Origin of the sequence: Bacillus sp. NPDC093026, assembly GCF_044754665.1 — a bacterium.
Taxonomy (GTDB): Bacteria; Bacillota; Bacilli; order Bacillales; family Bacillaceae; genus Bacillus; species Bacillus maqinnsis.
The window spans coordinates 1-57,671 of the sequence record NZ_JBIVPN010000008.1 but is presented as its reverse complement, the minus strand read 5'-3'; the positions used below and the strand labels follow the sequence as shown (position 1 = coordinate 57,671).

The 57,671-nt window shown below is 36.5% G+C and carries 41 protein-coding genes, 2 tRNA genes, 1 rRNA gene and 7 pseudogenes (1 of these 51 running past the window's edge); 17 read left to right on the top strand and 34 right to left on the bottom strand.

Annotated features, from left to right (window positions below):
• The 8 genes and pseudogenes from ACIQCE_RS14530 to ACIQCE_RS14495 form a co-directional block, all read right to left on the bottom strand.
• Positions 1 to 14 (bottom strand): annotated as a pseudogene (locus tag ACIQCE_RS14530) (AraC family transcriptional regulator) (its annotated part extends 189 nt beyond the left edge of the window); the annotation flags it as partial.
• 434 nt (positions 15 to 448) lie between these two features.
• The gene (locus tag ACIQCE_RS14525) at positions 449 to 11,287 is read right to left on the bottom strand and encodes an amino acid adenylation domain-containing protein (RefSeq protein WP_400495609.1); all 10,839 of its coding nucleotides are present in this window, start codon (positions 11,285 to 11,287) and stop codon (positions 449 to 451) included.
• A gap of 88 nt (positions 11,288 to 11,375) precedes the next feature.
• Entirely contained in the window at positions 11,376 to 15,860 is a 4,485-nt protein-coding gene (locus ACIQCE_RS14520) for an amino acid adenylation domain-containing protein (protein WP_400495608.1), read from the bottom strand.
• Positions 15,861 to 15,964: 104 nt separating this feature from the next.
• A complete protein-coding gene (locus ACIQCE_RS14515; protein WP_400495607.1) occupies positions 15,965 to 17,119 on the bottom strand; it encodes a beta-ketoacyl synthase N-terminal-like domain-containing protein in 1,155 nt (384 codons plus the stop codon).
• Complete coding sequence (locus tag ACIQCE_RS14510; RefSeq protein WP_400495606.1) at positions 17,119 to 18,339, bottom strand: beta-ketoacyl-[acyl-carrier-protein] synthase family protein; 1,221 nt, start codon at positions 18,337 to 18,339, stop codon at positions 17,119 to 17,121. Before ACIQCE_RS14510 ends, ACIQCE_RS14515 begins: the two co-directional genes overlap by 1 nt.
• A gap of 24 nt (positions 18,340 to 18,363) precedes the next feature.
• Positions 18,364 to 18,606 (bottom strand): acyl carrier protein, encoded by a 243-nt coding sequence (locus tag ACIQCE_RS14505; protein ID WP_051683455.1) that lies wholly within the window; start codon positions 18,604 to 18,606, stop codon positions 18,364 to 18,366.
• Between the two features lie 95 nt (positions 18,607 to 18,701).
• A complete protein-coding gene (locus ACIQCE_RS14500; RefSeq protein ID WP_400495605.1) occupies positions 18,702 to 19,433 on the bottom strand; it encodes a 3-oxoacyl-ACP reductase family protein in 732 nt (243 codons plus the stop codon).
• A 62-nt stretch (positions 19,434 to 19,495) separates the two neighbouring features.
• Positions 19,496 to 20,974: a class I adenylate-forming enzyme family protein gene (locus ACIQCE_RS14495; RefSeq protein WP_400495604.1), complete on the bottom strand. Its 1,479-nt coding sequence runs from the start codon at positions 20,972 to 20,974 to the stop codon at positions 19,496 to 19,498.
• 508 nt (positions 20,975 to 21,482) lie between these two features.
• On the opposite strand from ACIQCE_RS14495, the gene ACIQCE_RS14490 reads away from it, so the two are divergent.
• Positions 21,483 to 22,175, top strand: coding sequence for a thioesterase II family protein (locus tag ACIQCE_RS14490; protein WP_400495694.1), 693 nt, complete (start codon positions 21,483 to 21,485; stop codon positions 22,173 to 22,175).
• Between the two features lie 196 nt (positions 22,176 to 22,371).
• Complete coding sequence (gene cyoE / locus ACIQCE_RS14485) at positions 22,372 to 23,289, top strand: heme o synthase (protein WP_400495603.1); 918 nt, start codon at positions 22,372 to 22,374, stop codon at positions 23,287 to 23,289.
• A 414-nt stretch (positions 23,290 to 23,703) separates the two neighbouring features.
• Here cyoE and ACIQCE_RS14480 read toward each other — a convergent pair.
• Positions 23,704 to 23,868 (bottom strand): annotated as a pseudogene (locus tag ACIQCE_RS14480) (glutamine-hydrolyzing GMP synthase); the annotation flags it as partial.
• 273 nt (positions 23,869 to 24,141) lie between these two features.
• Between ACIQCE_RS14480 and ACIQCE_RS14475 the strand changes: the two are divergent.
• The 3 genes and pseudogenes from ACIQCE_RS14475 to ACIQCE_RS14465 all read left to right on the top strand — a co-directional run.
• Positions 24,142 to 24,228 (top strand): annotated as a pseudogene (locus ACIQCE_RS14475) (AraC family transcriptional regulator); the annotation flags it as partial.
• A gap of 90 nt (positions 24,229 to 24,318) precedes the next feature.
• Positions 24,319 to 24,477, top strand: coding sequence for a hypothetical protein (locus ACIQCE_RS14470; RefSeq protein WP_400495699.1), 159 nt, complete (start codon positions 24,319 to 24,321; stop codon positions 24,475 to 24,477).
• Positions 24,477 to 24,752 carry a hypothetical protein gene (locus tag ACIQCE_RS14465; protein ID WP_400495602.1) on the top strand — a complete coding sequence of 92 codons (276 nt, stop codon included), beginning with the start codon at positions 24,477 to 24,479 and terminating at the stop codon, positions 24,750 to 24,752. Before ACIQCE_RS14470 ends, ACIQCE_RS14465 begins: the two co-directional genes overlap by 1 nt.
• Before the next feature lie 265 nt (positions 24,753 to 25,017).
• Here the strand turns inward: ACIQCE_RS14465 and guaA are convergent, their stop codons facing one another.
• The 5 genes from guaA to ACIQCE_RS14440 all read right to left on the bottom strand — a co-directional run bounded on the left by guaA (position 25,018) and on the right by ACIQCE_RS14440 (position 32,115).
• On the bottom strand, positions 25,018 to 26,559 hold the full coding sequence (gene guaA / locus ACIQCE_RS14460; protein ID WP_400495601.1) for a glutamine-hydrolyzing GMP synthase: 1,542 nt from the start codon (positions 26,557 to 26,559) through the stop codon (positions 25,018 to 25,020).
• A 185-nt stretch (positions 26,560 to 26,744) separates the two neighbouring features.
• A complete protein-coding gene (locus ACIQCE_RS14455) occupies positions 26,745 to 28,949 on the bottom strand; it encodes a transglutaminase TgpA family protein (protein WP_400495600.1) in 2,205 nt (734 codons plus the stop codon).
• Between the two features lie 9 nt (positions 28,950 to 28,958).
• The gene (locus ACIQCE_RS14450; protein WP_400495599.1) at positions 28,959 to 29,918 is read right to left on the bottom strand and encodes a DUF58 domain-containing protein; all 960 of its coding nucleotides are present in this window, start codon (positions 29,916 to 29,918) and stop codon (positions 28,959 to 28,961) included.
• Positions 29,919 to 30,145: 227 nt separating this feature from the next.
• On the bottom strand, positions 30,146 to 31,108 hold the full coding sequence (locus tag ACIQCE_RS14445) for an AAA family ATPase (RefSeq protein ID WP_400495598.1): 963 nt from the start codon (positions 31,106 to 31,108) through the stop codon (positions 30,146 to 30,148).
• Between the two features lie 107 nt (positions 31,109 to 31,215).
• Positions 31,216 to 32,115, bottom strand: a complete 900-nt coding sequence (locus ACIQCE_RS14440; RefSeq protein WP_400495597.1) for a cation diffusion facilitator family transporter — start codon at positions 32,113 to 32,115, stop codon at positions 31,216 to 31,218.
• A gap of 483 nt (positions 32,116 to 32,598) precedes the next feature.
• On the opposite strand from ACIQCE_RS14440, the gene gabP reads away from it, so the two are divergent.
• The 3 genes from gabP to ACIQCE_RS14425 all read left to right on the top strand — a co-directional run bounded on the left by gabP (position 32,599) and on the right by ACIQCE_RS14425 (position 36,465).
• A complete protein-coding gene (gene gabP / locus ACIQCE_RS14435) occupies positions 32,599 to 33,987 on the top strand; it encodes a GABA permease (RefSeq protein ID WP_400495596.1) in 1,389 nt (462 codons plus the stop codon).
• Between the two features lie 98 nt (positions 33,988 to 34,085).
• Complete coding sequence (locus tag ACIQCE_RS14430) at positions 34,086 to 35,618, top strand: multicopper oxidase family protein (RefSeq protein ID WP_400495595.1); 1,533 nt, start codon at positions 34,086 to 34,088, stop codon at positions 35,616 to 35,618.
• 472 nt (positions 35,619 to 36,090) lie between these two features.
• Complete coding sequence (locus ACIQCE_RS14425) at positions 36,091 to 36,465, top strand: carboxymuconolactone decarboxylase family protein (protein ID WP_400495594.1); 375 nt, start codon at positions 36,091 to 36,093, stop codon at positions 36,463 to 36,465.
• Positions 36,466 to 36,685: 220 nt separating this feature from the next.
• On the opposite strand, the gene ACIQCE_RS14420 is transcribed toward ACIQCE_RS14425, so the two are convergent.
• On the bottom strand, positions 36,686 to 37,738 hold the full coding sequence (locus tag ACIQCE_RS14420; RefSeq protein WP_400495593.1) for a hypothetical protein: 1,053 nt from the start codon (positions 37,736 to 37,738) through the stop codon (positions 36,686 to 36,688).
• Between the two features lie 68 nt (positions 37,739 to 37,806).
• Positions 37,807 to 38,175 (bottom strand): septal ring lytic transglycosylase RlpA family protein, encoded by a 369-nt coding sequence (locus ACIQCE_RS14415; protein WP_353853694.1) that lies wholly within the window; start codon positions 38,173 to 38,175, stop codon positions 37,807 to 37,809.
• 207 nt (positions 38,176 to 38,382) lie between these two features.
• On the opposite strand from ACIQCE_RS14415, the gene ACIQCE_RS14410 reads away from it, so the two are divergent.
• Complete coding sequence (locus ACIQCE_RS14410) at positions 38,383 to 38,850, top strand: hypothetical protein (RefSeq protein WP_400495592.1); 468 nt, start codon at positions 38,383 to 38,385, stop codon at positions 38,848 to 38,850.
• Between the two features lie 36 nt (positions 38,851 to 38,886).
• Positions 38,887 to 39,211, top strand: a pseudogene (locus tag ACIQCE_RS14405) (DUF4064 domain-containing protein).
• Between the two features lie 57 nt (positions 39,212 to 39,268).
• Here the strand turns inward: ACIQCE_RS14405 and ACIQCE_RS14400 are convergent.
• Positions 39,269 to 39,685, bottom strand: a complete 417-nt coding sequence (locus ACIQCE_RS14400; RefSeq protein WP_353853696.1) for a hypothetical protein — start codon at positions 39,683 to 39,685, stop codon at positions 39,269 to 39,271.
• 260 nt (positions 39,686 to 39,945) lie between these two features.
• Here ACIQCE_RS14400 and ACIQCE_RS14395 point away from each other — a divergent pair, with 260 nt between their 5' ends.
• Both ACIQCE_RS14395 and ACIQCE_RS14390 read left to right on the top strand, forming a co-directional pair.
• Positions 39,946 to 40,473, top strand: coding sequence for an SMI1/KNR4 family protein (locus ACIQCE_RS14395; RefSeq protein ID WP_400495591.1), 528 nt, complete (start codon positions 39,946 to 39,948; stop codon positions 40,471 to 40,473).
• Positions 40,474 to 40,862: 389 nt separating this feature from the next.
• Positions 40,863 to 41,180: a hypothetical protein gene (locus ACIQCE_RS14390; protein WP_400495590.1), complete on the top strand. Its 318-nt coding sequence runs from the start codon at positions 40,863 to 40,865 to the stop codon at positions 41,178 to 41,180.
• Positions 41,181 to 41,432: 252 nt separating this feature from the next.
• On the opposite strand, the gene ACIQCE_RS14385 is transcribed toward ACIQCE_RS14390, so the two are convergent.
• Positions 41,433 to 41,612 (bottom strand): hypothetical protein, encoded by a 180-nt coding sequence (locus tag ACIQCE_RS14385; protein WP_400495589.1) that lies wholly within the window; start codon positions 41,610 to 41,612, stop codon positions 41,433 to 41,435.
• A gap of 109 nt (positions 41,613 to 41,721) precedes the next feature.
• Here ACIQCE_RS14385 and ACIQCE_RS14380 point away from each other — a divergent pair, with 109 nt between their 5' ends.
• On the top strand, positions 41,722 to 42,360 hold the full coding sequence (locus ACIQCE_RS14380) for a hypothetical protein (protein ID WP_400495588.1): 639 nt from the start codon (positions 41,722 to 41,724) through the stop codon (positions 42,358 to 42,360).
• Positions 42,361 to 42,455: 95 nt separating this feature from the next.
• Here the strand turns inward: ACIQCE_RS14380 and ACIQCE_RS14375 are convergent.
• Positions 42,456 to 42,829: pseudogene (locus tag ACIQCE_RS14375) on the bottom strand (peptidoglycan-binding domain-containing protein); the annotation flags it as partial.
• Positions 42,830 to 42,921: 92 nt separating this feature from the next.
• Positions 42,922 to 44,111 (bottom strand): annotated as a pseudogene (locus tag ACIQCE_RS14370) (MFS transporter).
• 1,175 nt (positions 44,112 to 45,286) lie between these two features.
• Between ACIQCE_RS14370 and ACIQCE_RS14365 the strand changes: the two are divergent.
• A pseudogene (locus ACIQCE_RS14365) lies at positions 45,287 to 45,479 on the top strand (tyrosine-type recombinase/integrase); the annotation flags it as partial.
• A gap of 83 nt (positions 45,480 to 45,562) precedes the next feature.
• Here ACIQCE_RS14365 and groL read toward each other — a convergent pair.
• Positions 45,563 to 47,197 (bottom strand): chaperonin GroEL, encoded by a 1,635-nt coding sequence (groL, locus tag ACIQCE_RS14360; RefSeq protein ID WP_400495586.1) that lies wholly within the window; start codon positions 47,195 to 47,197, stop codon positions 45,563 to 45,565.
• Between the two features lie 53 nt (positions 47,198 to 47,250).
• Positions 47,251 to 47,535: a co-chaperone GroES gene (gene groES, locus ACIQCE_RS14355; RefSeq protein WP_353853703.1), complete on the bottom strand. Its 285-nt coding sequence runs from the start codon at positions 47,533 to 47,535 to the stop codon at positions 47,251 to 47,253.
• Between the two features lie 227 nt (positions 47,536 to 47,762).
• On the opposite strand from groES, the gene ACIQCE_RS14350 reads away from it, so the two are divergent.
• Both ACIQCE_RS14350 and ACIQCE_RS14345 read left to right on the top strand, forming a co-directional pair.
• Complete coding sequence (locus ACIQCE_RS14350; RefSeq protein WP_400495585.1) at positions 47,763 to 48,494, top strand: CPBP family intramembrane glutamic endopeptidase; 732 nt, start codon at positions 47,763 to 47,765, stop codon at positions 48,492 to 48,494.
• On the top strand, positions 48,491 to 48,682 hold the full coding sequence (locus tag ACIQCE_RS14345; RefSeq protein WP_353853705.1) for a YdiK family protein: 192 nt from the start codon (positions 48,491 to 48,493) through the stop codon (positions 48,680 to 48,682). Before ACIQCE_RS14350 ends, ACIQCE_RS14345 begins: the two co-directional genes overlap by 4 nt.
• A 342-nt stretch (positions 48,683 to 49,024) precedes the next feature.
• Here ACIQCE_RS14345 and tatC read toward each other — a convergent pair whose 3' ends face one another.
• Genes tatC through moaC form a run of 4 tightly spaced genes read right to left on the bottom strand, consistent with a single transcriptional unit; the run spans position 49,025 to position 51,158 of the window.
• A complete protein-coding gene (gene tatC / locus ACIQCE_RS14340; RefSeq protein WP_400495584.1) occupies positions 49,025 to 49,783 on the bottom strand; it encodes a twin-arginine translocase subunit TatC in 759 nt (252 codons plus the stop codon).
• Positions 49,784 to 49,790: 7 nt separating this feature from the next.
• A complete protein-coding gene (locus ACIQCE_RS14335; protein ID WP_353853707.1) occupies positions 49,791 to 49,970 on the bottom strand; it encodes a twin-arginine translocase TatA/TatE family subunit in 180 nt (59 codons plus the stop codon).
• A 27-nt stretch (positions 49,971 to 49,997) separates the two neighbouring features.
• Positions 49,998 to 50,651: a redox-sensing transcriptional repressor Rex gene (locus ACIQCE_RS14330; RefSeq protein WP_353853708.1), complete on the bottom strand. Its 654-nt coding sequence runs from the start codon at positions 50,649 to 50,651 to the stop codon at positions 49,998 to 50,000.
• Between the two features lie 15 nt (positions 50,652 to 50,666).
• The gene (gene moaC, locus ACIQCE_RS14325; protein ID WP_400495583.1) at positions 50,667 to 51,158 is read right to left on the bottom strand and encodes a cyclic pyranopterin monophosphate synthase MoaC; all 492 of its coding nucleotides are present in this window, start codon (positions 51,156 to 51,158) and stop codon (positions 50,667 to 50,669) included.
• A 138-nt stretch (positions 51,159 to 51,296) separates the two neighbouring features.
• Between moaC and ACIQCE_RS14320 the strand changes: the two genes are divergently transcribed.
• Complete coding sequence (locus ACIQCE_RS14320; RefSeq protein ID WP_400495582.1) at positions 51,297 to 53,219, top strand: ABC-F family ATP-binding cassette domain-containing protein; 1,923 nt, start codon at positions 51,297 to 51,299, stop codon at positions 53,217 to 53,219.
• A gap of 270 nt (positions 53,220 to 53,489) precedes the next feature.
• Here ACIQCE_RS14320 and tsaD read toward each other — a convergent pair whose 3' ends face one another.
• The 8 genes from tsaD to rrf all read right to left on the bottom strand — a co-directional run.
• The gene (gene tsaD, locus ACIQCE_RS14315) at positions 53,490 to 54,518 is read right to left on the bottom strand and encodes a tRNA (adenosine(37)-N6)-threonylcarbamoyltransferase complex transferase subunit TsaD (RefSeq protein WP_400495581.1); all 1,029 of its coding nucleotides are present in this window, start codon (positions 54,516 to 54,518) and stop codon (positions 53,490 to 53,492) included.
• On the bottom strand, positions 54,511 to 54,939 hold the full coding sequence (rimI, locus tag ACIQCE_RS14310) for a ribosomal protein S18-alanine N-acetyltransferase (protein ID WP_400495692.1): 429 nt from the start codon (positions 54,937 to 54,939) through the stop codon (positions 54,511 to 54,513). Before rimI ends, tsaD begins: the two co-directional genes overlap by 8 nt.
• A 25-nt stretch (positions 54,940 to 54,964) precedes the next feature.
• Positions 54,965 to 55,654 (bottom strand): tRNA (adenosine(37)-N6)-threonylcarbamoyltransferase complex dimerization subunit type 1 TsaB, encoded by a 690-nt coding sequence (gene tsaB / locus ACIQCE_RS14305; protein WP_400495580.1) that lies wholly within the window; start codon positions 55,652 to 55,654, stop codon positions 54,965 to 54,967.
• Entirely contained in the window at positions 55,635 to 56,114 is a 480-nt protein-coding gene (tsaE, locus tag ACIQCE_RS14300) for a tRNA (adenosine(37)-N6)-threonylcarbamoyltransferase complex ATPase subunit type 1 TsaE (RefSeq protein WP_400495691.1), read from the bottom strand. Before tsaE ends, tsaB begins: the two co-directional genes overlap by 20 nt.
• A gap of 10 nt (positions 56,115 to 56,124) precedes the next feature.
• Complete coding sequence (gene thiL, locus ACIQCE_RS14295; protein WP_400495579.1) at positions 56,125 to 57,102, bottom strand: thiamine-phosphate kinase; 978 nt, start codon at positions 57,100 to 57,102, stop codon at positions 56,125 to 56,127.
• A 260-nt stretch (positions 57,103 to 57,362) separates the two neighbouring features.
• A tRNA-Asp gene (locus ACIQCE_RS14290) sits at positions 57,363 to 57,439 on the bottom strand.
• A 47-nt stretch (positions 57,440 to 57,486) separates the two neighbouring features.
• Positions 57,487 to 57,563, bottom strand: a tRNA-Met gene (locus ACIQCE_RS14285).
• Positions 57,564 to 57,581: 18 nt separating this feature from the next.
• Positions 57,582 to 57,671, bottom strand: a 5S ribosomal RNA gene (rrf, locus tag ACIQCE_RS14280); the annotation flags it as partial.

Genomic DNA, 57,671 nt, shown 5'->3' with positions numbered 1-57,671 from the left:
ATCGAATCTTGTATTCTCTTTAGTAATCCATTGTTTCTCCTGCCCCTACCCTATATTTTATTACTTTCTTCATCTTTCTTTTGATCATTTTTGCTAAATTGATTGTTCCTTCATAAACTTTAAAGGAAATTCAACAAACCAATCTTACTGCTTACTGAAATTATCAAAGGTGAATTTTATAAGTTAAGAATTATGAGTGAGTTGAGTATTTTGAGAAAGAGTAGTTTGGCTAAGTGACCTAGTAGCTTTTTTAAAACGGAATTAAAAAAGCCAATTCCTTTTAAAAAGGAATCAGCTTCTCTTCACTCGGTGAAATCAGAGCTAGTTTATTTAGGCTTGTTTCTTATTGTGTTCAAGCATCAAAAATTTTTATAAACCAACATTCCAAAAGCTTATACTCTTATTTTCTCTGCATTCACGGTGTTAAGTACATTATCAAGGGTGATTATTAGTTATTTTCATTTTTAATTTTATTTAAAATTTCTTGAATAATTTTTACGTTTTCTTGAATATAATCGGAACTTAATAGATTATCATGTGTTCCAATTCCCTGATACTCAACATAGGATTGAGTTGTGAAGTTACCCCATTCCTTTTTGAACGATGTTGTTACTGTATCAACAACTATATTATGGATATTAGCATCTATAGACCCTGAATTTTCTAATGTTTGCAAGTATAACAAAAACTTATTTTGTTTGTTTTGAGTGTAAGGTGTCGTTCTCTGTTGGATCATATCTAAATTCGTTTTATTAACAGGTTCATTAAGTATCTTGGAGGCAATTTGTTGAACTTCTTTGTTCCATGGTGTTGTGTCTAACATTACAATATTGGATACATGCTTGCCTCTTTTTTTCATTTTCTTGGCAACTTCAAAGGCTAAATTACCACCTCCAGAATACCCTAAGAAATTATATGAACCTTTGGCTTGAATAGATATAATATGATCGACATATCTGTCTAACATCACATCATGGTTATCATTATTAATAAAATCAGTTACATATATAAGACACTCTTCTTCAAGCAACTTAGCCATCTCAAAATAAATTACTCCGAGCCCAGTTGGAGGAGGGAAACAGAACACATTCAACTCTCCAAATTTGTTTAAAGGGAAAAATCCTTTCTTTACGATGAGATTTGCGTTCTTATTCACTAATTGCATTGCCATTAATTCAATTGTAGGGCTGCCAAAAACGGTCTGAAAGTTCAGTTCAACATTCATTTGCTCATTAGTAAATTTAATTAATTTTAGTACTTTGATTGAATCACCTCCAACCTCAAAGAAATTATCTTTGACACCTACTCGACTTAATCCTAAAACCTTCTGCCAAATTTCAGTTAATGTTTCCTCGACTGGATTACGAGGTGCTACATATTCAGTACCCGTTTGAAGTTCTTCTTCAGGTTTAGGAAGAAGTTTACGATCAATTTTTCCGTTCGGTGTTAATGGCATCTGTTTCAGTTGTACTAAATAGGACGGAATCATATAATGAGGTAACAGTTCTGACAACTGTTCTTTCATTTCATTGATTAGATATGAACACGTTGCCACAAAATAGGCGCAGAGTGCTTTTTCCCCATTATCTTGCTCTTTTGGAATGACAATGGCCTCTTGCACACCTTTTATGTTTAATAAGGCCATTTCTATCTCACCAATTTCTATACGGTAGCCTCTTATTTTCACTTGGTGATCCATCCGACCTAGATATTCAATGTTCCCATTCGGCAGCCAACGGGCTAAGTCACCTGTTCGATACATCCGTTCTCCTGAAACATATGGGCTTTCTAGGAACTTCTCAGCTGTTACGTCTGGGCAATTTAAGTATCCCCGGGCTACTCCATCGCCTGCCACTACTAATTCACCCCATACTCCAATAGGCTGTAAATTCAGAGAACGATCCAATATATACACTTTGGAGTTAGCGATTGGTTTTCCAATTGGCACTGATCCTTCCTGTTCACCTTGTATAGCGAATGTGGTGGAAAATGTAGTGTTTTCTGTGGGTCCATAGCCATTAATCAATTTTAATCTTGGATTATTGCGTTTTATCTTATTAACATGAGTTACTGATAATACATCACCACCTATAATTAATGTCTCTAAGTGCTCAAATAAATGAATATTTTGTGCTGTTAGTTGATTAAATAAAGGCGATGTTAACCACATCGTATTGATATGATAACGCTCTATTAATTCTTTCAAATTAACCACGTCTAATATTTGTTTATTTTTCGTCAAATAAAGCTGACCACCATTTAGAAGGGGCCCCCATATCTCAAATGTAGAGGCATCAAAGACCATGTTTCCAGTTTGAAGTATGCGTGTCTCTTCATCTAACGTCACATAATTTGTCTGTTTAACCAAACGTATGACGTTTCGGTGTTCTACCATGACTCCTTTTGGTTTACCCGTTGTGCCAGATGTATAAAGTACATAGGCCAAATGGGTTGGACTGACGGATTTCTCCATATTGGTTCCATCTTGATGATAACTAGACTGTTCATCTAAATTGAATATCTTCAATCCTTGTGATTGTATATTTCTCTGTAAATGACTTTGACTTAATACTATTTCCACTCCAGCGTCATTTAACATATATTGAACCCGCTCTTTTGGATAGTCGGGATCAATCGGGATATAGGCTCCACCTGCCTTGAGAATGCCGAGTACCCCAACAATCATATCTAAAGAACTTTCAGCCATAATACCAACTAAATGATCAGGTCCTATTCCCTCCGCCTCTAATGTTCGGGCTAATTGATTCGCCTTTTTATTTAGTTCTTTGTATGTTTGGTATTTATCATCACATACTACCGCTATTTGGTCAGGCGTACGCTTCACCTGTTCTTCGAACAATTCTTGAATGACTTGGTTTCTCGGATAATTAGTTCTCGTGTTGTTGAATTTTTCAAGAATTTGCTCATTATCTTCCTTTACATTCATTGATATAGATACAAGTTTCTTATGTGGACTCGAAATAACTTGATTTACTAATTGCTTAAAGTGTTTCTCCATTAATTTTATGCTTTGTTCTCTAAATAGCGAAGTAGCATATTCAAACATGCAGTGAATTTTCATATTTTGCTCAATTGCAGTTAAAGTTAGATCAAATTTTGAAATGTGATATTCAAGCTTAGTAGGAGTGAAATTCAAGTTTTCTATTGTTTCAAAATTTTGTTCTATATTTTGCATTGCAAACATTACACTAAAAATTGCACTTCTACTCATATCTCTAGGAAAATTCAAATTATCTACCAACTCTTCAAATGGATAATCTTGATTTTCAAAAGCATTTAAAGTGTTTTCTTTTACTTCCATTAAATAATTAGTAAATGATTTTTCTCCTTCTGGATAATTACGCATCGCTAACGTATTAACAAACATACCAATAACACGATCTAAATCAGAATTTAACCTTCCTGCAATTGGACTCCCAACAATAATATCTGTTTGATTACTATATTTTGATAACATCATTGTATAGATAGCCAACAGAACCATATAAAGTGTAGTATCTGTTCGCGCAGCTAACTCTCTTAACGCATTACTTGTATGCTCATCGATATCAAATTCGACGATTCCCCCATTGAAATCTTGTATGCTTGGTCTTGCAAAGTCAGTTGGTATTTGCAAAACAGGTAGTTCTCCACTTAATGTTTCTAACCAATATGATTTTTGTTTCTTAATATACGGTTGATCAAATTCTTTTTCCTTCCAAATTGTAAAATCTTTATATTGTATTGGTAATACTGGTAAATTATCTCCCTTATATAATTTAAACAAATCCTGCATGAATACATTCATTGATATTCCGTCTGAAATAATATGGTGAATATCAATCAATAAAATATGTTTTTGTGGTCTTACCTTTAATAATTCAACCCTAAAAAGTGGGGCTTTGGCTAAATCAAATGGAATGATGAATTTACGAGCATATGCATCTATTTCATGTTGATTAATTTTCTTAACCTTTAATTTGAAATTAACATTAGGGTAAATATGTTGTGATAGTTCTCCCTGTACTAATTTAAAAGACGTTCGTAATGACTCATGACGTTCAATTAGTTTTACCAAAGCAGACTGTAATTTTGCAATATTTAAATCCCCATCAATCACCAACATATTTGGTATATTATAGCTAAGTTTACTACCTTCTCGTTGATTTAAGATATACATTCTTTTTTGCGCAGAAGATACAGGATAATATTCTTTTTTTTCTACATAAGGAGTTAGTATACAATCTTTTTGTTCCCTATTTTCAATAATTGTTGCTAATTGCTCAATTGTTGGATCGCTAAATATCTCCCTAAGCGATATATCCACTTTAAACTTTTTATAAATTTTCGCAACTAAATTTGTTGCTCTAAGAGAATGGCCTCCAATATCAAAGAAATTATCTTTCACTCCAACTCGCTCAACCCCAAGAATTTCTCTCCAAATATCCACAAGTTCTTCCTCGACAGAATTACGAGAAACTACAAACTCATTTTCTGTATGTAGTTGTTTTTTATGTTTAGCAAGTGAATTGCGATCTATTTTCCCATTCGGCGTTAAGGGCATCTGCTCCATCTGTACAAAAAATGCGGGAATCATATAACTAGGTAACAGCTCTGATAATCGATCTTTTAACTCTCTTATTGGATATGGATGCTCTGCAACAAAATAGGCACAAAGTGCTTTTTCATCATTTCCGTCCTTGTCCGCAATGACAATGGCCTCCTGTACCTCTTTTATATTTAATAAGGCAGTTTCCACTTCTCCAATTTCAATACGATATCCACGTATTTTCACTTGATGGTCAACCCTACCTAGGTATTCAATATTCCCATCTGGTAGCCAACGTGCCAAATCTCCAGTTCGATACATACATTCTCCTGAATTGTATGGGTTTTCTATGAACTTTTCCTTGGTAACATCAAAACTATTCAAATATCCACGAGCTAAACCATCACCACTTATACAAAGCTCACCTTCTACACCAATAGGAAGTAAGTGATTGAATTTATCCACAATATATATCGCTGTATTACTAATAGGTTTTCCAATTGGAATGTTAAGCTCTCCATCTTGCATTTCCTCAACATCATAATATGTCGCAAATACAGTACTCTCTGTCGGACCATATACATGTTTTATTTTATTTGGGCCAAGAACTTGGAACGCCTTACGAACATGTTTTACGGAAACTTGCTCTCCACCAAAAAGAATTTTTCTAATCCCGCTTAGACAATTCACATCAAGATCAACAAGAACATTAAAAAAGGCAGTTGTGATAAACATAACTGATATTCGCTGATTTTTTATTAAGTCAGCTAAAGTGCTGATATTTAAGATTGTTTCTTTAGGAGCTATTATTAATTTTGCACCATTTAATAACGCTCCAAATATATCAAATGTTGCCCCATCAAACGAATAACTAGACAACTGCAAAACATTGTCATCTTTAGTTATATCAATGTAGTTAGTATTTTTGACAACCCTAACAATATTACGATGTAATGTCATTACACCTTTTGGTTTACCAGTTGTACCTGATGTATAAATTACATATGCTAAATGAGTTGATTCTATCTCGCTTTCCAGATTTGTTGCATCTTGATGATAACTAGATTGTTCGTCCAAATAGAAAACTTTGCTCTCTTGCGGTATATTGCTCTGTAAGTAACTCTGACTCAATAACAATTCCGCACCTGAATCCTCTATCATATAACGGACGCGATCTTCAGGGTAATCAGTATCAATAGGCAGATATGCTCCGCCAGCCTTCAAAATACCTAAGATCCCGACAATCATGTCTAAAGAACGCTCTACCATAATAGCGACTAATCGATCAGGTCCTACTCCCTCTGCTTTCAACATACGTGCTAATTTATTTGCTCTCTCGTTTAAATCTTTATATGTTAATTGTTGATCTTTATATGACACTGCAATTTGATTAGGGACTAATTCAACCTGTTCTTCAAACAGTTCTTGAATTGTTTTGGTCCTCGGATAGTCTGTTTTGGTATCATTAAAATCAGTTAGAATTTTATTCTTCTCTTCAATCGAAATCACACTAAGTTTTTCTAATGGAATATCTGGAGTTAAAACTACTTGTTGTACTAAATTGGAAAAATGACTACTTATCTGTTCGACGTTTCTTTCATCATACACGTTCTGATTGAATTGGAAAATAATCTCCAATTCACTTCCTGGTATTACTACGATATTAAAATCATAGTTGGTTTGCTCGATTCCACGTAAATTAGCAATGTTTAAGGTTTTTTCATTAGATATTTCCCTTTTAGTTAGTTGCGAAATTGGATAATTCTCAAATACCATAATATGATTAATTAAATTCTGTTTCTGTTCTGTTTGCGCTTGAATTTCATATAAGGGATAAGTACTATGGGGAGTTGATAAAATCGCTAATTCACTCATTTTTCTCGTTAACTCAGTGAATGTCATTCCTTCCTCACTCTGGACACGTACCGGAACAGTATTTATAAATAAACCAATCATATTTTCAATATTAGGGATTTCTTCTGTCCTTCCGGATACTATACTGCCAAAAACGACATCTTCACTTCTATTATATTTTTGGAGTAATATTCCCCATAGCGCTTGAATAACTGTATTCATAGTTACTTGATTCCGATGTGCTATTTGCTGGAGTTGACTGGTTAATACTGCATTTATTCTAGAAGCTACTGTTTTCGATTGATATTTCTTTAATGGCTTAGCTGATTTAGAATAAGGTATAGTGGTTTGTTCTTCATAGTTAGCTAAATAATTGCTCCAGTAGTTAGCAGATGTTTTCTTATCCTGTTGAGAGAGCCACTTGATATATCTACTGTATGGAGGAAGATTAGTCTCATATCTATCATCTTTTCCCAGCATCAACGATTCATATTGTTTGAGCCATTCCTTTAGTAAAATCGAAATACTCCATCCATCCATCAAGATATGGTGGAAAGTCAATATTATACGGTGTGTTTTATTTTCGGTATGAAATACAGCTAATCGTATCAATGTATCTACTTCAAGATTAAATCCTCTTGTTTTATTTTCTACCGTATAAGCTTCTATAAATTCCTCTTTGTTCATTGTACGTAAATCCTCATAAATCCACGGACATGATTTATATTTGTATATTATCTGAAGTGGAGTATCGTTCCAACCCTTAAAAATATTCATCCTAAGAATCGAATACTTTTGCATAAGAATTTCAAGGCTTTTGACCCAAGTATCAACATCTAAATTTCCGCATAAATCAAATTCTAATTGCTCAGTATATAGTGATGAGTCTAAATCACTGTGAAACAACATTCCTTTTTGCATCGGAGATAATTCAAAAATATCCTCAACCTTACCAATATGCTTAGTTTTTTTAATGACTTCTTCTAAATCATTGATATTCAATTCTTTCAAACTCAGATCACTCGGTGTTAATTCAGTATCTTTTTTCCTTAAACAGTGAACAATAATTTCCATCAAATTCGCCTTATATAATTTAGCAAACTGTTCTACTGTTTTAGTTTCATACTGATCTCTACTATACTCAATCATAAGAGACAACTTACCATTTTGTACAAAACCATTTATATTTAATACATATTCCCTATTCGTCTGTTTACTTATGATCGAACCACTCGACAAAGAAGAAATTTTCAAATCATTTCGAATCAAATCTTGATCAAATTGACCTAAATAATTAAAACTTATTTCAGGGTTTAACTTTCCGATACCACTCTGTTTTTGAGACAGATATCGTAGAATACCATAACCTATTCCTTTATTAGGAATTTTTCTTAATCCTTCCTTCACAGTTTTGATATTATTAGACAAGCTCTGATTCGGATTTATCTGCAGTATAACCGGGTACTGACTTGTAAACCATCCCACTGTACGAGTAATATCCATCCCTGATAATATCGATTCTCTTCCATGTCCTTCTAAATTAACTATTACATCTTTTATTCCTGTCCATTTATAAACCGCTAAACCAAGAGCAGATAGTAATAAATCATTAATTTCTGTATTGTATGATTTATTCGTCTTTTTTAGCAATTGCTCTGTTTCCTGTTCATTCCACTTCACGGTAATAGTATGGTTATTTTCATTAGTTGGAATCATATTCTCATGATCCTTCGGCAATGGAAGATGTTGAACTTGCTCTATTTGATTCCAATATGTGCGTTCAAAATCTATTTCGGAACCTTGAGCATAATCAAACAAAAGTGTCGACCATTGTTTATACGAATCAGTTTTAGGAGGTAGATGAATAGGTTCACCATTTTTTAATTGTTTGTACCCTGTCGCTAAGTCTTCAAATAGAATTCTCCACGAGACCATATCGACCACAAGATGGTGAATTACGATCAATAAATGATCACCATCTGCGCATTGGAACAGACCTAATTTCACCAATGGTCCTTTGGCTATATCTATACTACTTTGTATTAAATTCGCCTTATCCTCAATTATACTTTCTACATCTTCCACATTTTTTAAATCAAATAGCTCTAGTGAAAATAATGGTCCTTCTTCATTGCCACGTATCCGTACTTCATATTGATTATTTTGTCTTATGAAAACCGAACGCAAAGCATCATGATGTGTAATTATTTTTTTCATTAGTTTTTCCAAAAGCGATGTATCAAAACGTTCGAAACTATAGAGCATCATAGCTTGATTAAAATAATTATCCACAAAATTTTTCTTAAAAAACCATGATTGAATTGGCGTTAGTGATGCATTCCCCTTAATTTCCCCTTGTTCTATCGTATTCGTAATAGGGTATACATGATGGCTTAACTCTGCAATAGTGGGATACTTCAATAGTTGTGTCATTTCAACTTTGTAACCTAGTTGAAATAGTATAGAAGACACTTGTATTGATTTAATCGAATCTCCACCCAGTTCATAGAAATTATCTAATACTCCTAATCTTTGTATACCTAATATATCTTTCCATGCTTTCACTAGTGCTTGTTCAATCTCTGTTCTTGGAGCCATATATATACTTTTAACATGTAAATCTTCATTAGGGGAAGGCAGAGCCTTACGATCAACTTTTCCATTTGGTGTGATTGGTAGTTGTTCAAGTTGGACAAAATATGATGGAATCATATAACTTGGTAATTTTTCTAACAGTTTTTCTTTTAACTGGCTCAAAGAAAAATCTCTATTCCCTACTATATAAGCGCAAAGTGATTTATTTCCGTGTACATCTTCATATTTTGTAACGATTGCTTCTTTGATAACTTCCTCATCTAAAAGAGCAGTCTCCACTTCCCCGATTTCAATTCGATATCCCCGTATTTTCACTTGATGGTCGATTCTACCTACATATTCAATATTGCCGTCCGATAACCTACGAACCAGGTCACCTGTACGATACATCCTTTGACCTGAGATAAATGGGTTCTCTACAAATTTTTCACTCGTTAAATCGGGGGATTTTAAATATCCTCTTGCTAGGCCTTGGCCACTTAAACACAATTCTCCGACTAAACCTATTGGTTGTAATTGATTATCATTATTTATAACATAAGCTTGCATATTTCTAATAGGTTTGCCTATAGGTGTATTGACGAACTCTTCCATGTCTTGATTGGTTGAATATTGTGTTGCATATATTGTGGCTTCTGTCGGTCCATATATATTTTCTAATATTGCGTTTAAAGACAAATCATTAAATTGTTTAATTAAATTAACAGGTAATGCCTCTCCAGCTGCAAATACATACTTTAACGAACTTAGTTTATTTGAGTGTATTGTTTTCACTTCATCTAAAAATACTTTTAACATTGTTGGCACAAAATTAATATGAGTGATTTGTTTCTCTCTTATTATATTTAACATTTTGCTTGGTTCTTTTTCAAAATTTCGCTTTAATATAACTAACCTTCCCTGACCAAAAAACCACCCAAATAATTCAGTTATTGACACATCAAAGGTATAGTTTGTTTTTAATAATATAGAGTCATTTCTCCCTAAAGGATATAGACTTTCCAAATGTGTGAGTGTATTAATGACTGATTGGTGTTCAACCATAACACCTTTTGGTTTTCCAGTAGTACCTGATGTATAAATCACGTATGCCAAATGATGCGGCAATACATTTATTGTGAGATTTGAACTATCCATATAGTCATAAGATTCTTCATCTAAATATAAGGTTTTCTTTACAAATGAAACCTCTTGTAAATTCCGTTTTGTCAATAATTTCTTAATATTAGAGTTGGAAATTATATATTGGATACGTTCTTCTGGATAATCAGGATCAATTGGTACATAGGCTCCTCCTGCTTTCAGGATACCTAGTATTCCAATAATCATTTCAAGAGAACGATCTAACATAATGCCTACTAGTTCTTCTTCCTTCATACCATCTTCTCTTAATAAACGCGCTACTTGGTTTGCACGTTCATTTAATTCTTTATATGTTAAAGTTTTTCCTTCATGTTCAACAGCTACATGATTGGGTTCACTTATGACTCTATGCTCAAATAAACGATGTATAGTCGTATTTTCCTGACAATTTATTTTAGATTGATTAAATTTAGTTAAAATTTGTTCTTCTTCTATTTTAGAGATCATTTTCATTTGACTTATTTCAAGACTAGGTTGAAATAAAATTTCAGAGAAAATTCGATTCAAATGGTTAGTAACTCTAGTCATAAATGCAGGATCATACAAACCTTGATTATAGGCTAATCTATATTTAATAAGATTATCTTCAATATAAAATTCAAATCTAACATCTGAGGAAGTTGTTTCTTTAAAATGTGTAGTATGTAAATTGTCTAATGAGATTATCGTATTTATTTTAGGCAAATGATTATCATCATACTGGATGTTAAGATTCTCTACCATTTTTCTAAATGGGATATTGTGATTTGCTGCTGCCTTTTTAATAAACATATTTAATTCTTTAAATATCTCTTTAAAAGAACTTGTCTTGTAAAACTTAGTCTTTATCATTAAGATTTCGTTCAAACTAGACAGATTTTTGTCCTGTAACGATGGCATTCCTACAATGATATTTTCATTTCCTGTATACTTATATAACAAACATTTAACACCTGAGAGCATAACTATATAAATAGCCATCGGAGAACGGTTTGTTAGTTCCATTACTCTCTGTGAGTTTTCAAACGACAGCATACCATTAATTATATCCTCAGAAGGTATTCCTTTATGATGAAAAGATGACGCTTTATGCGGCAAGTGAGTTATATTATCTTCATAATCAAATACCTTATCCCAAAATAATGATTGTTCTTTAAATATAGACAACTATTTACACCCCTTTTTACCCTTATACTGATTTACCTTTGCTAATCAGCACCTGATTTTTAAGCTATTTGTTCTCTAAAAAAGAATCTTAGAAATTTAATTCAAATAAATCAACTTGATTATGATTACCTTTTATATCTAGATCTAATTTAATATCGCTTAATTTAATACTAGGGTTTTTACTAATGATTGAAATTATTGTTTTTAAATTTCTCACTAACAATTCCACTGAACTTCGTTTGAAGAGTTTTGTGCAGTATTCAAAACTCCCTCTTAATTCATTTTGACCTACATGTATGAATAATGTTAAATCAAACCTTGATACTGTATGCACTTGTTCAAGGGATTTTAAATTTAGACTACTTTTGTTTTTTTCTATATAGTCAACATTTTCAATGGCTAACATCGTATCAAATAGTGGATTGCGGTTCTTCACTTTTTTTACATCTACTTTTTCGACTAATCTTTCATAAAGATAGTCTTGGTTCTCAAAAGCATCTAGTGTTGTTTCCTTTACTGCATTCAAGTAGTGAATAAACGTTTTTTCAAAGCTTAGGCGATTTCGGATTACCAGAGTATTTACAAACATACCTATTATTCCTTCTATGTCAGTATGGTTTCTCCCTGATACTGGAGTTCCAACTGAGATATCTTTTAGACCAGTATATTTTGATAATAAAATAGTATATGCTGCCAATAACACCATATACAATGTGCTGCCAGTTTGTTCTGCTATTCTGTTTAATCCCCTATACAAATCATTGTCTATTTTAAAATTTACTAAAGAACCTTCATAACTTCTTTTAATCGGTCTTTCATAGTCGGTTGGCATATCTACTAATGGTATGTCATCTGTAAATACTTTTAGCCAATAGTCCTCATTTCTTTTCATTTTTTCACTATCTTGTAATTCTAGTTGCCATGCCACATAATCTTTGTATTGAATACGAAGTTCTGGTAACTGTTTGCCTTCATACAAATCAAATAGTTCTTTCATGAAAATGTTTATTGATGTACCATCTGAAATTATATGATGCATATCAATCATCAAAATATGGCACTCACTATTGATTTTTAATAATTTAACTCTCATTAAAGGTGCTTTCGTTAAGTCAAATTCATATAAAAAGTCACTTTGGTTTTTCTTTAAATCCTCAAAGGTTGCTTGTATAGATTTAATAGAAAAATCTATATTTTTCTGTATGAACTGCTTAGGTTCACCGTTAATCATTTTAAAACTTGTACGAAGCGAGTCGTGGCGTTCAATTAATCTCTTAAAAGCAGATTCAAGATTCTTAATGTTTAATTCCCCATCTATTTGAACGGAATGAGGCATATTATAAGTTAATTCATTGCCCACCATGTGACTCAAAATATACATTCTTTTTTGCGCTGAAGATACAGGATAATAATCTTTCTCTTCTATAACTGGGATAAAATCATGGCTCTCAACACTACTTTTTTCTATAATTTTCGCTAAATGCTCTATTGTTGAACCCCTGAATATTTCCTTAATGGATATATCTACTTTTAGCTCTTTGTTAATATTCACCACTGCATTTGTTGCTCTAAGAGAATCACCTCCAACCTCAAAGAAATTATCTTTGACACCTACTCGACTTAATCCTAAAACCTTCTGCCAAATTTCAGTTAATGTTTCCTCGACTGGATTACGAGGTGCTACATATTCAGTACCCGTTTGAAGTTCTTCTTCAGGTTTAGGAAGAAGTTTACGATCAATTTTTCCGTTCGGTGTTAATGGCATCTGTTTCAGTTGTACTAAATAGGACGGAATCATATAATGAGGTAACAGTTCTGACAACTGTTCTTTCATTTCATTGATTAGATATGAACACGTTGCCACAAAATAGGCGCAGAGTGCTTTTTCCCCATTATCTTGCTCTTTTGGAATGACAATGGCCTCTTGCACACCTTTTATGTTTAATAAGGCCATTTCTATCTCACCAATTTCTATACGGTAGCCTCTTATTTTCACTTGGTGATCCATCCGACCTAGATATTCAATGTTCCCATTCGGCAGCCAACGGGCTAAGTCACCTGTTCGATACATCCGTTCTCCTGAAACATATGGGCTTTCTAGGAACTTCTCAGCTGTTACGTCTGGGCAATTTAAGTATCCCCGGGCTACTCCATCGCCTGCCACTACTAATTCACCCCATACTCCAATAGGCTGTAAATTCAGAGAACGATCCAATATATACACTTTGGAGTTAGCGATTGGTTTTCCAATTGGCACTGATCCTTCCTGTTCACCTTGTATAGCGAATGTGGTGGAAAATGTAGTGTTTTCTGTGGGTCCATAGCCATTAATCAATTTTAATCTTGGATTATTGCGTTTTATCTTATTAACATGAGTTACTGATAATACATCACCACCTATAATTAATGTCTCTAAGTGCTCAAATAAATGAATATTTTGTGCTGTTAGTTGATTAAATAAAGGCGATGTTAACCACATCGTATTGATATGATAACGCTCTATTAATTCTTTCAAATTAACCACGTCTAATATTTGTTTATTTTTCGTCAAATAAAGCTGACCACCATTTAGAAGGGGCCCCCATATCTCAAATGTAGAGGCATCAAAGACCATGTTTCCAGTTTGAAGTATGCGTGTCTCTTCATCTAACGTCACATAATTTGTCTGTTTAACCAAACGTATGACGTTTCGGTGTTCTACCATGACTCCTTTTGGTTTACCCGTTGTGCCAGATGTATAAAGTACATAGGCCAAATGGGTTGGACTGACGGATTTCTCCATATTGGTTCCATCTTGATGATAACTAGACTGTTCATCTAAATTGAATATCTTCAATCCTTGTGATTGTATATTTCTCTGTAAATGACTTTGACTTAATACTATTTCCACTCCAGCGTCATTTAACATATATTGAACCCGCTCTTTTGGATAGTCGGGATCAATCGGGATATAGGCTCCACCTGCCTTGAGAATGCCGAGTACCCCAACAATCATATCTAAAGAACTTTCAGCCATAATACCAACTAAATGATCAGGTCCTATTCCCTCCGCCTCTAATGTTCGGGCTAATTGATTCGCCTTTTTATTTAGTTCTTTGTATGTTTGGTATTTATCATCACATACTACCGCTATTTGGTCAGGCGTACGCTTCACCTGTTCTTCGAACAATTCTTGAATGACTTGGTTTCTCGGATAATTAGTTCTCGTGTTGTTGAATTTTTCAAGAATTACATTTTTTTCATCTTTTGATATAAAGGAAATGCTTTTAATTTCTTCATTTTGATGTTCTGTTATATATTTTATAATTTTTCGAAAACTTTTGATTAAAGTTTCCATTTCATCATCATTAAAAATATATTTTCTATAGTCAAAATTAATAATTAGATGATCTTCTTCTAATTTTTCTACTATATGAATAGTTAAATCATTTGCTTCATCACCACAAAACTGGTCTTCAAAATCAACTTTCTGTCCATTTAACTCAAAAGTTTTAAACGGCCTGTATTCCATAGCTATCTCAAAAAGTCGATGTAAGTTTGGTATATTCTGTTTTTGCCTTATCTCTTGAATTAATTCATTATAGGGGTATCTTTGATGGCGCATATTTTTTGATGTTTGAATAAAAAGTCGTTTTAAAAAAGAAATTATTGTTTCATCGGAATCTAATAACATTCGTGATGCTACTGTACTTGTAAACATTCCTATTGTGTTTTTTTCTCTTTTTGTTACCCTATTCGAATAATTTGTTCCAATAACTATATCCTGACTATTTGTAGTCTTATTTATGTATATATATAGGATTGCTTGAAAAAATGTAAAAAGATTAACTCTGGATTCTTTACACAAATTCTTAATACTTCTTAAAGTTTCACCTTCTATTATGAGTGTTTTTCGATTTGCTGCTGTACTAGTAGTAAGAGGATTATAAAGATTTGTTTTTAGATTTTCCGGCAAATGTCGAAAGGTTTCTAACCAGTAATTTTGATCTATTTCATATCGTTCAGACTCTTTATATTCTATTTCATCATGTATGTAGTCAATATAAGAAGGGGTGTGATGTTCTTTTATAGCAGCTTTCTGTTCTAAACGCTCATAATTATCAAGAATTTGTTTAAATAAATTTTCCATAGAAACACCGTCAGAAATAACATGATGAATTTTCGCAGTGTAACCGTATTCATTATCACTAACTTTAAAAATTAAAAAATCAAATAGTTCTGAATTAATTAATTCCAAAGGTTCTAAGTTATATGCTTTTAATTGGTCGAATGACTTAAACCGACTATTAGGATCATCAAAGTCTATAAAATCAATATTCCGATACTTATAATCTGCTATTAATTGTTTTGTTTCATTCTCTATCTTGATTAACCTAATTCGCAATGCATCGTTTGTTTTAATTACATTATTAATCGACTTCTCTAACAAATCTTTATTAATACGAGTACGAATTTTAATCTTTATTATTCCTGAAAGAAGGCACAATGCGGTATTGGGATATAGTATCTCTGTGTTCCATATTCTTTGCTGTGCATCAGTTAACGGATACGATTGATATTCTCCTAGGCTCATTTTTATCTCCTTTATTTTTTATTGACAACCATTGAACAAAAAGATCTTCATCTAATTTTGATCGTGAATAACAGACTAAAAAGATATTCAATAGAATTAATCTCTTATGTCAGTTCCTTAACAAGAGCTGAGCTTGTACTACCAGATAAATCATTTGCAGTTATTAAGACTTTTTTAATATCTTTTAATAAATAGTTTTGGTCTTTTTTGCTTTGTATTGCGTTTATTGATGAAACTAATTGAAAAATCCCTGCGGCGCCACTGGTTTCTCCTATTGTATCCTTAATCCTTATTATTGGTTTTTTTGGAAACATTTCATTCAATGCGCTTATTTCTATACTGTCTAACTTTCGCAATCCGTTCGCTCCTGAGATTATTAAATCTATATTTTCATTGTATTCAGCACCCTTTTTTAGGGTAGCATCCATACACCTAATACACCCCTTTATTTTATCTTCTCTACTATCAGTTGAAGTAAAGCTCGAATGCCAAGATACGATTTCACCTAAAATGGTTGCTCCTCGTTTAACTGCATTTTCATAACGCTCCAATACAACAGCTGCTGAACCTTCACCAGGAACAACACCTTTACTATCATAATGAACCCCCTTACCTTTTTCTTCCGCATCCTCATCAGATAATAACCCTGCGGCTTTATAAAACCATTCTATCTCTTCGTTCCACTCTTCTGTTCCACCAACAACGACTGTATCAGCATTATTTTTTTTTAGCATATTTACTGCATAGCCTAGAGCATCTAATCCAGCGCACCACCCAGAAGCTATTGTTGTATTAAAGGCTTTAGATTGTAAACGAATAGCTAAATGCGATGCTGGTGAATTGGCCACTGTATTAGGAGCCTGCATAGGACTAACAAAATTTGGTCCTTCATTAATAGATGTTCTATCAAACTGACAACTCATTTTCAATCCACTATAATTAGTACTGACAACTATACCTAATCTATCTGATATTGTCGTTTTTATATCAATCTGAGAATTTTCAAGTGCTATTATAGCCGCTACTGACAAATATAATGATGCGGGTTGCATAAATTTCAACCCCTTATTTCCTAGAAATTTAGTAGCTTCTAAATAATTTATCTGAACAACTCTTGGGTTTTCTATATAACCTGAACTAGTTGAAGTACTAGATGTAGTACTATTTTGAATAGCAGCCCATAATGCTTTATTGTCTACACCAAAAGCTGAAACAGTACCCAAACCAGTAACTACAATACGTTGTTTATCTTGATACACTAGTTAGATGCTCCTTTCAAAACAATCGTAGAAATATTGCCTCCGAAAGCAAAGGCATTACTTATTGCAACATTGACGGGTTGACGAATAGCCCTATTAGGCACTATGTTTTTAACACATTGTTGATCAATTTCTGTAACATTCATTGTTGGAGGTAGGATTGAATGGTATATAGCTAAAGTAGAGGCAACTGCTTCAATTGCACTTGAAGCTCCCATGGAATGACCCAGCATGGATTTTATAGAACTAACTGGAATTGAATCTGCTTGTTCTTCGAATACGGAATAGATCGCTAAAGACTCACTACTATCATTTGCTTTTGTACCAGTTCCATGAGCACTAATATAGGAAACATCTTTTTTATTCACTTGAGCGTTTTTTATTGCTCTTTCCATTGCTAACGCTGCTCCTGCACCTTCTGGATGAGGTGATGTAATATGGTATGCATCACTGGATAGACCATACCCTGCAAGTTCGGCATAAATTGTAGCCCCCCGTTGCTTTGCTTTTTCCATATCTTCTAGTACTAAGCTTGCTGCCCCTTCACTAACAATCATACCGGTTCGATCTTTGTTAAACGGTTGACAAAGATTTCGAGTCATTGCCCCTAGTCTATGAAAGACGGTATAACAAAATCTCGATATTCCATCTGATCCACCCACAATAATTGCATCTACTTCACCTTCTTGAATTAAATCGGCACCATAACTTATTGCATTATTCCCAGAGGTACAAGCGGTGGATATAGTTAGACTAGGACCTTCAATTCCTAATTCAGCAGAAACGGAGTTAGCAACATTAGTTAATGAAGAGTTCAATATGTAATCAGGTTGCACATTAATTTCTTGATTATTGTTTTGTATATCATGAATATGTTCTAAGATAGAGCTATTACCAAGTGAACTCCCCATACACACACCAATACGATGTTTTGAATAGGTACTTTTCAAAGTCCCAGCATCACTCCACGCCATACATGAAGAAGCTACAGCTAACCGTGAGGTCCTTCCCAATACTTCTGGATCTAACTCCTGTATAAAAGTGGTTGGATCCATATTAGTGACTTCTCCTCCACAATTGATGTTGAATAGTGATGTATCAAAAGATGTAATCTTGCTTGTACCTATCTCACCATTTATCAACGCATTCCAAAAATCTCCCTTACCAGAACCAATTGGAGATAGGACACCTAATCCGGTGATCGCTACACGACTTTTCATTCGAATCACCCTCTTTAAATAAATTTATTTATTTTCTATTAACTCTTGTACAGCACTATGCATTGTGTTTAGGTCCGTAAATCTAGGAATATAATCTTCCGTTATTGTGATTTTAAATTTTTTTTCTACACGGACTAAAATTTCAATTATCATCATTGAATCTATACCTAGTTCTTCAATAAAATTAGCATCATCTTCAAAAGTATCTTCCTCAATAACTTCGGATATAATGTTCTTTAACACTTCTTTACTGTCTTGGATAATCAATTTAAAACCTCCATAATTAATTTATAGTGTTTCTTTGTATTATTTAAAAAAGAGATTCAGTTTAACCAATAGAAAAAACAAATAATAAGTCTATTCTAAAGAGAAAGTCCACCATCAATTGTAAGAATACTACCAGTTATATAATTAGAAACCAATAAAAAACAAATCGCATCAGCAACTTCAGAAGGAACTCCAGCTCTCCCTAAAGGAATATCATTTAAGAGTTTGTCTTTGTCACTTTCAGCTATTGAATCCCACATACCTGTCTCTATTCTTCCCGGGGCAACTGCATTTACAGTTACATCATAACGTGCTACTTCCTTTGCCAACGTTTTAACAAAACCCATTTGTCCTGCTTTTGTAGCTGAATAGTTTGTTTGTCCTTCAAAGCTTTTAAACGCACTTACTGAACTGACACAAACAATTCTTCCATGATTTTGTTTGATAAAATCAAAAATTGCAGCTCTTGCATAATTAATTGTTCCATTTAAATTAGTTTGTATTACATTCTCCCAATCTTCTTCTTTCATTAAATAAAAAGGCTTATTTTTAGCAACACCTGCATTAATTACTATTCCATGCAATTTATTAAATCGTTCTTTCACCTTTAGAATTGTTTCTTTTGCTTGCGAGAAGTTTCTAGCATCTGCTTGAACCGCAAAGATTTTATCTTTATCGCCTAACTCTTCACAAATTTCTTCCGCTAGACTTTTATTGGTATTGTAAGTAAAAGCAACATTTGCTCCTAATTCGATAAGAGCTTTAACAGTCGCTTTTCCAATTCCACGAGTTCCACCTGTCACTAAATACGCTTTATCTTTTAACATTAAATACCTCCTTAAACTAAAAACCTCAATACTATTACAAAATTATCAAGTTAATAAATATATCAAATATTTTTACTAATCCGCTGAAGCTCTCTCCTACGTACTTTACCTGCAGAAGTTTTTGGTAGAACCTCTCTGATCACAATTTTTCTTGGTATTTTAAAAGCAGATAATCTTTGATTACAAAATTGAAAAATTTCTTCCTCAGATACAGTTTTATTTGTTACTACAAAAGCAACGGGAATTTCTCCTCTTTTAATATCAAGTTTTCCTACTACAACAGCCTCCGTTATAGCTGGATGATTATTTAAAACACTTTCCACCTCATAAGGGTTAACCTTTTTCCCATTAACGTTAATTGTTATATTTACTCTTCCCGCTATAATCAACTCACAATTTCCATTTAAATATGCTAAATCTCCAGTTCTCCACCAACCATTTTCTATTGAGAAAGATCCGCCGTCTATACCTTCTACATTCAAATAACCAACAGCAAGAGATGAACTTTTTATAAGCATTTCACTTACTCTTCTACCATTCTCCTCAATAATATTATTTTCATCAAATTTTACCTTAACACCTTCTAAAAGCTGTCCAACATTATCGGAAGAATCTTCAGCATTTCGACTTTTTTGTAAAGATATTGCTCCCGCTTCAGATGAGCCATATATATTATGTATATTTAAATTCAATCTTTCTCTACAAGATTGTAAAAGTTCCTTTGACAAAGGAGCGGTGGACGATAAAGCAAAGCGGATATTATTAAATGGTGGCTCAACATGTTCTACTAACAAACGATAATGAAAAGGCAAAGCCATTAATACAGTACACGATAATTGACGGGCTCTATTTTCTATAGTCGAAGGCAGTACGTATGCCCCCTGAAAAGAAACACTACATCCACTTAAAAAGGTGGCAAAGCACCCGCATATTAAACCAAATGCATGATAAACTGGAGCAGCACAGAATACACGATCAGAGGAAAATATCCCAAGAGAAGTTCCTATTCTCACGCCATCCCCAACAATACTATCTATTGTTTTCACAACTCCAGATGGCATTTTTGTAGAACCCGATGTTAAAAGAACGAGGTAACTTTGTTCATCCTCGGCGATGATATATTCACTCCAACAACTTGAAGCTAATCCAGTATATACAAGTGAATATTTATCAAGAAAACATTTTATAACATCTTCTCCTTTGATTTTCGTAGATTTCGAAAAGTTTGTCGGATGCAATTCATAACAGGTTTGATACATACTCATTATTTTTTTCATTTCTGTATCTTTTAAATTTGGATCAACTAACATTACAGGGATCTTCAAGGAACTTGCAGCAACTACTATTGCCCAGATAACTTCGTTTTGTTCAAGAACAATAGCCAAAGGTGTTTGAGATGTCAAACCAGATTTTTTTAACTGTTTTTTAAGCTTCATTACTTCTAGCACAAATTCTTCATAGGTAATTATTCTATGTTCAGTTAAAATTGCAGGCGCATGAGGATTTACCTTTGCTACCTTTTTAATTGATTCAAATAACATGAGCAAGAACCACTTCCTTTAAATGAATTAAAAACTATTCCGAATAATACCTATCTCATTAATTAACTATAAAAACCAAAAACAGGAAAAAAATCACAGTTTAATTTTGAGTGTATTCTACTTTAATCTATTAATCATACATTTAATACTAACACTTTTTTAAAAAATTACAACAAAAATCCATTTTTGTTATTTTAAATATTAAATGTTTATTTGTAACTAATTCGTTATATTTTATTCATTTGCACTTATATTTGTAAATGATATATAATTAATGTTAAACCTAAAAACAAAATCAACTAAAAAGCACAATGGTTCTTTTGATTATAAAAAAGTATTTAGTGACCTGAGTGATAAAGTTTGTTTCATTTTTGGATAAATATCTGTCTGCTTTAAAAAAGAAGAAAATACGCAAAATAAAAGAAACATTTTATACTTATAATGAAGTTAATCATTATCCGCTTGTTCAGCTAATGGAATATAAACAAATTTGTTTACTTGAGGAGGAATAAATATTAAAGTCTTCTGTTTAGGATATGCTGGCTCCTCTAAAACCGTTTTTAGAGATTGGATCAAAAAGATACACGATATTGAGTTTATCCCCCTAGAGTATAAAGGTCGGGGTACAAGATTAAATGAATTTAATTATGCCAATTTTAACGAAGCAATAGATGACATATGCAGGATAATTAAAAAAGATCAAGGCAATAGCCCATACGCAATATTCGGCCATAGCATGGGTGGTTATATAGCCTATGAATTGTTTTATAAACTTAGCAAATTTAATATACAGCTCCCTAAACACCTTTTCTTAAGCGGAATAAATCCGCCTATGCTTAGGAAAGAAACCAATATATCTCATTTAGATGATGACAGATTTTTAGAAGAAGTTATTAAACTCGGGGGTATATCAAAAACCTTACTTTCACATAGGGATATATTAAATGTCTTCCTCCCTACATTAAAGAATGATTTCAAAATTGTTGAAGAATATAAATACGAAGATAAAAAACAGAAAGTTAATTGTAATATGACGATTATTTTGGGCACTGAAGATACTCTTACTCAAGAATATAATAGGGTATGGAGTGATTTATGTAAAAAAGATATTGAGTTTTATAAATTAACAGGTAATCACTTCTTTTTACATAAAAAAACAAAAACATTACAAGATATTATTATTCATAACATTTATTTATAAACAGATTCTATGATAATCATAAATAAAATTTATTTATTCTTAATAAATTAATATAATTTCAAGACAGATATAGGTTAGGTTAACTCACTTTCTACCTTCCTTGTAATAATATCTGGCTATGTTAAATATACATTATTTCGTTTCAATTAGGATAAACACATTTAAATATAGTATAAAGAAAGGGAAGATGAGAATAATGCAAACTGAAGACTTACAAATAGAAAAAAAAAAGAACTTAAACAATATATTAGGGAAGACAATCAAATCTGGTATTATTAAATCGAATTTAATTCCTATGTTTGCTGGATTAACATTGGCTATATATACATATCACTTTAGTTTAATTGAAAAAATTCCTGAAATGTTATTTTCTTTAATAGGATCTGCTTTGGTCATAGGAGCAGCTGGATCTTTTAATAACTTATATGATCGTGATATTGATGCCATTATGAATCGAACTAAAAACAGACCCACCGTTACTGGAGAAATTAAACCCAAAACTGTTTTATGGCTTGGAATTTTCATGTCTTTTTTTGGAATTTTAATACTTTCCTTAGCTACTCCTCTAGCAGCTATTCTGGGGTTTATAGGATTATTTTTATATATTGTACCCTATACAATGGTAAGTAAGCGAAGAACAATATATAATACTGAAATCGGAAGTATTTCTGGCGCTATGCCTCCTCTTATTGGATGGGCTTCTATATATCCAGATATCCGACATCCTGCTATCATGGGACTTTTTATAATCTCTATAATTTGGCAAATGCCACATTTTTACTCGATAGCTATACGAAAACATGAAGAGTACAAGGAGGCAAAAATTCCTATGCTTCCCGTTATCAAAGGAGTTAAAAGAACATATTTACAGACTAATATTTATTTAATTTTTTTAATTGCGTCGAGCTTTCTTTTTATGACTTTAAGCTTTGGACTTACCTCGGTAGCTCTCCTTCTAAATGTTACCTGGTTAATTTTAAGCGTTTACGGTTATAAAAAAATGGATTCAAAACAATGGGCAAAAACAATGTTCATATACTCTCTATTACATATGACTATTTTATTTACAACAGTAATCATATACTCTTTAGCGGGTACTATTTTCCAACTATAACCTCTTTTTTTACAATCCTAATGTTATCACAATAACCTAGTGATTGACCCTATTTAAACAACTAATATAGGCAAGCCAAAATAACTTTTACTCTTTATGTCTCTTTATAAAGTGTTGATAAACAACTTATCTTTAAAAATAAGTTGTTTTATTTTTTCTTAAGAGCTTCTAAATATAGGCTTTCTAAGGTACCTACGAATTTAATTTCAATGTTTCTATTAGAGACATTCCCTCAAAATATAAAACCTCTTAATAAATAGAGAGGTTTTCACAGATTTTATTATTAGGGAATTTTCAGACACTAATTGCATTAGATGAATCAAATTGGAATATGTCGCTAATCTAAAGGATTCCTAAGAGGAGTTGTCTGGAGTTACTTTATATTCAGAAATACCTTGAAATGTATCCAGATGTATCAAGGTCAAATTTGACAATTTCTTCGTGGAGAATTGCATCCGATTTACGGACGTTGTCTAGTTCTTCAGGAATTTCACCTAGTACACACACGGATACCTAGTCCCGACCTGAGAATGGCTGTCTCAAGACGATGTCGTCAGGAATATCTAGCTTTGAACATAGAGCAGAAAGATCTATTTTAACATTGCAACATAGCATAAAAAGTCAAGTAACCTAAAGAGCATTTCCGATATACTAAACTCGTAAGGCAAGGAGGTGCTCGGTTGTCCCATCAAGAAAATGAAAAAATGATTCAAGAAACATTGAATATATTGAACAACATCTGAAAGATGATTTACAGCTTCAAACTATAGCGAAACACGCTGGTTATTCTAGGTTTCACTTTCACCGTATGTGATTAAGAAGTCAGTTGTTGATTATATACGGGAACGTCGAATGACCCAAGCGGCGAAGGATTTAATTCATACGGACCAAAGGGTGATTGATATCGCATTGCAGTATCGTTTTGGTTCACAGGAATCCTTCACTAGAGCCTTTAAGAAGATATATGACATGTCACCAGCACGATATCGGAGATTACTAAGGAATGTAATTGATAAGGAGGAAACGAATATGGCTGCAAAGAGGAACACACCTACTGGCTGGATTATGACGGGGGAAACACCATCTGATTATGAAACAGGTTTGGGTGACAGAATTGTACACAGTGGTACTTACTCGGCTTACCTGAAATCAAAGAATAAAAATCCGCACGAGGTTTCGCGACATTGATGCAGCAAATTAAGTCTGAACGTTACCGAGGAGAACACCTTCAATTTTCTGCTTTTGTCAAAAGCGAAGATGTGGAAGGTTCAGCTGGGTTATGGGTGAGAATAGACCATTCTTCAGGTGAAATTCTTGCGTTTGGCATATTACTACATGGTCAAGGTCAAATTTGGATGGACGAACTTAGTTTTAAAACTGTAGATGAAAGTGTGCCAGTGACAGAACAAAACACTGTGGATGATTTAGAAGAGACACCAGTCAATTTAAATTTTGAGGGCTAGCAGACTGAAGTTAGGAGGAGGTTGATTGCCATGAAAAAGATTGGTGCGATTTTATTGTTCGCTGTTAATTCACTCACCTATATTTTGGGCCTTGGACTTTATTGGGTGAAGATGACGGGGATACCCACATTAAATCAAAAGTAGTTTATTAGAAATAAAAAACCCTACCAACATTTTTCTGGTAGGGTTTTTTGGTAGGGAACTGTATGTTCAAAAGGTTACACCCTTATCAATCAACGTTCCCAGTTCAAATGAAGTTACTGTCCTATTCCCATTCAATCGTAGCAGGCGGCTTACTCGTAATATCATAAACAACACGGTTCACATGCTTCACTTCATTCACGATACGAGTTGAGATCTTCTCAAGCACGTCCCAAGGGATTCTTGCCCAGTCGCTTGTCATTCCGTCGATTGACGTGACGGCACGGATGCCGATTGTGTAGTCATATGTTCTTGCGTCACCCATGACACCTACGCTACGGATGTCAGGGAGAACCGTGAAGTATTGCCAGATGTCGCGGTCTAGGCCGAAGTTCGCAATTTCTTCGCGAAGAATGGCATCAGATTCACGGACGATTTCCAGTTTTTCTTCTGAAATTTCACCTAATACACGGATGCCTAGTCCTGGACCTGGGAATGGCTGTCTCCAAACGATTTCGTCAGGGATACCAAGCTCTGAACCTAGTACACGCACTTCATCCTTAAAGAGTGTATTGAGCGGCTCGATCAATTCAAATTGCATGTCCTCTGGAAGACCGCCTACATTGTGGTGAGATTTGATCGTTTGTGCCGTCGCTGTTCCACTTTCAATGATATCTGTGTAAAGTGTTCCTTGTGCTAAGTAGTCGATTCCTTTTAGCTTGTCCGATTCATCATCGAATACATAAATGAATTCGTTACCGATGATTTTACGTTTTTGCTCAGGATCTGAAACACCTTTTAGCTTGTTTAAGAAGCGATCTTTCGCATCTACTTTAATGACGTTCATGTTGAAACCTTCGCTAAATGTCTTCATGACCCCTTCTGCTTCGCCTTTACGAAGTAGACCATGATCAACGAAAATACATGTCAGCTGATCACCAATCGCTTTGTGAATCAATACAGCCACAACAGATGAATCAACACCGCCGCTTAGTGCGCATAATACTTTTTTGTCGCCCACTGTTTCACGGATTTTCTGTATTTCGATTTCAATGAAATTCTCCATTGACCATTTGCCTTCACAATCACACACACCAAAGACAAAGTTTTTCAATAGATCATTTCCGTACTCTGAGTGACGAACCTCTGGGTGGAATTGGACACCATAGAAGTTTTTCTCAGCTAAGCTTATCGCTGCATTTGGACAATGGGCACTTGTAGCATCCACCGTAAAGCCTTCTGGCACTTCTACTACAAGGTCACCATGGCTCATCCAAACCACTTGCTTATTTGGAAGGTCTTTGAATAAAGCAGGCGTATCGTTAATGTGAATATCCGCTTTCCCATATTCACGCTGGCTCGCTGCTTCTACTTTCCCGCCCAAATAGTGAGTCATCAGCTGCATACCGTAGCAAATCCCAAGAACCGGAATGTTTAGATCAAAAATCTTTTCATCACAGCGGAAAGATCCTTCATCATACACGCTGTTTGGTCCGCCAGAAAGGATGATTCCTTTAGGCGCCATTTTTTTGATTTCTTCTGCTGTTAAAGTGTGTGGATGAAGCTCACTGTACACACCAAATTCACGAATACGACGCGTAATCAACTGGTTGTACTGACTGCCGAAATCAAGTACCAAAATCATTTCATTTACTAAATTTGTCATGGTGTCACCTCTATGTCCAATATAGTTTTTATAAACGCATAGAAAAAATGAGAGGAGAAAACCTACTCTCAATGTGGAATCACGCTTTTGAAGCGCCCAGACTCACATCCGAACGCCTCATTTCATGTATTGTAGAAGGTTTTAATATTCACCTATTCTAACAACAGGACGGTACGGGGTCAAGACTATCTCCTGTTTATTAAATTTTCCCATAACTTTGCGGATTGGTGCCAAAGAGCCGAGGCATCTTCTTTTCGATAGAAAGCCCGCTCATAAAGCAGCGTAAGCTCTGTCATCTCGTCATCTCCATATTTGCCATCAATAAAGGCGGCAAATTCTCGCAATGTCATACTAGGCTTTTTCTCCATTCCCTTGCGCTTGAGCTGCTTTAATAAGGCATCGTACGCATAGAAGAAGGCTTCATCCTCTGCAAGACGTTTCACCTTTCGTACAATGAAAAACGGCAGCCATCTCGCCCTAAATCGGTACAGAATCCAGCTAGTGTTCCCAAGAAGGATGATGCCGGCTAATATATAGCTCAACATAGAACCAACATTCATCACACTGCGCTCGGTTTGAGTTGTTTGTTCTTTCGGTTCAGCCGGTTGCTTTGTTCCCTTCTGTTGTGGCTGTTCTGCCTGTTGATTTTCCCTTGCTTTAGATTCTGGCTGATCTTCCTCTTCCTTTTGATCTTTTCTTTGATTGCTAAAGTGAGATTCATTTGTGAATTCTTCAGGGTTTGTAAATCCTTTCGTCGGTTCAAAGGTTACCCAGCCTAATTTTGGGAAGTAGACTTCCACCCATGAATGCGCATTGTTATTTGTCACTTCATACACATTGTCACCATCCATCTGCGTCTCAAATAACTGGCCCGATGTATACCCTTTTACCCACCTTGCAGGAATCCCGACCGAGCGAAGCATCACAATCATAGAGGTGGAAAAATTATCACAATATCCAATCTTCGTATCAAATAAGAATTGATCCACATAATCTTGATTTTGCCCAGGTACTGCCACATTTTGCGTTTCATATGAATATGTATCAGACCCTAAGTAATCCTCAATCGCCTTTACTTTGTCATACATTTGATTCTTTGTTTCCGTTAAGCTGTACGCCAATGTTTTCACACGTTCTGGCAATGATGATGGGAGCTGTAAATATTCACGTCCAATCTCTCTATTCACTTGCTGCTTTGTCGGCACTTTCATCTTCTGTAAATCTTCAAGAATAAATGTAGGTGATTGAAAGCTGATTCGATAGTTACCTAAATTTTGGGGCGGATGTTGAACAGCCGGCACAATTTTCTCCGTTTTCCCCATCATTTTCAGAGGAATCTCATCCAAAGGGGTCAGTGAAGTGGTTCCGATCGGATATAGTGCATGGTTAAATTGGTAGTTCTTCTCAATATCCACTCTCATTTCATGTACTTTTGTTTTCACACGCTCCGTAAACCATTGATTTTGAACCTTGTTATCTTCCAAACGAACTGGCTTTGTATCATTTGAAGCATCTTCCCAGCCCTTACCTGTGTAAATACTTTTAGTTTCTACACGAAAATAGGAAGGCTCTTTTCCGCTCCACTTAAATACTGGCGTGCGATCTTCGCGAAACGGCCCGCCAAGTGAAGTATCATCTGCACTATACCCGACCTTATTCTGTCCGCCATCCCCATCTTGATTTGTGACTGTTTTCAAAAACGGTACCGGGTCTGGCCAATTTGGATCAGACTTTGGCAAAGTAGCTCCGAGCGTTGCCGATATGAGGACAAGCGTAAGCATAGGCAGACACCATTTTAGACGTTCTTTCTGTGATATCCTGATACGCTCAACTGATCGCAATCGATCAAAATACAGCAGACCTAGCAAACAAAAGCCAAACACCATAATTCTGACAATCGCAAAGGTTGCGTCATACGGCGTGAATGTATCAAGAATCGTCACATAGATGATGGTCATGAGTAAAAAGAAAAAAATCCGCTGCTGATAGACCACCCAATAATGAAGCAAATAGACGAGTAGCCAAAGCAAAATATAAAACAGCAGTGTGCGGAATGATGGATACATGTCACTCCACATACCTAATCTGATCAATGTGACATTATCCTTAATATCATCAAACAGAGCTGCCGGATAGCTCGGCTCTGTTTGATAAAAAATGAAATACAAGGCAAGCAGAATGAGTCCTATACAAATAGGAAACGTCACAAACCACTTTAGACGGAAGAAAGTAAACAAACACATAAGTGCAATAAACATGATGAAATAAGACGTATGGCTCGTCTCCGTAAAGTCTTGGAGCGGACGAAGCCACTCCCAAAGCAACAGAAACGCTACAAAGTAATAGATGAACAACTCAAAACGCCTTTGCTGCTGATGAGTATGAAACATGAATGCTTGTCACCTCACAGTCCTTTCATGTAACCGGTCCTCAAATAAAGCAGTGATCTTGATCCCAGAAGCTTTCAGCCGATCTACAAACTGTTTGTCTTTTGTCGTCAATCGGTCAATCGTTCTTTTGACTAAAAGAACGGTGATGTTCTTTCTGCTTCGATTCCCTTGCAGGCTGGAGACAAGCTCTTCCTGCAAATGGCCTGTCACCACATACTTGCCTGTGTGCTGATATTCACTGCTTACTAACGGCTTATACACCGGAGATCGAGATGGCTGATGCTGCACCCTTGTTAAATAATAGAGCATGTCCTGTAAGTGCGGCTCTCCTTGATCCACTCTAAACTGCGGCTGATCTACAAGAGGAACAAGTCCTGTAGGAACACCTCTTTTGACTGCGGTTTGGAGAACAGATGCTGCAATAGACACAACCGTTTCAAAGACGGCTTGATCGGTGAAATCGACAAAAACCACAAGCCCCTTCATCTGATTCTGTTCAAACTCCTTTGTCATCAACTGACCTCTTCTGGCGGTCGTCTTCCAATCCACCCAAGCAAAGCGATCCCCCTGCTGATATTCCCGAACGCTCGTCATCACATTTGTTGGCTCATTGAACCACGAGTGCACCGCTTTGGAACCACTTTCACTAAATGATTCGGCAAATTCAACAGAAAGATCGAACATTTTCGGATAGACAAGAAGCTTTTTTTCTAGCGGAATGATGACTTCCTTTTCCACAAAGCCAAACAAATCTCCCGTTCTAATTCTAACCGCTGTCAAATGATGCTCCCCCCGCGTAACATCATTCAATTGATAAGATAAACGCCATGTTTTCTGAAACCATGGGAACATCATTTGTTTCATTTCGATCTGCTCCTGCAAATGGAAGGTGTCAGGTGAATCATCCTCTACAATGGCATAAAAGTACGGAAATGGATTTGTTCGCTTCAGCACAAGGTCAACGGTCAAAACATCCCCTGCTCTTAATCGGGTGTGATGACATGTTCTTTCTGCTGTCACATGAAGTGGGAGGCTTGCAAAAAGCAACGCATACAAAGCATATGGTAGAAATGCATAAAAAAGGAACCAACTTACAAAACTGCCCTGAAACATAGCATAACAAAAGGATGCGCCAGTGAGGGTGATGAGCATGAAAACGCGTAACCATAATGAAACAGGAAGGCGATCACGTAACCTCATTGACTCATCGACTTTTGAACTGGTACCCCAATATGCTCAAGCATATGTTGAAGTAGCGTCTCCGCCTTCTTCCCTTCATAAGTAGCTTCCGATGTTAAAATCATTCGATGCGGAAGAGCATATCGAGCCAAATACTGCACATCATCTGGAATCACATAATCACGCTGATTCAGCAGCGCATATGCTTGAGCCGCCTTCATGAGTGCAATAGATCCCCTTGGGCTAACCCCTAAATACACAGATGGGTGGTTTCGTGTAGTTTGGACAATTTCTACAATATATTCTTTAATGGATGTATCCACATGAACCGCTTGAACCGCTTGTTGCAGTGCATGGATATGTTCCTTCGTCATGACAGCTTGAAGCGTGTCAATTGGGGATTGTTTTTCCTGCAAATTCAATACTTCTAGCTCTTCTAGCATGGTCGGATACCCCATCTGTAGCTTGAATAAAAACCTGTCCATTTGGGCTTCTGGCAGTGGGTATGTTCCTTCATATTCCACAGGATTTTGCGTCGCCATCACAAAAAAAGGATTAGCAAGTGGCATCGTTTCACCATCTACAGTGACACTGCCTTCTTCCATCGCTTCAAGCAAAGCTGACTGCGTTTTAGGAGATGTCCGATTAATCTCATCAGCCAAAATGATCTGTCCCATAATCGGACCTTGGCGGAACTCAAACTCATTTGTCTTTTTGTTATAAATAGAAACACCTGTTATATCTGAAGGCAAAAGATCAGGTGTGAATTGGATTCGCTTAAAATCACAGCCGATTGATTTTGCCAAAGCACGAACCATCATCGTCTTGCCTACGCCAGGCACATCCTCTAATAACACATGCCCTTTTGCCAAAATGGCAACAAGGCTTAAAACTGTAATGTCCTTTTTCCCAACCATGACTTTATTGATGTTATCTACAATTCTCTGTAAATCTGAATGCATCGGTACATCAAATGCCATCCTGAACCTCCTATCACGTTTCCCCCAATTTTTCATATAGTCTAACTTTACCATACAACGAGCACTTGCATAAAACATCAACGCGTGATAGACGAAAAGAAGCCTTCTCACGATGGAAAAGACTTCTTTGTTTCTTCCGGCGCACTCGCTGGCTCCATATGAACGTGAGAGTGTAAAATATCATGTTCTTTCTTCATTCTACGTTCAATCTCATCGGCAATATCGTGGCTCTCTGAAATATTCAAGTGTGGCTCTACCTCAACAACAACGTCGACATGTACCGTACTCCCAAGATAACGGGCTTTAATATCTTTTAGATCACCGACACCTGGAGTCGACTCAATTGTCTCTTTATACTTCGACATATCTTTAAGATGAAAACCATCAGTTAACGAATGAGACGCATCTCTAAAAATGTCCCACGCCGTTTTACAAATCATTAAGCCAATGACAAACGCAGCAAGCGTATCAATCCATGCCAAATGGAATTGGGAAGCAATGATCCCCACAAATGTTCCGATACTCACATAAGCATCTGATTTATTATCAGCAGCAGCCGCATAAAGAGCCTGGCTATTGATCCGCTTGGACAATTTGCGATTGTATATATATACACCATACATCACAACGGCACTCCCTGCTGCCGTCCAAGCAGCGATCATATCAGGTGTTTGATGCTCTGATGAGAAAAGTGACTGACCTGCACTTACCAGAACCTGGAGTCCAACAAGCATCATGATAAATGATGCAACAAGTGATGCAATATTTTCAGCTCTAAAATGACCATATGGATGATCTTCATCAGGCGGCTTCTGAGAAATCCGCAGCCCAATTAACACAGCAAGTGATGCAATAATATCTGTCGTATTATTGAATCCATCTGCCGAAAGGGCTTCAGAATGAAAAACATAACCAATGATCAGTTTAACTGCAGATAACATCACATAGGCAATGATACTCACCCAAGCACCTGTTTCGCCTTGTTTTAATTCGTTATAGCGCTCCATATCGAACAGCGCCTCCTCACACATATCTTTTCTATCATTTATCTTACAAAGTAAAGCCCGTGTGGGTCTACAGCAACATGATTCGCTTGCGTCAGCAAAATAGGATAAATAGAAATGTGTTGACCGATGTAAACTTATTTTTATATGGTCAATTGACCTCAAGACCTTCTCCTATCAGCATTTTCGCCATTTACTTGAAAACAGATATTCAAGCAAATCTGCTCTCTGGATATATTATCAGAATATTTTTATTTTAGGACACAACTTTTGTTTCTTCTTTCTTATGCTATTTTTATGAATGAGTCTGAGAAGAAAGAGGGAACATAATCTCTCAAATCCTTTATATTTTTTAACATCATGTTAAGAGGTTTGAAATGTCAGTTTGATAAGCTGTCCAATGCTGAATGGTAATTCAGTATGATAAAATTTAAAATATTCTAAAAACAAATTCTCTATTTAAGAGAAATGTTTGGAGGTAAAGCTATGTCCAACATGACAAACGGTCTTCAAAAAAATCTTAAGACAAGACATATTTCAATGATCTCCATTGCAGGGGTCATCGGAGCAGGGCTATTTATTGGAAGTGGCGCTGTCATTCATTCAGCAGGCCCAGGATCTATTCTTTCCTATTCATTTGCTGGGCTCCTAGTGATTTTTATTATGAGAATGCTTGGAGAAATGGCGTGCGCCTATCCTACAAGCGGTTCATTCTCTCAATATGCGAGTGATGCCATTGGTCCATGGGCCGGTTTTACCATCGGCTGGCTTTATTGGTTCTTCTGGGTCATTGTGATCGCCATCGAGGCTATTGCCGGTGCCGCCATTATTCAATATTGGTATGGAGATGCACCCGTCTGGCTCACAAGTCTTATTCTCACGATCCTCTTAACATTAACAAATATCTTTTCTGTAAAATCTTTTGGAGAATTTGAATATTGGTTTTCTTTAATTAAAGTTGTGAGCATTGTTCTATTTTTACTGATCGGTTTTGCATTTATCTTTGGTTTTGCCGGACATCATACAGCAGGCTTGCAAAATCTAACAAGCAATGGCGGTTTCCTGCCAAACGGATTTGGCTCTGTTTTACTTGGAATCGTCGTCGTGATCTTTTCCTTCATGGGGACTGAGATTGTTGCGATTGCTGCCGGCGAATCAGCAGACCCAGTCAAATCTGTCACCACAGCCACTCGTTCCGTTGTATGGCGTATTATTGTGTTCTATGTTGGATCTATCGCGGTCGTTGTCACCCTGCTCCCATGGAACTCAGCGAATATTTTAAAAAGCCCCTTCGTCGCTGTTTTAGAATACATCGGCGTTCCATCAGCAGCACAGATTATGAATGTCATTGTTTTAACCGCTGTTCTTTCTTGTTTAAATTCAGGGTTGTATACAACGTCAAGAATGCTGTATTCATTAGCCGAGAGAGGCGAAGCACCGAAACGCTTTATGAAAATTAACAAACGTGGTGTTCCTGTAGCGGCTACAGTCGCAGGGACTTTCTTTTCATACATTGCCGTCATGATGAACTACTTTTATCCTGAAACGATCTTTTTGTTCTTAGTGAACGCATCCGGAGCTATTGCATTACTTGTATACTTGGTCATTGCCATTTCTCAATTAAGAATGCGGCGTCAAATGGAAAAAGAAAATCCAGAACAATTAAAAATCAAAATGTGGCTGTTCCCATATCTCACGTACTTTACCATTCTTGTCATTTGCATCATTTTGGTTTCTATGTTGTTTATCGATTCTATGAGACCGCAGCTTATTTTGACCAGTATCATTACCTTTGGCGTACTAGCAGCTTATTTTATTTTTAAACCGAATAAAAAAATGCCTGCAAACGCTTCACTTGAAAATAAACATCCTTAATTCCTCCCCGCTGAAAAGCGGGTTTTTTATTTTATTCACCTATTTCAAAGTCCGCACTTATAATGTATCAAATTGGATGTAAGTGAGGATTAGCAACCATGAATCTAGAAAAATTTGTTGACGAGCTTCCCATTCCAGAAGTAGCGAAGCCCGTCAAAAAAAACCCAAAGCAAACTTATTATGAAATTTCAATGGAGGAGGTGTTCTTAAAAGTCCACAGAGACCTCCCCCCAACAAAACTTTGGACATATAATGGCAGTTTGCCTGGTCCAACCATTAAAGCGAATCGAAATGAAAAGGTGAAAGTGAAATGGATGAACAAACTGCCGCTCAAACACTTTTTGCCAGTCGATCACACCATTCACTCCGGTCATCATGATGAACCAGAAGTGAAAACAGTCGTTCATCTGCATGGCGGTGTGACACCAGCGAGCAGTGACGGATATCCAGAGGCTTGGTTCTCTCGAGATTTTGAGGCAACTGGTCCTTTCTTTGAGAGACAGATTTACGAATATCCGAATAAGCAGCAAGCATGTACATTATGGTATCACGATCATGCGATGGCATTAACACGATTAAATGTATACGCAGGTTTAGCCGGATTTTATTTGATTTCAGATGACTTTGAAAAATCATTAGACTTACCGAAAAATGATTATGATATTCCTTTAATGATCATGGATCGTACGTTTCAGGAGGATGGTGCTCTTTTTTACCCAAGCAGACCGAATAACATTCCGGAAGATAGTGACATTCCAAACCCTTCAATCGTGCCCTTCTTTTGTGGTGAGACGATTTTGGTTAATGGAAAAGTATGGCCTTATTTAGAAGTAGAACCTAGAAAATACCGTTTTCGCATTTTAAATGCCTCCAACACAAGAATATACGAGCTTCATCTAGACAATGGTGCAACCATCTTGCAAATCGGATCAGATGGCGGCTTTTTACCAAGACCTGTTCATCACCAATCCTTTAGCATTGCACCTGCTGAACGCTTCGATGTCATCATCGACTTTTCAGCTTACCAAAACCAAACGATCACTTTAAAAAATAAAGCCGGCTGCGGACAGGATATAAACCCTGAAACAGATGCCAATATTATGCAATTCAAAGTCACACGTAAGCTTAAAGGAAGAGCACCTAAAACATTACGGCCTATTTTCAAGCCACTACCGCCGCTCCGACCGAGTCGTGCTGATAATGAGCGCACTTTGACACTTAGCGGAACTCAGGATAAATATGGCCGCCCTATTTTATTATTAGATAATCAATTTTGGAGTAACCCCGTCACAGAAAATCCTAGATTTGGCAGTGTAGAAGTTTGGTCAATCGTCAATCCAACAAGGGGCACACACCCTATTCATTTACATCTAGTTCAATTTAGAGTCATTGACCGAAGACCTTTTGATACAGCCATCTATGAATCGACTGGAGAAATTGTGTATACAGGACCGAATGAAGCCCCTCCTTTGCATGAACAAGGCTATAAGGACACCATTCAAGCGCATGCAGGTGAAGTGATTAGAATCATGGCTCGATTTGTTCCATACAGTGGAAGGTATGTGTGGCATTGTCATATTTTAGAGCATGAAGATTATGACATGATGCGGCCTATGGACATCATTCAGTAAAAGTAAAACCATTTTTCCATCACATGCATGAAATCTTGTATGGACGGAAAGGTTGTAAACAAAAATGAATAATTTAGCGATTTAAACAAAAGAAGAGCCTATGCTAAAAAATGGATAAAGGAAGGTTTCTTCTTATCAAGTATTGACATTGATGGCATCAATATATGCCGCTCACAATCAAGATCCTTCATGAGAGGGAATCATTTCGATTCAACAAATGAGCTTCCTAAACTTCAAGGGGGTTCTCAATTCACGCTGATCTGAAAAGATGACAAAGGGAAAGGGCTAAAATAAAACCATTTTAGCTCTTTGTCAACAATCTAGATCAGCAACTTACCGATGATCAGTTTCCTTGTTGAGCAATACTTTAAAAGTTGACGCAGCATACCGATAATACTACTATATACCCATCACATATAAAAAAGGCTATCGAACAAAAGGAAAATTTCGATAAAAAACGGAGGAGTTCCATTTGAATGAGGAAAAAGAGACTTGCCTGGTCAAACAAGAAGCAGCGGTAGGTAAAATGGAGAAGCTTTCAATTCATGACGACGAGAGCATCCGCTCAAACATTGAACAACTATCAATTGAACTCGGTGAACAAAAAGAATTCAACCACTTCATATTAGATGAAAAACAGAAAGCCATCAGCACATTATCTGCCCTCATCACAAAGGGCGAATGTGAAGAAGAATTAAAAGCTCATTTTCAACAAGCATTACATACAGGACTTTCTGTCATAGAGGTCATGGAGATCATTAAACATTGTACAAAGGTCGCTGGTTTTCCCCATTCCATTCATGCGCTATTTGTTTTTCAAAACTTACTAGACAAACACACCAAATAAATTGTAGAAAACGAGATGTCCTCTCGTTTTTTCTTTGCCTTTTTTTCTTCAACTCATTTTACATCCTTTCTCATACATTGTCACAACGTGAAAACGTGAAAATACCATTCATTTTTTCACCAAATAGATGAATCGAATCATTCATTCAATACTTTTCGCTTGCAAACCATATAACAAAATAAAAAAACGTTCAGTTATGTCAAATAACTGAACGATTGATTTAGCGATTAACCGTGAAATTATTAATAATCCCGCCATTCTTCTCCCAAGCGGTTTCTACCTTTTTCTTCTTAAGATCATATTCATAAATGGTTCTGACCTTCGCCTTTCGTCCGGTATCATCCTTTAACTCCTTTGCGTTCTTAGCAACGCCTAAGAAATAAACAGACTCACCATCCGAAGAAAATTGCGGCTGTGCAGCACTTAAAATATGGAAATCTCGGTTACTTTTAACAAGTGTACTCGTTTTCCCCGTTGCTACATCAAGCACTTTGATAGATGACACTTCTTGTTCATTCCGAATTTTCGTTTCCGTGTAGATCAATTTCTTATGATCTGGTGAAAATGAAATATCATTGATCGTTTGCGAGATTTTCGCAATACGTTTTCGCTTTCCATCTTCTTTCAGCGTGATTTTCATGGTTGTTGGTTCAGGGTTTATTCCTTTTTCATTGGCTTCATCTGTCTTTTGATAATCTTCTTTTAATGAATAATGCTGAATTGCTAGCATGTTCGATGTTGGATCATATGCAAACGAACTTACAGTATCATCATTGCTTTTTTCAGGATAAACGAGCTTCACCTGTTTCTTTTTCAAATCAAATACTGCCACATAAAATTGTTCACCAGAATCTTTATTATACCGAATATATAATTGTTTCCCATCACCTGACAGTCTCATGCTGTCAATTGAATCTTCACTTGTGTACAGTGTTCTTTTTTTACCTGTCTTCACATTTAACTCTTGAATACTGACTTTTTGTGTCTCTTCATCCGTATACGTATAGTATAAAAGCTGTTTGGTTGAATCATAGGCAATAGACGGATACGCTGTGAGTTTCTCTGTATTCAACGCACGATCATGAAGATAATATGTGTTGTTTAACTGCTGATCCGTAAATGATACAAGCAGCTCGTCTTTCGCCTCTTGATTCGTTTTGACTTTCCCTGCATTTTCCGTCCCATGATGCGGTTTTAGCAAGAAAAAAATGACCGCAATGGCTGCGACCCCAATCACCGTGATGATCCACCATGTTGATTTCTTCATTTTCATTTCAGACCCTCTCTACAAGAAAAGAAGCCAGAAAATAGACTTTTCCCGCTTCTCCCCCTGCCTATGTATTAATAAGTGTAATGTCCTTTTACAACACCTTTGCTAGTTGAATACCCAAGTGCTTTGAATGCCTTTGGACTAACATCTAATATAGCGTTTGGCATTCTTCCTACATCATATTTATATACTGTAATCACTTTATGTGGTTTCGCTTTTGTTGTCACTTTCAGTTTTGTACCTTTCTTCGGTACGTCAAATCCCATTTTTGTTGCTGCATCCCAATGACCAAGTTTTTTTCCATCTGCACCTTTTTTACCTACACCATTATACCAAGTAATATTACCACTAACTTTTTTAGCACTCGCTCCATTTGAGAAACTAAACGCTAAAAATAAACTAGCTACAGTTACGATTATCGTGATAAGCTTTTTGTTCATTAAAAAATCCTCCGTATTTGATTTCTGCACTTATTATACATGAAGTTGAACCCAGTTGTTTTACAGTCACATTACAATTCAGATACAAGTTGACCACTTTATAACCGAAATGGTTGCTTCACAGCTTTTTAACACTTCTCATTTATTGAAAGAATGATTTCGTGATAACATAGGTATACATACCTCGACAGAAAAAGGAGAAAGAACGTGAGAAAAAGCCTACTTGTTTTCATGAGCCTAGCTGTAAGTCTCTCCATTCTAGCAGCTTGTTCAAATACGACAAAAGAACAAAAATCAACATCCGTTGCACTTCCAAATATCAGTGAGCGAATTCAAAACGAAACAAAAGAGATCATGAAGCAATCAAAGCTCGTAAAAGACACCTCCGTGACAATTGATAAAAAGAAGAAAGTCATTTCTTTAACAGTCACCGCTTCATCTGACACAAATAGTGATTACGCTGAAGTTATCGGCTTAAACTTTGCCAAAACATTAGCCATTGGCGCAGCCACTGAGAAAGAAAACAACCTGCACAAACCTGAAAATGACAGCCTTGGTGCACTCTACTCATTTTATGACCTGCATATCACAGTGAAACAAGATAACGGAAAACTGCTGGCTAAAGGTGAAAAGTCAACAAGTGAAACAAAGATTACGTGGGACAGGGCGGAATAATTGGGCGAGAAAATTCTTTATGGAACTATTAACATCATGAAAAAAACGACAGAATTGTTTTAGGCTTCATTGGAGGTATTTTTGGATTTTTCAGCGCAATGTTTGCCCTTGCCTTCGGAGGAATCGACGCAGCTTTCAGTGAATCCGGTACAAGTCAAATCTCTGGCTTAGGCTGGTCAGCAATGCTCTTCTCTATTCTTGCTATCGTTGCATCTGTAGTGGTAAAGAAAAAAGCAAAGCTTGGCGAAATTTTATTATTAGTATCTGCTGTTGGTGGAATCATTTCTATTTCTATATTATTCCAGATGTATTAATCATCATCGCAGGGTGCATGGGCGTATTTAGAAAAGAACCTGCTTAAACAGCCACTCTAAATAGCATCAAAAAGCTTGTAGAACACCTCTACAAGCTTTTTGATCTACTTTTTGTAATCATATTGAATGGCATCAACTAGCTCTATTATCTCTTGATCTTTCCAAAGCTCCAAGAAAAAGATCATATCGTTCATCAACTGTGACAAACCCTCATGGCTCTTGAACTTTTCTTTATAAAATGGAACAACAAAGAAATAAAGTAGGTCAGCTAATTCAAGAACAACACTAAAGTCATTTTCCTTTATTATTGCCTTATGCAAAGATTGGATGAACCACTTGAGATCATCGTCATTTTCAATAGGTACATACATAAGTTGATGAATATAATCAGTATCCCTTATTTTTAGAATGTGCTCTGCTGATTCCTTTGAAAGAGCCCCAATTGTTTTTGAAGATATATTGATAAACAAGAATTCATGATGACCCTCTCTTTTAACCGTCTTGACTAATGTATCATCCATCTCATTCACTCCCATTCCCTTATCATCATTCTATTATAAGGAAATTCAAGTTGGTTTTAAGAGATCATAAGTGGATTTTATGTAATTTTAAGTTAACTGTTTAATGAATGACTCTTCAACAACCACAAAATACACCTATAAATTACCAAATATAGAATACTAAGTGCATATCTGCGTTTCATCCAATTTTTAAATTAAAATCCATTTTTGAAGAAAATGTATATAATAGATGTAACAATGATATGAGGGGAGTGGAAGATATGAGAGAGGGCGAATTGATTAAACAGACACTTAAGGGATTAAAAAGTATCCTTGACAGTCATGGGACATTTCCATTGCTACAGCCTGGTGGTTTCGTTTTTGAAGACCCCTATTATCTTTTTAATGATCCAGCAACCGAGGAGGAAATTGCATATTTAGAAAATGTCTTTAAGGTTAAACTTCCAAATGATTATAAGGCATTTCTTAGATTACACAATGGAATCAACATAATTGATGGCATTGAAGTCCTTAGTACAAGCGATGTCATCAAATATAATGAGGTTCAAGATCTTCCTGAAGAGTGTATATTAATTGGTTATCATTATGATGGACGATATGTAATTGATACAAAAAGGTATAGCAATGGATTAGATTACATGTTCTTTTTAGATTCAATAGATCCATTTGAAGAAGCCGAGAACTTAGGATCGAATTTTGAAATATGGTTTGACCGTTTGCTAATCTCAAATGGCGTTAAATATTGGGAAATAAATCGAGATGTCAAGGGTTACTACGAAAATATTTAAAAAAGAGACCCGATTGGAGTCTATTAGATTGTAGAGAAACTCTTGTTTTTCTACAATCTTTTTTATTTTTAAAGTATGGATGAAGTATATTGAAAAAGTCCTCCCACTCACCTAGCTGACTTAAACGAAACCCAACAATGAATGATTTAAAAAGAAAAACGGGCAAAGACGAACAATCTATATCAGAAAGCTGTTAAAAATTTAATATCTTGAATAGAAATTGGAATGAGATAAAGAGAATGACGGTTTAAATAGGGAACGCTTCACAGTCTTGCCACAATTAACAGGATTTTTATTTAATGATTTTACCATTTCACTTCAAATTATGGAAAATAAAACCTATTTATTGTTATAATATAGGTATGAAACAATACTTTTAGAGGGAGAGAATGTATATATTGCGTAAGCTCAATTTAAAACTTACTCTTGTATTAACTCTTATTCTGACACTTGGTATCACATCTTCTTTTGGTCAGGCATCCGCAAAAGAACAATGGAATCCACAAAAACAACAAAGAATTGCACAGGCTATTTTTGATGCTGCTACATACAATGAAGAAAGTAAGTCCTTTTCGTTTGACGAATCCAAAGTTATTAATGCTGGATGGCCAGAGGACATTGCGTTAGAAATGAAGAACCACCTAGAATCATTAACTCCTCAAGACGCTCAAAAAGCATATGACGAACAACAAGATGCTAAAGAATAAGGCGAAGTAACTACAATGGTTGCCCCTATCGTTCTTTGGGCAGGAATCAGCTTTAATAATAGGTCAATTATCTGGAAAATCTTTAGGAATTCCTTTAATAGTTAAACCACAATTAAAAAACACTACAAACAACAAATAACAAATAAGCCTTCTTAAATAAAGAAGGCTTATTTGTTATTCAGGCTGTCAAGAAAATCGACAGCCTTTTTAAATTTTCCGGAAACGAAAAGCCTTCTAAAAGTTAATTGGTTGTTATAAGAACGGTGGTTTATAATAAACGATCAAAAGAGCAACAAAAGCTTCTACAAAAGAAATTGAAACAATGACTTTGTGATTTACTGGTGATTTTACGGCTATTAACTTTTGACCAATATAATTTAGGAAATAAAACACAAGAAAGAAGCATACGATTCCAAAAATAACTCCAGACAAGCGGGATACCCCCTATTATTTCCATTTATTTTATAATATAGTATAAGAGCCATTAAATGTAATGGTATCATCATAGTGTACTTTATCATGTTTGGAGGAGATGGGCAATATGAGTTTAGTATCATTAGGTAAAAAATTGTTTTATTTGGCTGTTTTGATTCCGATTACTGTGATGTCCTTAGTTTTTTTATCACTCCCAGCCAATGCGAAAACCTCATCAAGCCATACTTCCACCCTAGATAATCAAACATACAATAAGATTACTGTAGACATTGCCAATAAGGCTCTTGAAGAAGCAATAAAAGATGTGAATAAACAATTAGAAAAAGGAGTAACGAATGCCTCAGTCAATAAAAAGTTAAATATTCAAGGGGATACTATTGAGTTAGGTGTTGGTGAACAAGAGAAAAACAAAGTCGACACTCAAGCTGTACGCAAAAAGAATTATTCTGGTTATGTTAAGTATAATGGATTGCTAGGAACCGGTTTTCAACATAAAATCTCCGGTACATTTACGTATGAAAAAGGAAAAATAAAATCAAATAGTTACGATGTTTATTTAACAGGTCCCCTGTATGGAAAATCACACGAGACAAATCCTTATAAACTTGATAAAAGTGTATGGGAGATAAGAAGTACGGGAACATTTACAGCCCTGAAATACACACCTTTTCAATACACTACAAGACTTATTATTGGCTTGTACGGGAGTGGCGATTATAGAGTGTTGAAAGCTAAAATAAATTAAGCTCAAAAACCCCCAATTAGGGGGTTTTCTATTTCTGAACATAAAAAAGGAAAGGAAGTTTTATAAAATAAATATAGTAGGAAAATTGTTTTTCTCTACAAACTGAATAACTTTTCTAATTCTTCTTTCGTCTTCGGCCCATAAATACCGTCGGCGGACAGTCCGTACATCAGCTGGAACCGTTTGACCGCATTTGCTGTTTTTCGGTCCATAATAGCCGTCAATGCTGTTGTTTTTTTCCCCTTTGTCAGGGAAGAAGAAAAGAGCGGCTAGGGCTTCTTGTAAGGCTTTTACTCCTGCCCCTTTCGTTAAACTTTTAAGATGCCTGACGGCAAGTTGTACGCCTTATAGACGTATTTTTGACTGGGGTTGCTTTGACAGGTTTGGCAGTTGCCTTCTTACCTGTATGAGCAGTCGCAATACCCGCTTTAAAACTATCCCAACGATCAAGCAACTTACGAGGGCATTTTCACAATATTTCCCCCTTTTCTGGAAAGTTACTTTTATAACATAATTAATATATTAGATGTGAGGGGACTTTTCTTCGCTACTATTTTCTTGCTAAGAATAGACTTTTTTCGACTTATCCAAAATGACCAAATTCACAATAAATCCTAAGGCCATGAAAGCAAATGAACCTATAATATATATAAACCGAATCTCATATAACTCAGAAAAAACTCCTGCTATACCCGTAAACATTATTATTAGCAATGCCTCTAAAACCCCAAAAACACTTGAAAATCTCCCCATAATGTCTACTGGTACATTGTTTTGATAAAACGTTAAAAATCCCGTATTTGCAAATGATAAGGCAAACGTTAATGTGAAAAAACCTATAGATGCCCAAATAAAATTCTGTGAGAATGCAAAGATTAAATAACCAAATGGTGTAAAGATTGCACCAAAACCAATAAGGATATTAACTTTCAGACGATTAGCGAGTAAGGCATTTGTTAATGAGCCTATTATAATCCCTATTCCAGATAAGCACTTTCAGATAAAAAAAGAACTTTTGTTGCAAATGCAGCTTCTAAAGAGTCTAACGCAGTCATAAATACTGTAATTCCAATAAAGAGAATATAAACCAATGTAATATGCGTGTTTAATTTACTAAAACTTAGGATTTCTCTCCAATCATTTTTGATTACTGCAATGCTCACTTTTTCAGAAATAACAGTTTCTCCTTTTGTTTCCAAATTGGGAAGTAATAAGATTATTATCGCTGATATCCATAATGCTAAAGAATTAAGCTGAATGGCTACATATGGAGAGCCTATGATAAATAGAACCCCCGCAATTGAAGGTCCCAGAATAAAGCCACTTGAATGAATAAAATTTCTAAGCGCATTAAATCTTTGTCGATCTGTCTTACGTATAAGCTTCGTTATATACACCATAGATGTAGGCCCAAAAATTGAACTTGCAATATTGATGATAAAAACCCATATATAAATTAAAATCAGTGAATCCATAAACGGAAGTAAAAATATAAAGAATGCTCTGATTAAGTCTAAGAAAATCATTAAGTTCCTTTTATTTAACCTGTCAATAAAACTTCCCGACCAAAAATTAGTACATAAAGTGGCAATCGGTTTAAGGATATAAAGAACTGATACTGCTAAGGGTGATCCTGTCATATCCAAAACAATCAGGTTAAGCGCAATTAAATAAATCCAGGCACCTAAATTGGATACGCCAATACCGGATAAAAGTAATAAAGGGTTTTTCCACTTAATAATTTTCAACATCGAACCCACTCCTAAATTCAATATTTGTAGACATCAAAAAGGAATCCCACCCCCATGTCATTAGACTTGAGGACGAGACTCCTGAATTTAGAAGTTCGTGGTGCCACCCCAGTTTGTTCTTGTGTCGCCACAAAAACCTTTTCGAGTACTTCTACAGAATATATAATGTAGGGTATACTCTATCTCTATAACGGGAGAATCCGGCACATCATCAATCTCATAAAGACAATATCCTATGTGCAGCTCCAAGGCTTGGTTCCATGTGCTTCTACATCCTCCATCCCAGCTAACGGAGTTCTCTGTCATGCTTAAGCACATATACTCTACTCTTCATCGCTTTTAGATTTGGATATAATTTACCACAATTCAATAAACTTTAGAATAAGGATTGAATAATTTTTACATAGTTTTTAGTTGAATCCATAATTCACCAATGAGACTTATTCCACAAAATGACCCGATTGTTGTACACAAGTTTACAACGCTCTTCCACTAAACTCCCTCAATATAGTAAGTGAAATCTAGATTTTCATACCAGTTTGATTTTAGTAATTCATTGTGTGGTGGTTGATGTTACCTATCAAGGTAAATTTTGAACCGAGAGAGTAAAAAAGACTTACTGTTCGAGTTAGAAAACATGAGATTGAAAAATTATTACCTTATTTTGCACATTTAAACCTCAGAGATATTAATCTTAAGTAGTATCAAAATGCTCTAGATGACTTAAAAGTAAAATTTGCTAACAATACTGTAGACGGGATTCATCGAACTGGTAGGATGATATTTAAAAAAGCTGTTGAAATGGAAATTATTAAAAGGGATCCAACGGAATTTGCAGTTATTAAGAAAGAACAGAAAACGATTGAGGAATTGGAAAAACCGGAAGTTCCAAGATATTTGGAGAAAAATGAACTGGTCCTTTTTTAAATACAGGGTGCTAAACATGGTCTAGAAATGGATTTTATAGTTTTTTAACACGATCCTATACAGGCATGCGAGTGGGTGAATTAGTTTCCCTTATGTTTATGTTAAACTAAAAATGTAGGTAATGGCACTCCTTTTATGTATGCCTACGGGACAAACAAAAAGAAAAAGCCACTTGCTAACAACTAAATAATTAACTACACTTCCTGTTGGACCCAATATTCTGGCAGGAGGTAGATGAGGAGTGTTAGAAGTCTTCTCCTCATTCTTTAAGACACACCCATACTTCACTTATTGCTGAAGCCGGTGTGGATCTTCAAAGGATAATGGATAGACTCGGACATACAGAAGATCAAACAACAACAAAAATATACTTACACATAACAAAAGACCGAAAAAAAAGAAGCTTCTCAAAAGTTCGGAGAACTAATGAAAAGCCTCTAATTTTTCTATGTGGCATCAAAACGGCACCAAAATGAGTGTGATTTACGGATAAACCCTTATCAATCAAGGGTTTAAATCCGTTATTACATCATTCCACCCATACCGCCCATGCCGCCCATATCCGGCATTCCGCCGCCTGAGCCGCCTTCTTCTGGTTTGTCAGCTACGACTGCTTCAGTTGTAAGAAGCATAGCTGCTACAGAAGCTGCATTTTGAAGTGCAGAGCGAGTTACTTTTGTTGGGTCAACGATTCCTTTTTCGATCATGTTTACCCATTCGTTTGTAGCTGCGTTGAAGCCAATGCCAATTTCTTCGTTTTTCAAGCGCTCAACGATCACTGATCCTTCAAGACCTGCGTTGTGAGCGATTTGACGGATTGGCTCTTCAAGTGAACGTAAAACGATGTTCACACCTGTTTGAACGTCACCTTCTGCTTTAATAGAAGCTACTTTGTTGTAAACATTCACAAGTGCTGTACCACCACCAGATACGATGCCTTCTTCAACTGCTGCACGAGTTGAGTTTAATGCATCCTCGATGCGTAGTTTACGCTCTTTTAGTTCTGTTTCAGTTGCAGCACCAACTTTGATGACAGCTACGCCGCCAGCTAGTTTTGCAAGACGTTCTTGTAATTTTTCTTTATCAAATTCAGATGTTGTTTCTTCCACTTGGGCACGAATTTGGTTCACACGAGCAGCAATTTTCGCAGAATCTCCTGAGCCTTCTACGATTGTTGTGTTCTCTTTTGTTACAACGACTTTAGACGCACGACCAAGTTGACCAATTTCAGTTGATTTTAGATCAAGTCCTAGGTCTTCTGTGATTAACTCTCCGCCAGTTAGAACAGAGATGTCTTCAAGCATGGCTTTACGACGATCACCGAATCCAGGTGCTTTTACTGCCACTGCATTGAATGTTCCACGAAGTTTGTTCACAACAAGTGTTGCAAGTGCTTCGCCTTCTACATCCTCAGCAATAATCAATAATGGTTTACCTTGTTGTACCACTTGTTCAAGTACAGGAAGGATTTCTTGAATGTTTGTGATCTTCTTGTCTGTGATTAAGATGTAAGGATTTTCAAGAACCGCTTCCATCTTATCAGAGTCAGTGACCATATATGGTGAAGCATATCCGCGGTCGAACTGCATACCTTCAACCACTTCAAGCTCAGTTGTGAATCCTTTTGATTCTTCGATAGTGATGACACCATCATTACCTACACGTTCCATTGCTTCAGCGATCAAACTACCTACTTCTTCATCTGCTGCAGAAATTGCTGCAACCTGTGCAATGGATTCTTTGCCTTCGATTGGTTTAGAAATTTCATGTAGACCTTCAAGTGCAACTTTCACCGCTTCTTCGATTCCTTTACGCACACCAACAGGGTTTGCACCAGCTGTCACGTTTTTCAAGCCTTCACGAATCATCGCTTGAGCTAGAACTGTTGCAGTTGTTGTACCATCACCCGCTACGTCGTTTGTCTTGCTTGCCACTTCAGCTACAAGTTTTGCACCCATGTTTTCGAATGGATCATCTAATTCGATCTCTTTCGCAATGGTTACACCGTCATTTGTGATCAGTGGTGAACCAAACTTTTTCTCAAGAACCACGTTACGGCCTTTAGGTCCTAAAGTTACTTTCACAGCATCTGCAAGTGCATCAACACCACGTAACATCGCACGACGTGCTTCTTCACTGAACTTAATATCTTTTGCCATAATAACGATACCTCCTCAGTCTTTTTAAACATGTATCTCGATTTTTTATATGATTAACCAATAACAGCTAAAATGTCGCTTTCGCGAATGATTAAATATTCTTTTCCATCATATTTCACTTCAGTACCTGCATATTTTGAGAAGATAATGCGGTCGCCTGTATTGACTTCTAACGCAACGCGCTCTCCATTTTCAAGTACACGTCCTGAACCTGCTGCAACAATTTTACCTTCTTGTGGTTTTTCTTTTGCAGAATCCGGTAAAACAATACCACTAGCGGTTTTTTCCTCAGATTCAACGAGTTCAATGATTACGCGATCGCCTAATGGCTTTAACATAAGAAACAACCTCCTCAATTTTTCATATGTAGTTTTTAGCACTCATCAACAACGAGTGCTAACACATTTATTATAATAAAGAATGTCGTCAGCAATTTCAAGTAAAAACCTCTAAAAAATTTTACGCTTTTACGATCTTTTTGAATGAAGGCTTCTTTCCTTTTCAACGAATAAGAAGACTTGTGTTACAATAAATCTAGTTCTTTTAGTAAAGGAGTTTTCGTTACTTGAAAAAACAATATTGGTACATCATCTTAACTTATATAGTGGTGCTCTTCTCTGTGTTTCCTTATGTACTGGTCATGAAATGGTTAGGGTTCATTCAAACACCTATGACACAAGAACAGTACTCACAATTGACAGGGATGTGGACAATCATCAGCTTTTGTATTGGACTGATCATCATATTGCTCATTCTTCGGACATTGCCAAAAACTTCGCTTCGTAACGAAGCACCCGTTTCGATTGGCTCTGCCATTGCATGGATCATCGGAGGTTTCTTTCTCTCCATCTTAGCGCAATTTGTTGCAAGTTTTATTGAACAATATGCTTTTGGCATTGACCGAGAGTCAGAAAATACACAAGCCATTTTATCCATTATGGATGCAGTTCCTCTGCTTGTCATCATCATCGCAATGATCGGACCCATTTTAGAGGAAATTATTTTTAGAAAAATCATTTTTGGTGTGATTTATGAAAAGACGAATTTCTTCATCGGTGCTCTCGTCAGTTCAGTGATTTTCGCTGCTGTGCACAATGATTTTGCTCATATCTTGCTCTATTCAGCGATGGGCTTTACCTTTGCATTCTTATATGCGAAAACAAAACGGATTATTGTTCCGATTGGAGCTCATATGCTAATGAACTCGCTCGTCATTGTGCAGGTTGAGCCAATGAAAAAAATGATTGAAGAACAATCTCAAACAATGCAAATGATTATTGGAGGCTTTTTCTCATGATAAACCCTATCGTATGGGGCATCATTTATTTTGCCGTTGGTGTGGCTTTCACCTATATGGCCATTCAAAACCCAGGAAATATGTGGTCATTCTACAGCATACTGCTAATGGTGTTTGCCGCTTATAATATCAATATCGCGTTAAAAATGTTTGCCTTCTCTGTGAAACTGAAAAAACAACAAAAATAAAGCAAAACCATTTTCCGCTGCTTGGAAAATGGTTTTTTAATTTGAAGCATATGAATCCTTAGAACACATAAAAATTAAACATCTCTTGTGAACAAGATGAACCCATTGGTATTGCCACTCGAAATCCCACTGATAGCAAGATGAATTGGCTCGCCTTTACCGGAGGGGATGAAACGATGCATTCAACCTTTTAACAAGGCAATGCAAAAAGATTCGGGTGGAAAGCTTTGAAGTGGTTACAACCAAGATGCGAAATGTTGTTCCCCCATCAATCAGCCGATGATCAAATTCTTTCTAAATCGAAAAAGCATCGTGATCACATGACCGGATCAAGATGCTTTTTTAAGAAACATGTTCATTTTCTTTCTCCTCTTTTTGCTGCATTTTGCGATAGGTCACTCTTGAAATGACAATACTCACTTCATATAAAACAAGCATTGGCAAAGTAACCATAAGATGAGAAACAAGCTCTGGCGGTGTAATCAGTGCGGCAATGACAAGGAGAACAAAATAGGCATACTTCCGTATTTTCGATAAAAACATCGGTGTCATGATGCCAAGTCTTGTGAGGAACATTAAAACAACCGGCATCTGAAACAAAAGACCAAATGGAAGTGTCAACTGCATCAGAAATGTAAAATACTCATGAATTCCAATCACTTGCTCCACATGTAAATCATTTGACATCTGCATCATAAAATCGACGACAAATGGAAACAAAATAAAATAAGAGAAAGCCACACCGCCCAAAAATAAAAGCAGCGCAATCGGAATGTATGCGAGCGTCACTTTTCTTTCTTTTTCATATAAGCCTGGACTCACAAAAGCCCAAAGCTGATATAAAATAACAGGACACGTCAAAACCAATGCAATGACGAATGCAAACTGCATAAACACGTATAGCGGATCAGTGAGCTTAAACGCATTAAGTGTCAGCGATGCGGCTTCATCGGTATTTTGTAAATACACAATCACCGGTTTTGCGAGGAAAAAGCCTGCCACCATAAAGATGACAAAAAACAAAGCAATGATCACTAAGCGCTTTCGCAGTTCCACAATATGCTCCATAAGCGGCATATTTTTAACATTCATGAAGCTCATCCTATTCTTACTGATCTTCTTTTTTCTTTTTTTCTTCCTGATCATCAGTTAAGCCTTTTGTGGCATTTTTGAATTCACGTAATGTATCTCCAGCTGCTCTTCCTAATTCAGGAAGCTTTTTCGGCCCAAAAATAATGAGCGCAACAATCGCAATTAGAACCAAACTCCCAGGACCGATCGGACCCATTTGCTCCACCCCCTTTACCCCTTTTCGTTAGTCTTCCTGCGACACAGAGTAATGCTTTAAGAAATACACAAGTGACTGAAGTTCAACCGCCAAATCTATATGATGAATTCGAATGTGTTCCGGCACATTCAATCGAGCCGGCGTAAAGTTAAGGATTCCTTTAATGCCTAAAGGAATCAAACGATCTGTAATGGATTGAGCTGCAACAGCAGGTACTGTTAAAATCGCAACAGGTATATCCCCTACTTCTTGAACATGCTCCTCAAGCTTATCCAAATCATAGACAGGCACGCCGCCTATCTCACTTCCTATTTTACTCTCATTGACGTCAAAAGCCATTGAAATTTTTGTGTTATTGTTTTTGATGAAATTATAGTGTAAAAATGCTGTTCCTAAATTCCCGACACCGATGAGCATCACGTTGGTCATCTCATCTTGATCAAGGGTTTTTCTAAAGAACGTCAGCAGGTAATCGACATTGTAGCCATACCCTTTTTTACCAAGTGCACCAAAGTAAGAAAAATCCCGGCGAATCGTTGCAGAATCCACTTTGACTGCATCACTAAGCTCTGCCGATGATACCCTTTGTTTTCCTGATGCATGCAGATTTTTTAAAAAACGGTAGTAAAGCGGCAAACGTTTTGCTGTCGCTTGTGGAATTTTTGACTGGTCTATATTCATATAAGATCCTCCATCTTAAATATCAGATGCTCTGTGAAAATCACCATGTTTCCCGCCTGTCTTTTCGACGAGATAGGTAGGTCCGATGATCATGCCCTTATCAATGGCTTTGCACATGTCGTAAACGGTCAGTGCACATACTGAAGCGGAAGTGAGCGCTTCCATCTCCACACCCGTACTTCCTTTTGTTTTGACCTGTACATGAATGTTGAGAATATGCGCATTTCCATCTTCCTCCCAATCAAAGGAGATATCCACGCCCTTTAGTGCAAGAGGATGACACATTGGAATGATGCTATATGTTTGCTTTGCTGCCATAATCCCAGCTACTTGAGCAACAGACAGCACATCCCCTTTTCCAATTTCACAACGCTCTATTTTATGAAAAACTTCTTTTATCATACGAACACTTGAAGTAGCAACCGCAGTTCTCACTGTAGACGCTTTGTCACTAATGTCAACCATCTTCGCTCTTCCTTGTTCGTTAAAGTGGCTAAATTGACTCATCTTTCAACGCTCCCTCACTCAAATCATACACTATTTTTTCCTATCTGTCTTTCATTTGACTATAGTGATCGAATGTAAGATTTGCCGGTTTTCTGCTGATAAGCTACACTAAACATATTATAGCAGAGGTGAAGTTACATGATGATTCTACAAGTGAATCAGCTATCGAAATCGTTTGGAGCTGATACCGTTTTAACAAATATAAAATTGGAAGTCAAAGCAAGAGATCGAATTGCCATTGTAGGTCGTAACGGTGCTGGAAAATCCACCCTTTTGAAAATAATTGCCGGACAAATGTCTTATGAACAAGGTGAGATAATCAAATCTAAAGACCTATCTATCGGATATTTAGCTCAGCATACAGACGTGACGTCTACACGTACGCTAAAAGATGAATTACTATCGGTCTTTGACCATTTAAAAGAAATGGAACTAGAGATGAGAGCCATTGAAGAGAAAATGGCTTCTTCCACAGGTTCAGAACTAAACTCACTCATGAAAACCTATGACAGACTACAGCAGGAGTTTAAAGATAAAGGCGGGTATCAATATGAAGCAGATGTCCGCTCCATTCTTCACGGACTAGGCTTTAGTCAGTTTGAAGATGATACAACGGTACAATCCTTAAGCGGTGGCCAGAAAACGCGCCTCGCGCTTGGAAAGCTTTTATTAATGAAACCAGAACTATTAATATTGGACGAACCGACAAACCATTTAGATATTGATACCTTATCATGGCTGGAGCAGTATTTGCAAAATTATACAGGTGCAATTCTCATCGTTTCCCATGACCGCTATTTCTTAGACAAAGTTGTGAAACATGTTTATGAAATATCAAGAACTGCGATGAAAAAGTTTGCTGGTAACTACAGTAAATATCTTGAACTGAAAGCAGAACAGCTAGAACGTGACTTGAAGCTGTATGAAAAGCAGCAGGAAGAAATCGCAAAGCTACAAGATTTCGTTGATCGCAACCTTGCAAGAGCCTCCACCACAAAGCGAGCTCAAAGCAGACGTAAGCAGTTGGAACGAATGGATCGTATAGATAAACCTTTAGGTGATGAAAAATCTGCAAACTTCCATTTTGATATTACGAGACAAAGTGGCAATGATGTGTTGAAAGTGTGTGACCTAGAAATTAGTTATAATGAGAAGACACCTCTCCTTTCTTCCCTTTCTTTTCAAATTAAGCGCGAGGAAAGTGTGGCACTGATTGGTCCTAATGGCATCGGGAAATCGACGCTCTTAAAAACCTTAACGAATACATTAAAACCTGTAAAAGGTGAAATCAACTTCGGATCTCATGTGAGTATCGGTTACTATGATCAAGAACAAGCCAAACTGACATCCACAAAGAAAGTGCTAAATGAGCTTTGGGATGATTACCCACATATGAATGAAAAAGATATCCGTACATGTCTAGGGAACTTCCTATTTTCTGGTGATGACGTCTTAAAGCCTGTTCACGCTTTAAGCGGTGGAGAAAAAGCCCGATTAGCCTTAGCTAAGCTGATGCTACAAAAAGCCAATTTCCTGATTCTCGATGAACCAACCAACCATCTAGACTTAGATAGTAAAGAAATTTTAGAAAATGCCCTCATTGATTATCCAGGAACAATTTTATTTGTATCGCATGACCGTTATTTTATCAATCGGCTGGCAACAAAAGTACTCGAACTTTCGCCAAATGAGACGAAAGAATACCTCGGCGACTATGACTATTACCTTGAAAAGAAAAACGAACAATTAGCGCTTGATGCACTCGAGAAAAAGGAATCTGTCAAAAAGCAAACAACAGCACCAGTTGGAACAACAAAACTTACTTATGCGGAAGAAAAAGAATTGAAGAAGAAAGAAAGGCAAAAACAGCGCAGAATTGAAGAAATGGAAGAGCGGATCGCCGTCATAGAAAACCAGCTCGGTGACAATGAGCAGCAATTATGTGATCCTACTATTTTCCAAGATCATGAGAAAGTCCAAGCCATCCAAACAGAAAATGATGCGCTCAATCATGAACTTGAATCACTCCTTACCGAGTGGGAAGAGCTATCAGAATCTTAAAGAGTACCTCATTGGTGCTCTTTTTTCTTTTATTGATATTTTGTTATCCACAATTATATCCACAACAAGTTGATGATTATTCTTCAATACTTGGGACTTATCCACTTTATCCACAGAGTTTTAATCACATATCCACAAAAACAATAACATTTATACACATTCTCTTCACTTTCACATAAATTTTTCTAATAATTGTGGATATATTATAGCATTTGCATATGAAAAAAAGCTTTTATCTCAACAAAAAACTCCTGTATATTCACAGGAGTTTCATTCATATGATACAAGCGGTAATCCGGGCTGCCCGTTCATCGCCATATCGCCTCGTATTCCTTTTTCAAAAGCGATTGTACCAGCTGCAGCAATCATAGCAGCATTATCTGTACAAAGAGCCAAAGGCGGAATGGTTAAATTCACATTGGGTTGATCTGCAAATGCTAAGGTTAAGGCTTCTCTTAGTCCTTTATTGGCAGCCACTCCTCCAGCTAGAACAACCTGTTTGACTCCATATGCTTTAGCCGCCTTTAATGTCTTCCCTACAAGTACGTCAATGACACTCTCTTGAAAACTTGCCGCTACATCTTCTGGTGCAATGATCTCACCCTTTTGGGATGCATTGTGTAATGTGTTGATGACTGCTGACTTTAAACCACTAAAGCTAAAATGATACGATCCTTCTTCCAGCCATGCGCGAGGAAGTTTGATGCTCGGTTCTCCCTCATGTGCTAAACGATCAATATGTGGCCCCCCCGGATATGGAAGATCCATCGTACGAGCCACTTTGTCATAAGCTTCTCCAGCCGCATCATCTAGTGTTTCTCCGATAACCTCAAAAGACCCGTGCTCTTTCATCAAGACAAGCTCAGTATGACCTCCAGAGACAACAAGGGCTAGACATGGAAACATGAATTCACCTACCAGATGATTCGCATAAATATGCCCAGCAATATGATGAACACCAACGAGAGGAATTTGATGCGCAAAGCTTAATGCCTTTGCCGCATTTATACCGATCAGAAGAGCACCTACTAAACCTGGTCCTTCTGTCACTGCAATTGCATCTAAATCCTGAAAGCTCATTTTGGCCTGAGCCATGACTTCTTCTAATACGATGGTGACTTGTTCCACATGATGCCTTGAAGCGATTTCTGGTACAACGCCACCAAATCGTTTATGACTTTCAATTTGGGACGCCACAACATTTGCCACAATTTCTTTGCCATTTTTCACAATGGACGCAGCTGTTTCATCACAACTTGTTTCTATACCTAGTATGAATAGATCTTTTTGTTCACTCATTTACATTCACCCACATGACTAATGCATCTTCACCATTATCTGTATAATAGTTCTTTCGAACAGAGATTGGTCTGAATCCAAGTTTTTCATAGAGAGATTGTGCTGGTGAATTCGAAACCCTCACTTCTAATGAAAGATGATTTGTCTTTTTTTCTTTGCAAAATTCCATCACATACCGAAGCAATGCTTCTCCATAACCTTTTCCTCTATGCTCAGGAAGAATTGCAATATTGGTAATCTGTGCATCATCAAGCACAATCCATACCCCGCAATAACCGACAGGCTGATTCTCTTCCTCAATGAGGAAATAATGGCTATATTGATTATGGAGAATTTCATATACAAAAGATTCCTTCTTCCAAGGGGCCGTAAACGAATGCACTTCAATCGTATACACCTCTGGAATATCCTCTATCGTCATTCTTCTAATCTCTACTGTTCTCACATTATTTTTGTCCTTCAAGCCATTTCACTTCCGCTTCTGCCAAACGAATATAGTTAGGTACAAGCTGATGTACTTCTTCAGCACGACGATTTGCACCTAACATAGCAAGCACCGAAGGTCTTGGGTTATGAAGTGAACTCTCTGCTAAAACAGCTATTTTTCCTAAAATTGAACGAATGGTCTCTTGATGTAGATGGACATCATGACCAAGGAACAATACAGGCTTTCCTGCCTTTTTCAAATCATGAAGCCAATCGACTAACAGCACATTCTGGTCAGGCTTGACTTCCTTGATTTTACCTTCTTCATACATATATAGCCCAGTATAAACCTGTCCCCTTCTTGCATCAAATATTGGCGAAATCCATCCATTAAAATAACGAGCATTTGCCGCAAGTGTTTCTAAACTAGAAATGGAGGATATCGGAATAGACAACGTCCATGCAAGTGTTTTTGCAATTGTTACCCCTATTCTTACGCCAGTATAGGAACCAGGCCCTTTTGCCACAACGATCTTGCTTAAATCGCTAGGCATCACACCGCACGCTTTCATTAGAGCTTCAACTGTCGGCATCGCTCGAACAGAATGGTTCTTTTTTAAATAAGTAATGCTTTCCCCAATGACCGTGTCATCTCTAACAAGTGCAATTCCTAATGTATGGTTTGACGTATCAATGGCCAGTATGGTCATATTCTTTCATCTCCTTACAAAGGGCTTCGTAACGAGCTCCTTTTGCATAAAACGTGAGATGGCGTTCTTCTTCACGTTCCGTCCTCAACATTTCAATTTTCAAATAAGCTGAAGGCAATTGCGGTTCAATCAGATGTGCCCATTCAACCAAGCATACACCCTCACCCTCAAAATATTCTTCAAGTCCAATGTCTTCCTCGGCATCTTCCATGCGATACACATCCATATGATAAAGTGGCAATCTGCCATCTGTATATTCTTTAATAATAGTAAAAGTAGGACTATTGACAATACGTGTAATGCCTAAGCCTTCAGCAAACCCTTTTGAAAAGGTCGTTTTTCCTGCACCAAGATCACCTTCTAATGTCAAAACATCTCCTGGCATCACAAGTTTTGCCAAGGCAGTGGCAATACGTTTTGTCTCATCTGCCCCTTTGGTTATCCAAGTTAATTTCACGATCTATGTCACCTCATTTCTTAAAATGATTATATCCACTTTTCATTAACTTTGTTTGCTGATCATGATCTTTTAAAATGACCTCTGCCGTTTGACCTTGCTTTACTTGTCCAATGCGTGTTAACTGGATATCTTTTTCCTTACATTGTTGCTCAAAGCTTTCCCAGTCATCCGCTGGAATCGTGCCAGTTAAAACAAAGTCCTCGCCACCAAATAACACCCAATCAAGCCAATCCGTGCATAGCAACGGCAAATCATGGTGTACAGGGAGACAGTCAGCCTCAATCTCAATTGTCACATGACTGGCTTCAGCAATCTCATTGAGCTCACTGGCTAATCCATCACTTACATCATTGAGGGTCACCCGAGGGAAGCTTGAACATATTTGTCCAGCAGCAATATGGGGCTGTGGCATTTTATGACGATGAAGAAAAAAAGCCGTATCCACCGTAATTGACGGTCTTACTTCGTTCATCAAGAGAGCCAATCCCGCAGCTGATGAACCTAACTCCCCTGTAACAAAAACGATATCTCCAGGCCGAGCACTGTGGCGATAACAAGCGGTTCCTTTTGGAATCTCACCAATGACAGTCACCGTAATGACCAAATCACTTCGTGTAGATACCGTATCACCACCAATTAAATCCATTTGATAAGTATCAGCTAGATCTCTCATTCCTTGATAAAGCGAAGTGACCATCTCTTCATCACAATAAGGCGGAATAGCAATCGAAACAAGATAGTACTTTGGTGTTCCACCCATCGCCGCAATGTCACTTACATTGACTGCCAGAGCTTTAAACCCTACTTCATAAGCTGTAGAGAAATCAAAGCGAAAATGAACATGCTCCACCATTGTATCAACACAGACGACCTCTTCACAATGTGAATGAGGTTGATAAATACTGGCATCATCACCAATTCCCATAATCAAAGAACGCTGATGTGTTCCCTTTGGTGTAATCCGGCGAATGAGATCAAATTCATCCATACAGCACAGCCCCTTCATACAATCTATCTATTGAGTAGACATGTTGTCGACACAGTTAGTATTAGTTTAGCGAATATGAACTTCAGTTCCAACTAAAAATAATATAAAGAAAGCCTGGTTTTCTGATACCAGGCTGTTTAATCGTCATTTATCTCTTCATTGAACCAAGCACGAAATATTTCATAGCGTATGGATACTGTATGAAAGAAGAAAACATAAAAAAAACGAAACTGTACGTTTTCGTTTACATGTAATGAAAATGGCGGTCCGGACGGGACTCGAACCCGCGACCTCCTGCGTGACAGGCAGGCATTCTAACCAACTGAACTACCGGACCAATTTGGTTGTACTCTACAAGTACTTCCTATATAGATATGAATAATTTGGTTGCGGGGGCAGGATTTGAACCTGCGACCTTCGGGTTATGAGCCCGACGAGCTACCGAACTGCTCCACCCCGCGATGATATAAAAATGACAAGCTTGGCGGCGTCCTACTCTCACAGGGGGAGACCCCCAACTACCATCGGCGCTGAAGAGCTTAACTTCCGTGTTCGGTATGGGAACGGGT

Excerpts from the sequence above, each read along its gene's own strand:
- ACIQCE_RS14470 (WP_400495699.1), top strand. The coding sequence starts at position 24,319 with ATGGCTGCAAAGAGGAACACACCTACTGGCTGGATTATGACGGGGGAA.
- ACIQCE_RS14510 (WP_400495606.1), bottom strand. The coding sequence starts at position 18,339 with ATGAAAAGTCGTGTAGCGATCACCGGATTAGGTGTCCTATCTCCAATT.
- ACIQCE_RS14415 (WP_353853694.1), bottom strand. The coding sequence starts at position 38,175 with ATGAACAAAAAGCTTATCACGATAATCGTAACTGTAGCTAGTTTATTT.
- rimI (WP_400495692.1), bottom strand. The coding sequence starts at position 54,939 with ATGACGATAGAGGATATTCCAGAGGTGTATACGATTGAAGTGCATTCG.
- tsaD (WP_400495581.1), bottom strand. The coding sequence starts at position 54,518 with ATGAGTGAACAAAAAGATCTATTCATACTAGGTATAGAAACAAGTTGT.
- cyoE (WP_400495603.1), top strand. The coding sequence starts at position 22,372 with ATGCAAACTGAAGACTTACAAATAGAAAAAAAAAAGAACTTAAACAAT.
- gabP (WP_400495596.1), top strand. The coding sequence starts at position 32,599 with ATGTCCAACATGACAAACGGTCTTCAAAAAAATCTTAAGACAAGACAT.
- ACIQCE_RS14455 (WP_400495600.1), bottom strand. The coding sequence starts at position 28,949 with ATGTTTCATACTCATCAGCAGCAAAGGCGTTTTGAGTTGTTCATCTAT.
- ACIQCE_RS14380 (WP_400495588.1), top strand. The coding sequence starts at position 41,722 with ATGAGTTTAGTATCATTAGGTAAAAAATTGTTTTATTTGGCTGTTTTG.
- ACIQCE_RS14395 (WP_400495591.1), top strand. The coding sequence starts at position 39,946 with ATGAGAGAGGGCGAATTGATTAAACAGACACTTAAGGGATTAAAAAGT.
- ACIQCE_RS14320 (WP_400495582.1), top strand. The coding sequence starts at position 51,297 with ATGATGATTCTACAAGTGAATCAGCTATCGAAATCGTTTGGAGCTGAT.
- ACIQCE_RS14445 (WP_400495598.1), bottom strand. The coding sequence starts at position 31,108 with ATGGCATTTGATGTACCGATGCATTCAGATTTACAGAGAATTGTAGAT.
- ACIQCE_RS14430 (WP_400495595.1), top strand. The coding sequence starts at position 34,086 with ATGAATCTAGAAAAATTTGTTGACGAGCTTCCCATTCCAGAAGTAGCG.
- ACIQCE_RS14400 (WP_353853696.1), bottom strand. The coding sequence starts at position 39,685 with ATGGATGATACATTAGTCAAGACGGTTAAAAGAGAGGGTCATCATGAA.
- tatC (WP_400495584.1), bottom strand. The coding sequence starts at position 49,783 with ATGAGCTTCATGAATGTTAAAAATATGCCGCTTATGGAGCATATTGTG.
- ACIQCE_RS14420 (WP_400495593.1), bottom strand. The coding sequence starts at position 37,738 with ATGAAAATGAAGAAATCAACATGGTGGATCATCACGGTGATTGGGGTC.
- ACIQCE_RS14465 (WP_400495602.1), top strand. The coding sequence starts at position 24,477 with ATGCAGCAAATTAAGTCTGAACGTTACCGAGGAGAACACCTTCAATTT.
- ACIQCE_RS14390 (WP_400495590.1), top strand. The coding sequence starts at position 40,863 with ATGTATATATTGCGTAAGCTCAATTTAAAACTTACTCTTGTATTAACT.
- ACIQCE_RS14345 (WP_353853705.1), top strand. The coding sequence starts at position 48,491 with ATGATAAACCCTATCGTATGGGGCATCATTTATTTTGCCGTTGGTGTG.
- ACIQCE_RS14335 (WP_353853707.1), bottom strand. The coding sequence starts at position 49,970 with ATGGGTCCGATCGGTCCTGGGAGTTTGGTTCTAATTGCGATTGTTGCG.
- guaA (WP_400495601.1), bottom strand. The coding sequence starts at position 26,559 with ATGACAAATTTAGTAAATGAAATGATTTTGGTACTTGATTTCGGCAGT.
- ACIQCE_RS14495 (WP_400495604.1), bottom strand. The coding sequence starts at position 20,974 with ATGTTATTTGAATCAATTAAAAAGGTAGCAAAGGTAAATCCTCATGCG.
- groL (WP_400495586.1), bottom strand. The coding sequence starts at position 47,197 with ATGGCAAAAGATATTAAGTTCAGTGAAGAAGCACGTCGTGCGATGTTA.
- ACIQCE_RS14520 (WP_400495608.1), bottom strand. The coding sequence starts at position 15,860 with ATGAGCCTAGGAGAATATCAATCGTATCCGTTAACTGATGCACAGCAA.
- ACIQCE_RS14500 (WP_400495605.1), bottom strand. The coding sequence starts at position 19,433 with ATGTTAAAAGATAAAGCGTATTTAGTGACAGGTGGAACTCGTGGAATT.
- ACIQCE_RS14330 (WP_353853708.1), bottom strand. The coding sequence starts at position 50,651 with ATGAATATAGACCAGTCAAAAATTCCACAAGCGACAGCAAAACGTTTG.
- groES (WP_353853703.1), bottom strand. The coding sequence starts at position 47,535 with ATGTTAAAGCCATTAGGCGATCGCGTAATCATTGAACTCGTTGAATCT.
- tsaB (WP_400495580.1), bottom strand. The coding sequence starts at position 55,654 with ATGACCATACTGGCCATTGATACGTCAAACCATACATTAGGAATTGCA.
- thiL (WP_400495579.1), bottom strand. The coding sequence starts at position 57,102 with ATGGATGAATTTGATCTCATTCGCCGGATTACACCAAAGGGAACACAT.
- moaC (WP_400495583.1), bottom strand. The coding sequence starts at position 51,158 with ATGAGTCAATTTAGCCACTTTAACGAACAAGGAAGAGCGAAGATGGTT.
- ACIQCE_RS14440 (WP_400495597.1), bottom strand. The coding sequence starts at position 32,115 with ATGGAGCGCTATAACGAATTAAAACAAGGCGAAACAGGTGCTTGGGTG.